Here is a 47447-nt window from a genome sequence, read left to right on the forward strand (position 1 = left end):
GAGATGTCATGTCTTTGATAGGCCTCAGCCATTCGCGTCCACCGCAGTTTATGTAAAAAACTATTTTAACATATCACGTGACGACACTGTCTAGTGTCCGGTTAAGAATTGAATAGATTCAGTTGGTTGCTGAAATCGGTGTTTTCTGCCCGACCGCTGACGCCCTGCAAGGCTTGCTGGATGGACATTTTCTCGAACAGCGTGACCGACAGTATCTGTAGCAAAGTGTAGAGCGAAGCGTCCAGATCGAGACGTTTTTTGATGATGGCGACGAGTACGTAAACAGACACGGCGATCCAGATTTGCGACTTCACCCATTCTCGGATGTGCCATAGAAACGTTGGATACGAAGATGCTGCTTGATCCATTTGAAGAACAACTCCACCTGCCAGCGGCTCTTGTAGAGCGAGCAGATCGTTGCCGCAGGCAACGTAAAGTTGTTGGTCAGAAACACCAGCGTCTTGCCGCTTTCCGGGTCTTTGAAACGGATGCGCCGCAACGGCACGGGGTAGTCCCGTTGGGTGTAAAACCCATCGAGCGCAATCGTCTGGTCACAGACGATGCCTATGCTCCGGTCCGTCTTGGCGGAGTATATCCGGTGCGCATCGAGATTCGACTTGGCGCGAGTCACGAAGAACGCACCAGCCAGATGCAAGCGATGCAGACGCACGAAATCGACATACGCACGATCCATGACGTAGATGGCGCCCGGTTCCGGGATCAGCAAGTCGAGCGCACGCACGTCGTGCATCTTGCCATCCGAAACATGAATGAAGCTGGGAATGCTGCCGCGCAAATCCAGCAGGGTATGCATCTTCACCGCGGCCTTGGTCGTTCTGAAATGCGCCCAGGGAAACACCGACAGGCACAGATCGATGGTGGTCGAATCCAACGCATACACCGTATTGGTCAAGTCCAGCCCCATGTCTTCGCTGGCGTAAAGCGTACGGGCTTGGGCAATCAAACGGTGGGCGAATTCGGCATAGATACGCCAGTCGCGTCCCTCGTTGGCATCGGCCAGCGTCGAACGAGATACCGCGCTGCGGATGCCTATGTGGTACAGCTTGGCGGACTGCGCCGACAAGCAGGCTTCGATGTCGCGCAAACTCTCGCGATAGGTGAGTTGAGCGAAGGCCAGAATACGGAAGTGTTCTGCACAGGGCAGGGTTCTGACGCGATAGTCGCCTCCATGCCGGGCTACGATGCGGTGAAAGGTCTTCCATGGCAGGAAGTCCATAACTTGGGCGAACAAGGGCTTGCCAACGTACATCGCAATCTCCGGCAGCAGGAAAGCTGCCAGACTGCACGAAGGCTGGTTCGCCGTTCAAGTCAGAGACACTATAAAAATCTCCGAATGCAGCATCAGATAAGGATTCCAGAGTCATGGGGTCGTTTTTAACCGGACACTAGTGTTGTATATCATAAAAAAATAAGCTTGCTGAGATTCCGGAATTTGTCCTGTGTCCAGTTCGATGACGTTGTGTATGGCCACTCCTCCCACCACGTGAAGGGTATTGAGGTGTACCGCGAAAAACCCGTGCTGTATGGCTGCGGCGATTTCCTCAACGACTACGAGGGCATCAGCGGCCACGAACAATACCGTGGCGAGCTCGCCTTGATGTATTTCCCCACCCTGGAAGCAACCCGGCTGATAGGCATCTTGACCGACGGCGACGCTGAACCGGGAGGGGCGACAGTTCGGCACGCGGGTGGTCAGGCTGGCGGAGCAGGATTTGTTGCTTGATTGGCGCTAGCGGCGGTTCATGCGTCCTGTTGCGGCGGGATGCCAGACCTGAAATGCGCTTCCAATTCCGCCTGCAGCAGCGCCTCCTGCCCCTGATAGATGGGCGAATGGTGAAACGGCACTACCGATTTCACCCCGGCCTGATGCGCGAGCCAGCCCGCCTGGGCGGCGGTGAGGTGGTATCTGTCCCGGGCACGCGCGGCCAGTTCCTGTGCGAACACCGCCTCGATGAACAGCTTGTCGGCGTCTCGGGCCAATGCCTCGATACGCTTAGCATTACGCTCGTGATAGACCGCGTCAGTCACGTAAGCGAGCTTGAACCCGGGGGTAAGCCGTAGGCACGGCATGAGCTCGCCCAGTGTGATCAACCGGCCTTCCGGGCCCGCGATCTGGCTGTCCGGCGCACGGCCTTCCAGCACCGCCCGCTTGAGTCCCTGCAGCCACGGGCCTACCGGCAGCCCCCGCTCGGCCAGACAGTTTTTCCAGACGTTGACATGCTGCTTCTCCTCCAGGACGAAGGCGAGGCAGGGCGTGTGGTGGTCGAGGAAGGTGCAGCGCACGCGAAAGCCGGGCGCATCGAGCAGGATCCAGTCGTTCAGGCTGAGCTGTGCCTCCGCCTCGCGCCGGAAGGCATGGCGAACGCGGAATACCGCCTGTCGCGCGGCGCCATCCTCCGCCAGCTCGGTCGCGGTGATGGAAAAGTCGTTGTCGTAGCGATGCACCAGATTCCAGGTATAGGCCGAGAGCTTCGCCTGCACCTGATCCAGAAAGCCCGGTGGGCCATACAGACGCACGTTGCGCTCGCGCCCTAGGCAGATGCGCAGGAACCAGTCGAAACCCATGAAGTGATCCATGTGACAGTGGGAGACAAAGATGTCGGACACGCGCAGCAGCTTGCGCGGCGGCAAGGCGTGGATATCGCCGAGGTCGAACAGCAAGGCACTGCGCTCGAACAGAAAATCCACGAACAGCGCGGGATCGCCGAAGGGATCGTTGACGAGATAGGGATGAAACGCAGGCCGCATTCAAATCTCCAGCAGTTTCCTCGCCCAGGCCGGGACAGGCTCAGGATTGGCCAGGTCATTATTGCTTAAGGCCGCTGCAATGAACAATCTGGTCTAAACTTTTAGCATAGCCGGTGCAGAAACCGCCGGGTGGTCAAGACCGCACAAGCAAACCTGCTGCAACGCGGCAAACGGAGGTGCCGGAATGTCCAAGCGCTCGCTTCCCCTGTCCAAGGTCTACGGTCTGCTCGAACCGGGACCGGTAGTGCTGCTCACCACGGCACACAAAGGCAAAATCAACGTGATGACGATGTCGTGGCACACGATGATGGAGTTCGAGCCGCCGCTGGTGGGTTGCGTCATCAGCGGCCGCGACTTCAGCTTCACCGCCCTCAAGGCGACGCGGCAATGCGTGCTCAACATCCCGACGGCGGAGCTGGCGGCAAAGGTGGTGGGCTGCGGCAATACCTCCGGCCGTCTCGTGGACAAGTTCGAGACCTTCGGCCTGACGCCGCTACCGGCGGCGCTGGTCGGCGCGCCGCTGATTGCCGAATGCTACGCCAACCTGGAATGTCGTGTGGTCGATACGCGCCTGGTAAATCGCTACAACTTCTTCGTGCTCGATGTACTCAAGGCCTGGATCGACCCGGCCTGCAAAGACCCGCGCACGCTCCATCACCGCGGGCAAGGCGTTTTCATGGTGGCCGGCGAGACCATCAAGCTGCCATCGAAGATGAAGTAGCTGCCGCCGTCGGCGTTTGTCGCCGATGATGAAAAACAGGGTGCCGGGGAACTGGCCGGTGGGGTGGTAATCATTGAGGCTGTAGTAGTTCTGACTTGATCTGACATAAGGGTCAGCGCAAGCTGGCCTTTTTCTTTTTCATCTGTTGCGCCATTTCTGCGCCACTGGGTCTCCAGCCAGGGGGCTGCATTGTCACACCTCCGCAAACGTGCCCAGCCAAGTCCGGCACCAAAGTACTATCAACTCGCATACCCAGTGCCTCACATACACCGTATTTATGTGTAAAATAGCCAGCTGTTCGCCGCCCTGGCTGACTTCAAAATACTTCATCCTTGCCAATAGACTAACCAAGTTTCGCAAGAACACCCCTCAGGAGAGATACCAGACATGACTTCTACGGGAACGATTCTCGTCGCTATCGACGGCTCCAAGAATTCCATCATTGCAGCGGGGGCCGCAGCCCAAATGGCTAAAATGCTTAATGCCCATCTTGGCCTGCTACATGTCCTCGATTCTCCACCCTTCGCTTTCTGGGCGGGTGTCCAGGAACAGATGAAAGATGATATCCGGCATCAGGCTGAGGCCACGCTGAAAGACATCTCCGAGAAAATCAGCGCAAGCTGCCATATCATTCCCGAGTTCTACCTTATGGATGGCGTACCCGAAGAAGAAATTCTGCGCGTCGTCAATAAAGATGAAAAAATTCTTATGGTTGTCATCGGACGCGCAGGCATTGCCACCGAGAAAAAAGCCCATCCCAGCCTTAGAAAAGCTTCCGGTCGTCTGGGTATGCGACTTTCCGAATTGTTGCCTATTCCGGTGGTAATTATTCCTCCTGATATTGCACTCAACCGGATTTGCCCGGATATGGCTTCCAAGGCTGGCGAATCCGATAAAGCATAGATCAAATTTAAAATAACAGGCATACAGCTTATGGACATTTTCCTTCCTATCGCACACATGGATGTCAACCTCTGGTTGATCCTGTTTTTTGGCGGCATTGTCGGATTTCTTTCAGGCCTGGTCGGTGTTGGTGGCGGTTTTCTGATTACCCCCCTGCTCATCTTCGTGGGCGTACCGCCCATCGTTGCAGTCGCTACCGGTGCAGCACAGATCGCAGGCACGTCAGCGGGTGGCAGCTACGCCCACTGGCGCCTGGGAAATATCGACTTCAAAATGGGGATCTTCCTGCTTTGCGGTAGCTGGATAGGTGGTGGCGGTGGCGTGTACCTCGCCAAACTGTTACAGGAGAGCGGGCAGTTCGGCAACATTGTGACTTTTCTGTATGTCGGTTTGCTCGGCTTCATCGGTTCCAGCATGCTGGTCGAATCCATCAGTGCAATCCAGCATGCCGGCAAACCGGTCAAGAAAAAAGAAGGCGGCCTGGGTGCCAGGCTTGCCATATGGCTGGAAAATCTGCCTGGTCAGATGGATTTTCCGGCTTCGCAGCTACGCGCCTCGGTAATTCTTATTTTCATTTTGGGCGCTGCCGTAGGTGTACTGACATCGCTGATGGGCGTCGGCGGGGGGTTCGTCATGGTACCGGTGATGATTTATATGCTCAAAATGCCCACTAAAGTCGTCGTCGGTACGTCGCTATTCCAGCTGCTCTTTACGACGGCAGCCGTGGCGGTCATGCAAGCGGGCGTCAATCACGCGGTGGATCCGTTCCTGGCCCTGATTCTTATTTTCGGGTCGGCATTTGGTACGCAATGGGGTACAAAAATAGGCATGCGGCTTCCCGGTGAGAAACTGCGGCTGATCCTGGCACTAGTGGTAGTCGCTGTAGCCGTGAAAATGCTGATTGGGCTTTTGATTACTCCCCATGAGGTTTATTCCATGACGAGGTCTGCAGTATGAAGCACTTTACCCTGGCTATCGCTTTTATGGTTTTCTTGCTGCAGGCAGATTTTTCAGCAGCCGAAGACAATCTCATCACCCAGCTTGACTCGGATCATGTCGACATCACAGCTCATTTTACCGGCGAGCAAATACTGGTATTCGGAGCCATTGCCAACAAAGGCGACGTGATCATCAAGGTGACCTCACCGGCACAAAGCGTGGCCATGTCGCAGAAAGTTCAAAGCGGACCGATTTGGCTCGATAGCGGAAATATTACCGTCAAAAACACACCGGGCATCATGTACCTGCTGTCCAGCCACCCCATCGTTCAGATTGTGGCGCCGCAGGAATTGAAGAAATATGGCTTAAGCCTGGAAAGCGGGTTGGAAGGCAGCGTGCTTGAGGGATCGACGCACGGCATGGAAGACTGGCGGACGGCTTTTTTACGGCTCAAGCAATCCAAAAAATATTACAAGGAATTCGATAACGCCGTGACTGTAGTTGGCGATCGGCTTTTCTTTTCCAAGCTCACGCTGCCGGCCAAGCTGCCATTGGGTGAATATGCGCTGGACACGTACCTGGTGCGAGGTGGAAAAGTCACGGCGCACCAATACAGCAAACTGGAAGTGCGCCAGGTACAGTCAGAACTGTGGGTATCCAATTTTGCCCATCAGAATCCCTGGGTGTATGGGGCTTCATTCACGCTTCTGGCCATCGCCATAGGTTTGGCGCTGGGAATCATGCTACGCCGCAACAGCAATACGGACGATTGATTTAGCAGGTGTCGAACAAGCTTTGCCGCACCGCGACTGGCATCGGTTACTGAGCAAAAAAGCTCAGCACTTCGGTGAGTTCGCGACTGCGCCGCATTGGCGGCAGGCTTTGCCAGATGCGCCGTCCGTAAGGTTTGGAAAGCAGCCGCGGATCGCAGATCATCAATACGCCGCGGTCAGCTTCGTCGCGAATCAATCGGCCTGCTCCCTGTTTGAGGGTAATCACCGCATGGGGAAGCTGATATTCCATAAAGGCGTTCCCTCCGGATTGATTGATATGGCTGATACGCGCGGCCAGCACCGGATCATCCGGTGGTGCAAAAGGCAGCTTATCGATCACCACCAGTGACAGCGCCTCCCCCTTGACGTCCACACCCTCCCAGAAACTCTGACTGCCAAGCAATACGGCATTGCCAAGCTGACGAAAACGCTCGAGCAGTTCGGTGCGGGATTGCTCGCCCTGCATGAGAATGGGATATTCCAGCCCCCTTTGTTCGAAGGCCTGTTGCAACAAACCATGTGCCTCTTTCATCGCGCGTAACGAGGTAAACAGCAGAAAGGCCCTGCCTTGACTGGCGGCAATTACCGGCAATGCCGCCTCGACTACGGCACCGGTATAAGCCGGCGTGTTAGGCTCGGGCATATCCGTGGGGACATAGAGCATAGCCTGTTGGTCATAATCGAATGGACTGTCCCAGGACACGCTGGTCGCTTCCATGAGCCCGAGTTGCTTGCGGTAGTGGGCAAAATCACCTTTTACAGACAGCGTTGCTGAAGTAAAAATCCAGGCGCGTGCACTCCCCTCGATCTGCTTTTTGAATATCTCTGCCACCGACAGCGGGGTGGTATTGAACCCCAATGCGTGACTGAATACTTCCACCCAACGCACACTCTCTGCAGGGGTTGGCTCCTGCCACTTGGCATACATGTTTACCAACTCGCGTGCGCGCTGCCAGCAGCTCTCCAGGCCCGGTGCACGTTGCGCTTGCGTTTCCAGGTGCGCCACCAGTTCATCCAGAGCAGCGCCCGCCTCGACAAAAGCCGCTTCAAACCCGCTGCGGTCGCGCACTTTCTCCAGCGGCCAGCGTCCGCTATCCTCACTGAATATCAAACGCAAATCGCGTGCTGCCTTGTCCAGCTTTTTCGCTGCCTCGGGGAGTGCCGCGTAATCCTTGCACGACTGCACCGCTTCCAACCGTGCATCCCGTGCCAACTCGACTAACTGGCCGGTAGTCAGGGTTTCACCAAAGAATAACCCGGCAGTTTCAGGCAGCTGATGTGCTTCATCGAATATTACTGTATTGCATGCCGGTAGCAGTTCGGCCACACCTTCATCACGCAGCCAGACATCCGCAAAAAACAGATGATGATTGACCACGACAATATCTGCCTCAAGCGCTTTTTTGCGCGCTTCCAGCACAAAGCATTTTTTGTGATGCGGACAATCACCGCCCAGGCAATTTTCCCGGCTTGAAGTGACGTAACGCCAGATGTTGGCATCTTCGGCCACGCCATGCAGTTCTGCCTTGTCACCACTGCGACTGGATTCAGCAAAACGGTTCACTTGCTCGAGATGCGCCACATCTTCGCGCGACATGAAGCGACCTTCTTCACGTGCACGTTCCAGGTGGTAGTGACAGACATAATTGGCCCGACCCTTGAGTAGTGCCACAATGGCAGGCACTTTAAGAGCATTCCGCACATTAGGCAGATCGCGCCGATAGAGTTGGTCTTGCAGGTTTTTAGTGCCGGTAGAAATGATGACTTTGCCGCCATGCAGCAATGCAGGGGCAAGGTAGGCGAGGGTTTTTCCGGTCCCGGTGCCGGCTTCGGCGATGAGTACGCCACGAGACTCGATGGTCTGTCCAATGGCCTTGGCAAGCTCCAGTTGTTGCGCGCGTTCCCGGTAACCTGGAATTGTTGCTGCAAATACGCCCTCGGCGCTGAATACGGTTGCCAGGTCGTTCATCATGTATGGCTATTCGGATAAGCATGCATGTTAGCACGCCGTATACCCAACTTCACCTGCCAATGCGCCTTTGGCACATATGAAAACCCGGCTAAATTTGGGAAACCGTCTACAGATTCGGGACAAACCCCGGTTGAAGCAAAATCTGTAGTTGTTACAGACACCCTTAAATATCGGCAACCCAGGTCTGGATACGCAGCATGGCGCGGATGCGTGTGACTGCCTGACCATGTAACTGGCATACCCGCGATTCGGAAACACCCATTACCACGCCGATTTCCTTGAGGTTCATTTCCTGCTCGTAATAGAGCCCCATCATCTGTTTTTCGCGTTTTGGAAGGCGTCCGATGGCGTCAATTACCGCGCCACGAAAACCATTATCGATCATGCTTTGCAGGGGGTCGCTGGAAGTATCCATATGATTCCGGTCGAGGAAATTGGAGTGTCCTCCGGCTTCATGGAAATCTTCGTAATAGAGCAATTGGTGCCCACCGCCTTCGCACAGCATAAGCTGGTACTCGGCCAGGGTCAGCTTGAGATGCTTGGCAATTTCGGTCTCGCGCGGAGCCCGTCCAAGACGTTGCTGCAGCGCGCTGATTGCCACTTCGATTTTGCGCATGTTCTGACGTGCGGTACGCGGCATCCAGTCATTACTGCGCAGCTCATCCAGCATGGCACCGCGAATACGCTGCACGGCATAGGTTTCAAATTGTGCGCCGTTGGTTTCTTCGTAGCGGTTCACCGCATCCAGCAGGCCGATCATTCCGGCCTGTACCAAATCGTCCATTTCGACGCTGGGCGGCAATTTCGCTTTCATGTGATAAGCCAGGCGCTTGACCAATAAGGCATGCTGCGCAATATGGTTATTTTTGCTGGCGATTTCAGTGATGGCTGGCATGATTAAATCCTCCCTCTGGATTAAATCGGACACAGATCAGGGCTGGGGTAAAATGATAGAATGTCGTTAGCACGCTACTGGCAGCACAAACCATACGGTGCACAGCGTGGTGTATCGCATTCAGGATCATTTCCGTCCCCCCTTACACGTCTCGATTCAGTTTGCCAGTGGGTTCACTGGTTGTATGAATATTGACGTTAATCCCCGGAACTGCAAATCAGCGTAGCTCGGTATTTTTCGTAGGTAACAGCGGCGGTCTTCCTGTAAGTGTTTGTCTTACATTGTCAGTATTTTTGGCCGCCTCAATTCACCGCATGCAACGCTACATAACTTTTTATTATTTCCACATCCGCCGCCATTACTTCAAAACGCTGCGGCAGGCGTTCCAGGTCTTCCATGCTTGCCGGGCGTTCTGGATTACGCCCAAGCGCCTCTTGTATGGCGTCTTCGAATTTGGCTGGCAATGCAGTTTCCAGACACAGCATCGGCGTGCCCGGCTCATGATATTCCAGCGCGACCTTGAGACCATCTGCGGTATGCGTATCAATCATCACGCCGTATTTTTCCCAAGTATCGCGAATGGTTTCCATACGGCTTGCGTGATTGCTGGAACCGGATACCAGCCCGTATTCTGCCACCTTTTCGAACAAACCTTCCTGGTTCAGATCAAATGCGCCGCCCTGGTCCACCTCACCCCACCACTTACGCAATTGGGTTCCGTCGCGCCCGCTCAGGTCGGCGACAAAACGCTCGAAGTTGGAGGCCTTCGAGATATCCATGGACGGACTGCTGGTATGGTAGGTGTTCGCTGCACCGCGTGGACGATAGACACCGGTTTTGAAAAATTCATCGAGGACATCGTTTTCGTTGGTGGCCACAATCAGGTGCTTGACCGGCAGCCCCATCATGCGAGCAATATGCCCTGCGCAGACATTGCCAAAGTTGCCCGACGGCACCGAGAAATTCACTTGCTGGTCGTTGCTGTGAGTGGCGGCAAAATAGCCTTTGAAGTAGTACACGATCTGCGCGGCCACGCGCCCCCAGTTGATGGAATTGACCGCACCGATTTTATATTGTGCCTTGTAGGCATGATCGTTGGACACTGCCTTGACGATGTCCTGGCAGTCATCAAACACACCCTCAACGGCAATATTGAAAATATTCTGGTCTTGCAGCGAAAACATCTGTGCAGTCTGGAAACGGCTCATCTTGCCGTGCGGCGACAGCATGAACACACGGATGCCGTGTTTGCCGCGCATGGCGTATTCGGCCGAGGATCCGGTATCGCCGGAAGTAGCCCCGAGAATATTGATGTTCTGGCCAGCTTTATCGAGCACATACTCGAACAGGTTGCCCAGCAATTGCATGGCCATGTCCTTGAACGCCAGTGTAGGACCATTGGACAGGCATAGCAGGTGCAAACCGGGTTCCAGGGTATGCAACGGTGTGATGTCTGCAGCGTTTTCGTCTGGGCGTGTGTTGCAGTACACCTCGGCGGTGTAGGTCTTGTTGATGATGGCGCGCAGATCTTCAGCGGGAATGTCGTCGGCATAACGCGACAAGATTTCGAACGCCAGTTCGCGGTAACTCATACCGCGCATGCGTTCCAAATCATCGAGAGAAAACTGCGGATAGGTCTCCGGCAAATACAAGCCTCCATCCGGCGCGAGACCGCCCAGCAATATTTCGGTAAATGTTTGTGCAGGCGCTTTGCCGCGCGTGCTGATATAACGCATGACCATGGAATTTACCTCAGAAGCCCTTTTGCCAGTCTTGCGAAACTATTTGCCCAGTTGTTCTACGCGAATCCGTGCAATTTTTCCGCAAATCGCCGGGAGTGCCTCGATTTTAGCCATCGCTGCGTTGATGTTCTTCTCCATACTTTGATGCGTCAGCATGATGATGTCCACTTGCTCCTCACCCTCATGCGGCTCTTTTTGCATCATCGCATCGATCGAGATATCCAGATCGGCCAGAATGCGCGTTACATCGGCCAGCACCCCTGGCTTGTCCAGCGCGCGCAGACGCAAGTAATATGCAGTGCGCACTTCATCCATCGGCAGAATGGGCTCGTCGGAAAGTGCGTCCGGCTGAAACGCCAGGTGCGGCACGCGATTATGCGGATCGGCGGTATGCATGCGGGTAACGTCAACCAGATCGGCTACCACCGATGAGGCCGTAGGCTCAGCCCCGGCTCCGGCACCATAGTACATCGTCGCTCCCACCGCATCGCCTTTGACCAGAATGGCATTCATCGCGCCATCCACATTGGCGATCAGGCGTCGTGCCGGGATCAGCGCGGGATGGACGCGCAACTCGATACCCTTGGCGGTACGTTTGGTAATGCCCAACAGCTTGATGCGATAGCCCAGTTGTTCGGCATACTTCACGTCATCGCCGGTGAGTTTGGTAATGCCCTCGATGTAGGCACGGTCGAATTGCATGGGAATGCCGAACGCAATCGCCGACATGATGGTGAGCTTGTGTGCGGCGTCCACACCTTCCACGTCAAAGGTGGGATCCGCCTCGGCGTAGCCCAGGCGTTGCGCTTCTTTCAACATTTCGTCGAAGCCGGCTCCCTTGTCGCGCATCTCGGTCAGGATGAAATTGGTTGTGCCATTGATGATTCCGGCTATCCATTCGATACGATTGGCGGTGAGGCCCTCGCGGATTGCCTTGATGATGGGGATACCGCCACCGACAGCCGCCTCGAACGCGACCATCACGCCTTTTTTCTGCGCTGCGGCAAAGATTTCTGTCCCGTGATTGGCGATTAGCGCCTTATTGGCGGTGACCACATGTTTGCCGTTTTCGATCGCCCTCAGTATCAGCTCTTTGGCTGGGCTGATCCCTCCCATCATTTCGACCACGATGTCGATATCCGGGTTATCCACCACTGCAAACGGATTATCAGTGAGCACCAGACCGGCCGATGCATAGTGCTTTGCCTTGTCGAGATCTCGTACTGCGGCCATCGTCACACGAATCTCGCGTCCGGCGCGGCGGGTGATTTCTGCCGCATTACGACGCAACACGGTAAGCGTTCCGCCACCGACCGTGCCCAGACCGAGCAGGCCTACATTCATTGGTTTCATTACTGTTTTTTCCATTATTGTCAGTTGGCGGTGCCGTGTTGTTTACGATAGCTTTCGAGGTAACGCGCAATGCGTTCGATGGCTTCGCGCAGATGGTCTTCATGAGGCAGGAAGACCACGCGAAAATGATCTGGCTGGTGCCAGTTGAAACCACTGCCCTGCACTACCAGAACGCGTTCTTTTTCCAGTAGATCAAGAATGAAATCCTGATCATTCTGAATCGGATAGACCTTGGGATCGAGACGCGGAAATAGATACAGCGCTGCTTCCGGCTTGACACAGCTCACCCCGGGGATGGCGGTAAGCAGATCCCAAGCCAGGTCGCGCTGACGGGTAAGGCGACCATCGGGGGCCACCAGATCATTGATACTCTGATATCCACCCAACGCAGTTTGAATTGCATACTGGCCCGGCACATTTGAGCACAGGCGCATTGACGCCAGGATGCCCAGGCCCTCGATATAATCCAGTGCATGGCGTTTGTCACCTGATATCACCATCCAGCCCGCACGATAGCCGCAGGCGCGATAATTCTTGGATAAGCCATTCAATGTGACACACAGCACGTCCTCGGCCAGCGAAGCGATGGAGGTGTGGCTGCGGCCATCATAGAGAACCTTGTCGTAAATCTCGTCTGCGTAAATGATGAGTTGATGCTGACGGGCGATTTCCACAATCTCCTTGAGCAACTCTGCTGGATAGAGTGCGCCGGTGGGATTGTTCGGGTTGATCACTACAATGGCGCGGGTGTTGGGTGTGATCTTGGCGCGAATATCCGCCAGATCCGGCATCCAGCCGGCGCCTTCGTCGCAAATATAGTGACGCGGCGTGCCCCCGGCCAGACTGACTGCTGCCGTCCACAATGGATAATCCGGGGCCGGCACCAAAACCTCATCGCCCGTATTGAGCAGGGCCTGCATGGCCAGCACTATCAGCTCGGATGCCCCATTGCCGATGATGATGTCATCAATATGTACCCCGGCGATATTTTTGCCCTGGGTGTAATGCATAATCGCCTTGCGTGCGGCGAACAATCCTTTGGAATCGCTATACCCCGATGCATTGGGCAAATTGACGATTACATCCTGGATGATTTCTTCGGGTGCCTCGAAGCCAAACGGCGCCGGATTGCCGATATTCAGCTTGATAATGCGCTGCCCCTCCTCCTCCATCTGCTTGGAACGGGCAAGCACAGGACCGCGAATGTCATAACAGACATTTTCCAGCTTGGAAGATTTGCGTACCGGTCGCAGCATGGGTGCCTCTGTAATTTTCAAGGTGATGGCCCGTAATAATCTTTTTCGGATGGGTTCCGAGCGGCGGTGCATTGCTGCACCAGCTTCAAAATGTATAATCTTACCCGAGCGCAAGCCCCCGCCGCAATTGGAGAACCAGCTTGAAGTTCCATCTCACCCAGCCCGAAGGTCTAAACCTGTTCACAGGCTACGGCAACGACTTTGTCAATATCAATGGTCAGCGTTATGATGCGCCCAGTCTGGTCGTCACGCCCGATGAAATTATTGAGGATTGGCGCGTAGGTGATTTCGCCCAACTCAATGAAAATCACTTTCAGGCACTCCTCGCTCTCAAACCGGAAATCGCCTTGCTCGGCACCGGCACATCATTGCGCTTTCCCCACCCCCGTTTATCTGCCTGCCTGACCAACGCAGGTATTGGCCTCGAAGTCATGGACACCGGCGCAGCATGCCGCACTTACAATATCCTTGTGGCGGAAGGACGGCGCGTGGTGATGTGCCTATTGATCGGCATGAGCGCATGATTCGTGGCAATCGGCTGTAATACTCAGGGCATGATTTCATCAAAACCCGCTATCGCACGAAACTCTTCCACATCCTTGCATTCTTCTTTGCTGTCCGGCTTGTATATCGCAAGCAAATGCGCAATGCCGTAACTTTGAGCTGAGCGTAATACCGGCAAGCTGTCATCCACCAGCAGTGTTCTGGCCGGATCATAAGGTTCAGTGCTTTGTAGCGCGTGCCAGAAATCCGGATGCTCTTTGGGCAGACCGATCTGGTGAGAGGTAATCATCGCATCGAAATGGATATCGAGGCGGGTGCACTGCATTTTCAAGGTGAGACTTTTATGATGGGCGTTGGTTACCAACGCGACGCGTTTTCCGGCGGCGCGGATGGCCTGCAAAAACTCCGGGACCTGCGGATGGATTGCAATGAGGTGCTGGACTTCCGTTTTCAGCCTGGCGATATCGAGTTGGAGTTCGCGGCTCCAGAAATCCACACAATACCAGTTGAGCGTGCCGAGATGTCGCTGGTATCGCCCGGCCAGATCAGCGTGCGCATCGGCCAGCGGAATGCCATGCAATTCGGCATAACGACGCGGGACATGCTGGCGCCAAAAAAAATTATCGAAGTGCAGATCCAGCAAGGTTCCGTCCATATCAAGCAGGACGGTATCGATCGCCTGCCAGTCAAGCATACCTGTTCACAACAGCGCATCCTTGTTAAAACCGTTGCGTTTCAGCATACGCCGCAATTGGTGCAGGGCTTCCATCTGAATTTGGCGCACACGTTCACGGGTGACATCGAGGCTTGCTGCCAGCTGTTCCAAAGTATGTACGTTTTGTCCACCCAGTCCGAAACGACGTTCAATTACCCAACGCTGCTTGTCATTCAGATCTCTCAGCCACAGACGCACGAAAGTTTCCGTTTCCGCATGCTCGAGCATATCTTCCGGCAATTCACTGTTGTCATCGGCAATGGCTTCTCCGATAGATAAACTGGGATCAATATCGAGCGGGGCATCAAGCGATGCCACACGGTCATTCAATCGCAGCATGCGCCGCACCTCTTCAATCGATAGCCCGACCAGATGCGCGATGTCTTCGTCACTCGGGTCGCTGACACCATGCTTTTCCAGATGACGACGCGCTCGCAAAATGACATTGAGTTCCTTGATAACGTGCACCGGCAGGCGGATGGTGCGCGACTGATTCATGATGGCGCGCTCGATATTCTGCCTTATCCACCATGTGGCATAGGTCGAAAACCGGAATCCACGTTCCGGTTCAAATTTTTCCAGGGCATGAATCAGTCCGAGGTTACCCTCTTCGATCAGATCCAGCAGCGCCAGTCCGCGATTGGCGTAATGCTTGGCGATATTCACCACCAGTCGCAGATTGTGTTCGATCATTTTCTGGCGGGCATCAAAATCACCCGCACGGGTAAGCTCGGCCAAATGGCGTTCCTCAACAGGACTGAGCAATGCGTTATGGCCAATCTCGTTGAGATACATCTGCGTCACATCCGTATGCAGGTCTTCAGTCAGCCCCGGCTCGATATCCGGCACTTCGGGCTGGAGTTTGTCCTCCTGGATGCCGCTGTAGTCTTCCTGCTCGCTGTCGTCGTGCATCGCTATTTTTGTGCCCCGGGAAGATATGTCATCGGATCAATCGGCTTACCCATTTTTCTGATTTCAAAATGCAGCTCGACTTGATCAGCATCGCTGTCACCCATTTCAGCAATTTTCTGTCCGCTTACAACTGTCTGTCCCTCTTTCACCAGAACCAGTTGATTGTGTGCATAAGCACTTAAATAAATCGGGTTATGTTTGATAATAACCAGCTTGCCATAACCGCGCAAACCTTCCCCGCTATATACCACTTTTCCTGATGCGGCGGCGAATATGGCTTGACCTGCTTTGCCCGCGATATCCAGTCCCTTGCTGTTTTTGGCCTCGTCAAACCCGGCGATGACCCGACCTTGTGTCGGCCAGATCCAATCTATACCGCTATCATTGCTTGCGTTGGCTCCCGGGGTCGCTTTGGGTTGCACACCAGCCGCTTCAGCTACCGTACCAGGGGCAGCACTCGGCGTAGCGGAGGGAGCTGGCTGAGCTTGGCCGGTTTGCTCAAGTTGCGCCAACGCTGCGCTGGAGTAAGGTAATTTGACTGCCTTGGGCTGAGTAATCAATACTGCGCTGCTTGCTACCTGGGCCTGCGCTAGCGGTTCGATTTTGAGGGGGATAGTCTGAACAGTTGATTCTGTTGAAGTTGAAGTGGCTGGAGCTGCAGCACTCTCTGGCTGCGGCGGAGTCAGCTTCAATACCTGCCCGATATGGATCAGGGAATTGTCAGGCAATGCATTCCAATTCACCAGATCACGATAGTCCAGTCCATATTCCAGTGCAATGCTATAAAGCGTGTCGCCTTTTTGCACGGTGTGGGTAGCTGGTCGGCCACCAGGCAGCCTTGCAATGCCCACTGAAGACTTGGCAATATTGTTTGCGCCAGTCCGTGTGCCATCTACCACGGGTGCTGACCGTTGCGTGGCGCATCCGCCCAAAATCAGGATCACAGCAAGCGGATAAACGGGGAACCGAAGCTTGCCAATTAGCATCACGTCAACGCACTCCCGGCAACAGTGGAACAAAATGAACCATTTCCAGAACCTTCTCCTGAAAACCTTCCGAGGTGCGCTCGATCAGCACCATTTGCTGCGTTTCACCGATGCCGCGCGGCAATACCATCCGTCCGCCTTCCGCCAATTGTTCCAGTAAAGCCTGCGGCGGTACGGGAATAGCTGCGGCGAGGATAATGCCATCGAAAGGCGCCACATCTTTTAACCCAATGCTACCATCGCCATGTTTAAGTTTAATATTGCCGATACGCAGTTCGCGTATGGTACGCCGCGCGCGTCCCAGCAGCGTAGCAATACGCTCAACCGAGTAGACTTCGCGAGCCAGTTTAGCCAGTACTGCGGCCTGATATCCACACCCGGTACCGACTTCCAGCACACGCTGCAGATCGGCACCGCCACGCAGCACTTCGATCATACGTGCAACGCTATAGGGGCTGGAAATGGTTTGGCCAAAACCTATCGGCAATGCACTGTCTTCATAAGCCCGAATGGACAATGCCTCATCCACAAAGATATGTCGGGGCACCATCCCCATCGCAGTCAAGACGTTATTGTCCTTGATCCCCTGTGCACGCAAACGTTCAACCATGCGTGCACGGGTGCGCTCGGAGGTCATGCCAATACCGCTGTGACGCGTCACACTCATGCCTTCAACCATACCTGCAGGGGTTCCAATTGACTGAACTGGGTGAGATCCATCTGCAATGGCGTGATCGATACACGCTTTTTCGCCACTGCATGGAAATCAGTGCCCTTGCCTGCGTCCTGCGCTGCACCAGCCGCGCCTACCCAATACACAGTCTGGCCGCGCGGATTACTTGATCTGACCACTGGTTCGGCCTTGTGGCGACGCCCGAGGCGGGTGATTTCGGTTCCCTTCAAATCCTGGTAGGGGACATCCGGCACATTCACATTGAGTAGCAGCGGCTCCGCAAAAGGACGTGCCATGACGCGCTGCGCGAGCTCACTGGCAACGCGCGCAGCGGTAGCATAATTGCCCGCCGAATAGCTTGCCAGGGATATCGCCAATGAGGGTACGCCCAGTAAAAAACCCTCGGTGGCAGCCGCTATGGTGCCCGAATAAATTGTGTCGTCGCCCATGTTGGCACCGTGATTGATGCCTGAAATGACCATATCAGGAAGATGATCCAGCATACCTGTGACCGCAAGATGAACACAATCTGTAGGGGTGCCATTGACATAATAAAACCCCGTGCTCGCCTGTCGCAGCATGAGCGGACGATCCAGAGTGAGCGAATTGCTGGCGCCACTACGATCCCGCTCGGGAGCGACTACCGTAATGTCTGCGATGTGTGAGAGGGTATCCGCCAGAATGGCGAGACCGGGTGCGAAGTAACCATCGTCGTTGCTCAACAAAATGCGCATAGTGGACGATTACTCTGAAATTCCCGTGAATTGCTTTCTAAAAAGGTGTGGCACCTGAGTTTGGTTCTGGTCGGGGCGAGAGGATTTGAACCTCCGACCACTTGCACCCCATGCAAGTACGCTACCAGGCTGCGCTACGCCCCGAAGGCCGCGATTATAGCAGAGTCTGTAGCGGCACAACAAAGCAAAAACTAAAAAATCACAAGTGCAACAACTCTACAATCGCCATCATTTCGCGGCGCAGTTCGGCATAATCCGCTGTTAATTTAGTCACGGTGGGTGCTGCCTCGGCGGCATCGGCAGTAGCCAGCACATCCAGGCGATGGCGTGCACCATTGATCGTGAATCCCTGCTCATACAGCAGTTCGCGGATACGCCGAATCAGCAGCACTTCGTGGTGCTGATAGTAGCGCCGGTTACCACGCCGCTTGACTGGTTTGAGTTGACCGAATTCCTGTTCCCAGTAACGCAACACATGTGGTTTCACTCCGCACAGTTCGCTGACTTCACCGATCGTGAAGTAACGCTTGGCAGGAATCAGCGGCAGCTGACTAGTTGGCTGATGTTCCGCCATGTGCATCTTCTACCTGCGATTTAAGTTTCTGGCTGGCGTGAAATGTCACCACTCGACGTGCCGTGATAGGCATTTCCTCACCGGTTTTTGGATTGCGCCCAGGACGTTGCGGCTTGTCGCGCAACTGGAAATTTCCAAATCCGGAAAGCTTAACGGTATCTCCAGTTTCCAGTGCGACGCGTATTTCTTCGAAGAACGACTCCACCATGTCTTTGGCTTCGCGTTTATTTAGTCCAACTTTTTCGAACAGCATGTCTGCCAGTTCTGCCTTGGTCAGGGTCATGACTACCTCAGGAACGTAATTGTGCGTTGAATTTTTGTTTTAACAAATCGGTGAAAATCGCCATGACGGCATCCACCTCAGTGTCTGTGAATGTCTTTTGAGTATCTTGCAACAGCACCCGGAATGCAAGACTTTTTTTATCAGAATCAATGCCTTTGCCGCGATACACGTCAAACAACGCAATCTCGGCAATACCCTCGACGCGCGCTGCGTACATCGCATCAATCAAAGTCTGAACCGGTATCGATTCATCAACAATCACCGCCAGATCACGACGCGCACTCTGGAAACGCGAAATTTCACCATGCTTCGGCAGCATCCGTCCTAACAAGGTCTGCAGGGAGAGTTCGAATAAAACAGGTGCAGTCGCCAAATCATATTGTTGCGACAACCGTGGATGCAAGCTACCCAACCAACCTGCATGGACGTCATCCAGCCAAATTTCGGCGCACTGTCCAGGATGCAATGCAGGATGCACCGACTTTTCAAAGCGTGCACGCTGCGGCGAATACAGGGCCTCAATGTCAGCTTTGACATCAAAAAAATCCACGTTCCGAGCTGCGCTGCCCCACTGCTCTGACATGGCGTCGCCGTATACCAACCCGGCCAGGCGTTGCGGCTGATCAAAACCCTCGACTGCCGGAAGATAACAACGTCCACTTTCGAAAATTCGCACGCGATCCTGGCGTCGGTTCAAATTGTTGCGCAGCACATCCATCAAACCGCCCAGCAAAGTTGAGCGCATCACGCCCATCTGGCTGGCGATCGGGTTTTTCAGGGTGACAGGCTGAGCGCCGGGTGCGAAATCAGCTTCCCATGCCGCATCCACAAAGCTATAGGTAATGACCTCCTGGTAATCACGCGCGGTGAGCAGAGTGCGCAATGCATCCACTCCACGCTGGTGCTCTGGTTGCGGCAGCATACTCAGGCGCGCGACCGGGGCCTGCGCAACGATGTTGTCGTAGTCATAGAGCCGTGCCAGTTCTTCAATCAGGTCTTCCTCGATATTCAGGTCAAAGCGGTAGCTGGGTGGCGTCACGCGATAAACGGCCCCCTCGCGCTGAAAGTTTAAACTCAGGCGGCCCAGCAATTCCTCCACCCGCGCGTCGCTCAGCGTCACGCCCAACACTTTGCTGGCGCGCGCGCTGCGCAGCACGACAGGTGCACGTTGCGGCAAATCACCGCTGACTTCGGTGATTGCGCCTGCCGCGCCACCGCAAATTTCAAGTATCAGTGCCGTGGCCCGCTCCAGCGCATTGCGCGTGGCTGCGTAATCCACCCCGCGCTCAAAACGGTGCGAGGAATCGGTGGACAAGCCCAGCCGGCGCGCACGTCCGGCAATCGCGTCGGGGTTGAAATAGGCTGCTTCAAGGAAAATTTCCGAGGTATTTTCATCCACTGCAGTGGCTGCCCCACCCATGATGCCAGCGAGCGCCTGCACACCATTGTCATCGGCGATCACCAGCATGTCGGCTTCCAGCGTCGCACGCTGATCATTCAGAAGTGTCAGCGTTTCACCCGCTGCGGCCATGCGCACCTGTATATCGCCAGCCAGCTTCCCCAGATCAAAAGCATGCAAAGGCTGCCCCAATTCCAGCAACACATAGTTGGTGATGTCTACGACCGGACTGATACTACGCAGACCACTACGGGAAAGCCTCTCTATCATCCAGGCCGGTGTTCGAGCTGCGCGGTTGAGCTGACTGATGACGCGACCGCAATAACGCGGGCAGCCTTGTTTGGCTGTCACCTGCACTCTGCGGGCAAGGCTGCCGGTGACTGTAGCAGGTACAATCCGAGGCAAGCTCAACGGACTACCGGTCAGCGCAGCCACTTCACGCGCAACGCCGACCACACTCAGGCAATCGCTGCGATTGGGGGTCAGTTTGAGCGTATAAAGTTTGTCATCCAGATGCAGATAATCGCGGATATTCTTACCCACTGGAGCATCGTCCGGCAACAACAGCAGGCCATCGGCTTCTTCTGTCAGTCCCAATTCGCGCGCCGAGCACAACATACCCTGCGATTCGATACCGCGCAGTTTGGCTTTCCTGATTTCAAAGCCCGGCAAGCTGGCACCGATCAGTGCGCAAGGCACACGAACGCCTTCAGCCACGTTGGGCGCGCCACATACGATTTGCAATGGATTACCGGTTCCCGCCTCCACCTGGCACACGCGCAAGCGATCCGCATCAGGATGTGGCGCTACCGACAGTACTTGCCCCACCACCACACCGGAAAAATCCGCTGCGACCGGATCCAGCGCTTCGACCTCTAGTCCAGCCATAGTCAAAAGATGAGACAGTGCTGCGCTATCCAGCGCCGGATTCACAAGAGTGCGTAACCAGAGTTCAGAGAATTTCATGTTGACGGATCAGTTGAACTGTTTCAAAAAACGTAAATCATTCGCAAAAAAGAGGCGCAGATCGTCAACGCCGTAGCGCAGCATCGCCAGCCGCTCTACGCCCATGCCGAACGCGAATCCAAGATATTTTTCGCTATCCACATGCACGTGCCCCAATACGTTGGGGTGCACCATGCCGCAGCCCAGCACTTCCAGCCAGCCGGTATGACTGCATACGCGGCAACCGTCGCCACCGCACATCACACAAGCAATATCCATTTCCGCCGATGGTTCGGTGAACGGAAAAAACGACGGGCGGAAACGCACTTTCAGGTCATCGCGCTCAAAAAATCGCTGCATGAAATCCGCCAGCACGCCTTTCAATGCAGCGAAACTCACCTCCTCATCCACCCACAATCCCTCGACTTGATGAAACATCGGAGTATGGGTCACATCGGAATCGCAGCGATATACCCGTCCCGGTGCGATGATCTTGACCGGTGGCTTATTAGTCTGCAGATAATGTATCTGCACCGGCGATGTGTGGGTTCGCAGCAAATGCTTGTCATCCACGTAGAAGGTATCGTGCATGGCGCGTGCCGGATGGTTTTCCGGAATATTCAGCGCGGTGAAATTATAGAAATCGGTTTCAATCTCCGGGCCTTCTGCCACCTCGAAACCGATCGAGGCGAACAGCGCCTGGATGCGTGACAGCGTGCGCGTGACCGGATGCAAACCGCCGGTGCCGAGACCGCGTCCGGGCAAGGTGACATCCAGGGTTTCCGCCGCCAGCTTGCTATCCAGTTGCGCCTGCGCCAAGGCAATGCGACGCGCTTCCAGTGCTTGCTGAATCCGTTCCTTGGCAAGATTGATCAAATTGCCCGCAGCGGGGCGTTCTGCGGCAGGGAGCTTGCCGAGTTGCTTCAGTTGCTCAGTAAGCAAACCTGATTTTCCAAGATAGCGGGCTTTTGCCTGTTCCAGCTCAACTACCTGGTTGACTGCCGCGAATTTCGCTAATGCTTCGGCGACGATATGGTCGAAATTTTGCATGGTAATTTGTCTCAGGAGAGCGTTTCTAGAAATTCAACCAACACATGATGCATCCATGCATGATTGAATTTTTGGAAGCGCCCACAAAAAAGGAGGCCGACGGCCTCCCTTTTTGAAGGATAGCCAGCTTTAGACCGCCAATTTGGCTTTGGCCTGCTCGGCAAGCAGCGCGAACGCAGGTTTGTCGAACACCGCCAGATCGGCCAATACCTTGCGATCCAGCACGATTTCGGCTTTTTTCAGACCGTTCATGAATACGCTGTAACGCATTCCGCACTCACGTGCAGCCGCGTTGATACGCGCAATCCACAGCGAACGGAACTGACGCTTGCGCTGACGACGGTCACGGTAGGCATACTGCCCCGCCTTCATTACCGCCTGCTTGGCGACACGGTAGACGTTTTTGCGGCGACCGCGATAGCCTTTGGCCAGGTCGAGAACTTTTTTGTGACGCGCGCGCGCCGTTACACCACGTTTTACTCTTGGCATGTGATCTCTCCTTTATGCGTAGGGCAACATGGCGCGAACGGAACGCATGTTGGTCGCATCGACCATCATCGTGCCACGCAACTGGCGCTTGTTCTTGGTGGTTTTCTTGGTGAGAATGTGGCGCTTGAAAGCCTGACCGCGCTTTACGCCACCATTCGCCAGCGCCTTGAAGCGCTTGGCCGCACCCGATTTGGTTTTCATCTTCGGCATTGCATTACTCCTGTTGGGCAAGACGCCGGGCAGCCTCACAACGAGACATTTAGGAACCCGGACATCCGCGAAACATCCGGCGGCATTTACCGCCGGATGGTTTTCGCCAGATTACAGCGAAAATTCCTCAATCGAACAGGCTGCATTACGATTACGGCCTGTTCGAGAATTCTTGTTTACTTTTTCTTGGGACCCAGCATCATTACCATCTGCCGGCCTTCCATCTTGGGAAACTGCTCGACTACAGCCTGCTCAGCCAGGTCTGCTTCCACGCGCCTTAACTGCGCCAGACCGATTTCCTGGTGCGCCATTTCACGACCGCGAAAGCGCAAGGTTACTTTCGCCTTGTCACCTTCTTCAAGGAAACGAATCAGGTTGCGCAGCTTGATCTGATAATCACCTTCGTCAGTATTGGGCCGGAACTTCACTTCCTTGACCTGAATCTGCTTTTGCTTAACCTTGGCCTCGTGCTGGCGCTTGCTTTGCTGATATTTGAACTTGCCGTAGTCCATCAGGCGGCATACGGGCGGCTTGGCTTGCGGGGCGATTTCCACCAAGTCCACTTCGGCTTCCTCAGCCAGTTTCAACGCTTCGGCAGCGCTGACGATACCAAGGGGTTCTCCTTCCAGCCCGACCAAACGAATCTCTGGCCAGGTGATTTCATCGTTGACCCGTGTTTCTTTATCCTGAGCGATAGCTGCAACTCCTGTAAATCAAAAGACAAGAGGAGTGAGAAAACCTCACTCCTCGCTTGGTTTGCGCAGCGCTACAGCTTCCTTGAGTTGTGCCATAAACACTTCCAAAGGCATCTGGCCGAGATCCTGGCCCGTACGCGTACGCACTGCAACCATGCCTGCGGCCATTTCCTTGTCGCCGATGATCAGCTGATAAGGCAGCTTTTGCAAACTATGTTCCCGAATTTTATAGGTTATTTTCTCATTTCTCAAGTCTGTCGTCACACGCAGGCCTTCCTGACGCATCGCATCACAGACTTTTTGCGCATATTCAGCCTGATTGTCGGTGATATTCATCACCACTACTTGCACCGGCGCCAGCCATAGCGGGAAGTTACCGGCATGATGCTCGATCAGGATACCGATGAAGCGTTCCATCGAACCGAGAATCGCACGGTGCAGCATTACCGGCGCTTTGCGCGTATTGTCCTCGTCCACGAATTCCGCATCCAGCCGCACTGGCAGATTGAAGTCGAGCTGGATGGTGCCGCATTGCCATAGGCGTCCAAGGCTGTCTTTAAGCGTAAATTCTATCTTGGGTCCGTAGAAGGCGCCTTCACCCGGTTGCAGGTCGTATTCCAGGCCATTCTGTTGCAATGCGGCCGCCAGGCCAGCTTCGGCCTTGTCCCAGGTTTCGTCTGAACCCACGCGTTTCTCCGGGCGAGTGGACAGCTTGACCAGCATGTCGTTGAAGCCGAAGTCCGCATAGACCTTTTGCAGCATGACGATAAAGTCCGCCACCTCGGATTCGATCTGCGTTTCGGTACAGAAAATATGCGCATCATCCTGGGTAAAGCCGCGCACCCGCATCAAGCCATGCAGCGAACCGGACGGCTCGTTGCGGTGGCATGAACCGAATTCCGCCAGACGCAAGGGCAGGTCACGGTAGCTGCGCAGACCATGATTGAATATCTGCACATGACCGGGGCAGTTCATCGGCTTGACCGCGTACTCGCGGTTTTCCGACGCGGTGGTAAACATGTTGTCGCGATAATTTTCCCAGTGGCCGGATTTTTCCCACATCTGCCGGTCCATGATCGTCGGTGTGCGCACTTCCTGATAACCGTATTCGCGGAATTTTTCGCGCATGTACTGCTCGATCTGCTGCCAGATCACCCAACCGTTGGGGTGCCAGAACACCATGCCCGGCGCTTCATCCTGCATGTGAAACAGGCTGAGCTGCTTTGCCAGCTTGCGGTGATCGCGCTTCTCGGCTTCTTCCAGACGATACAGGTAAGCATCGAGGTCTTCCTTTTTCGCCCACGCAGTGCCGTACACGCGCTGCAGCATTTCGTTGCGGTGATCGCCGCGCCAGTACGCGCCGGCCAGCTTCATCAACTTGAAATGCTTGAGCTTGCCGGTAGACGGCACATGCGGCCCGCGGCACAGGTCGGTGAAATCACCTTCGGTATACAGCGACACATCCTCATTCGCCGGGATGGAGGCGATGATTTCCGCCTTGTAGTACTCACCAAGGCCCTTGAAATACGCCACCGCTTCGTCGCGCGGCAGAACTTTGCGGCTGACCTGGATATCACGCTTGGCCAACTCGGCCATCTTTTTCTCGATGGCCTGCAAATCTTCCGGCGTAAACGGGCGCTTATAGGAAAAATCGTAGTAGAAGCCATCCTCGATGACCGGGCCGATGGTCACTTGCGCATCCGGATAGAGCTCTTTCACCGCGTAGGCCAGCAGGTGTGCGGTAGAGTGACGGATCATGTCCAGGCCATTGGCATCGCGGTCGGTCACAATAGACAGTTGCGCATCCTGCGCGATGACGAAACTGGTATCCACCAGCGCGCCATCAACTCGACCGGCCAGCGCAGCCTTGGCCAGCCCGGCGCCTATCGAGGCGGCGACTTCAGCCACCGTGACCGGCTGGGGGAAACTGCGCACAGAACCATCTGGCAAAGTGACATTCAACATTGATTTCTCCGGCACAAAACAAAAAAGCGCGGATAGCCGCGCTTTTTTGACAGATACAAACCTACTCAGGGATTAACGCGATGATAGTGACTGGTTGTGGTCGTGCAAGTTCGCGGTGTCATAACGCTGCCTTTCCGTGTCCCATCTATTATCTGTATTGAATCCGTTGGTAGGCGCGATTGGACTCGAACCAACGACCCCCACCATGTCAAGGTGGTGCTCTAACCAGCTGAGCTACGCGCCTGAGGAGGCCGCATTGTACCGGAGTTGCTGCAGGCTTTCAATGTGAAAATCCAAACTCGTCTATATTGAATTGATTGATGCATTGAGTCGATCAGGCTGTCTTTGTTCAATTTTTTTAAATAATTCGTTCCAAACATTCCGCTATATCTGCAGGAGCGTATTGCATAGACTTGCTTCAATATTTGAACAATTGAATAGAGGAGCTGAAATATGATTCAGATACGTAAAGCGGATACGCGTGGACACGCCGAACATGGCGGCTGGCTGGATAGCTGGCATACCTTCTCGTTTGCAAACTACTATGATCCCGCACACATGGGTTACAGCGTGCTGCGCGTCATCAACGACGACGTTATCGCACCCGGCGCCGGATTCCCGATGCATGCGCACCAGGACATGGAAATTGTCACTTATGTACTGGAAGGCGCGCTGGAACACCGCGACAGCCTGGGCAATGGCGACATCATCCGGCCCGGCGATGTGCAGCGCATGAGCGCCGGTACCGGCATCCGCCATAGCGAATTCAATCCATCGCAAACCGAACCCGCGCGCCTGCTGCAAATCTGGCTACTGCCGCAAAAAACCGGCGTGACCCCCAGCTATGAACAGACCCGGTTTGATCCTGCGCAACTGCAAGGACAATTTCGGGTCGTGGCGTCACCCGACGGCCGCGACGGTTCCGTGCATATCAATCAGGACACCCTGCTTTATGCCACCAAACTCAATCAGGGTGAAACTGCACGCCTGGAGCTGGCGCCGGGTCGACGCGCTTATTTACAAGTTGCGCAAGGCGACGTTGAACTCAAGGGTTTTCCGCTGCACCGTGGCGACGGTGCAGAAATCAGCCAAGAAACCGAAATTACCCTGACGGGCATTCATGCCGCAGAAGTGCTCGTGTTTGACCTTCAATAACTCACAAAAGGGTGATGCGCAAATGACCAGCTTCGAAAAATTCGGCCCTTTGTTTGGGCGCGTGCTGATTGCACAGATATTCCTGATTGCAGGCTTCGGCAAGATTGCCCACTTTGCACAGACGGCAGGATACATGTCGAGCATGGGACTACCCATGGCGGATGTTCTATTGACACTTACCATAGCGCTGGAAATCGGAGGCGGACTGATGATCCTGCTTGGCTTTTACACACGGTATGCGGCCATCGCCTTTTTCTTCTGGCTGATACCTGTGACCCTGACATTTCATGCGTTCTGGCATGCGGATGCCGCCAGTATGCAAAATCAGATGAACAACTTCATGAAAAACATCGCCATCATGGGTACCATGGTCTATCTGGCTGTGCACGGCAGCGGATCGTTCAGTCTGCGTCAGGAATGCCGCAAGGACCAAGCCGAACATACATAACCATAGAAGGGTAATTCAAGCCACAGAGAACACAGAGATAAAGCAACGCTTCGAAAGTCGCGTCATCTCTGCGGTCTCTGTCCTCTCCGTGGCTAACTGTTTTTTCCAAGATAACTTGAGGAGTACAACATGAGTGAGCAAATGCCCAATATAGATTTCGGCATCGTCATGACCAGTGGCCCGGATACCCCCAAGCGCCTGGCATCGCCATTTTTTCTCGCAGCCGCTGCTGCCGCGGAGGAACGAAGCGTAGTGGTCTACTTCACCGGATTGGGCACTTTGTTGTTGCAAAAAGGTGTGGCGGAAACCGTGTTTCCCAAGGAGGGAGGGAAATCGCTTGCCGGGTTTATGGACCTGGCACAGAAAAATGGGGCGCAGTTTGTACTGTGCGCCACCTCCATGGATTTACACGACCTCAAACCTGAAGACATGGTGCCGGGCATCCCGGCGATGAGCGTGGCGGCCGCCCTGCCCTACCTGGAAGCAGCAAAAAAACTGCTGAGCTTTTAACTTGCGCGGTCGCAGGTGGCATGCTAGACAGGGGCTACGACGTTGATGCGCACATCCCCCAGGCTCACCACCTGCCCGGCGCGGATCTTGCAAGTCTTGCGCAGCTCCACCTCGCCGTCCACCGAGACCACGCCGGATGCGACCAGCCTTTTTCCGGCACCGCCGCTGTCGCATACACCGGCCAGTTTCAATAGCTGGTTAAGCTCGACGAATTCACCATTTAACGCCACTTCTAATTGTTGCATGCGAACGCTTTCTTAAAATTCCAATGATATCTTACCGTATCAAATAGCCTCGTAATTCCGGTATCAATTCACGGCGTTCCAATTTAGGCTACATACTTGCATTTAAGACAAGATTGATTGCCTAATAACCAGAACGTGATCGACTAGAGGGCGGGATGATGAAGATAAAGGTTCTGGGTTGCAGCGGAGGTATCGGCGGTGACCAGTACACTACAGCACTGCTTGTAGACGACGATATACTGATTGACGCAGGCACCGGCGTGAATCGGTTATCGATGGAGGCATTGACACGTATCGATCATGTATTCATCACTCATTCCCATATGGACCACATTACCTCCATCCCGCTCATGGTGGATACGGTAGCCAGAATGCGCGACAAACCTTTAGTTTTGCACGCCACCGAGGCGACGCTCGGCATTCTGCGCGGGCACATCTTTAACTGGGAAATCTGGCCCGATTTTAGCCGCATCCCCACTGCAACAGCGCCATATATGCGTTATGAAACCATTGCAATCGGCAAACCGGTGCAGTTAGGCCAACGCCGTATCACCGCGCTGCCCGCCAATCATGCAGTTCCCGCCGTGGGCTACCAACTGGACAGCGGCACAGCCAGCCTGGTGTTTACCGGCGACACAACGACCAACGACCCTTTTTGGGAAATCGTGAATGGCATTGGCAATTTGCGTTACCTGATCATCGAGACTGCCTTCTCCAACAAGGAGCGTGAAATCGCAGTGCTTTCCAAGCACCTATGCCCAAGCATGCTGCAAGAAGAACTGACCAAGCTTAAGCTCCCTGTGGAAATGTACATCACACATTTGAAACCCGGGGAGGACGCACTCATCATGCGCGAGATCGATGCATGCATTGGCAACTATCAACCGCACAGGCTGATGAACGACCAGGTCTTCGAATTTTAGCCATCTCCAAGCAATGAGGTGCCAGCGATGAGACAAAGCGGTAAACCAATATTAGTTATATTCGCGATACTACTTTGCGCGTTGAGGGCATCCGCGCAAACACTGAGCATCGAAAACACCGATCCGCATTACACCGGGGTCGGTTTCTTCGACATCCATGTTTGCAACTGGCCAGATCGACCGCCATTTTATATGGCGCTGTTTTCATCCACCCGATACGCCAACATCGCAAGCATCCACATCTATCGCGCGGACGGAAGCAGCGCCGGAGAACTGAATTTGAACCTTTTCCGATCCGTTCATGATCCCGCCAAAACCGATAAACGCGTGTTTATCACTCAGCTACCTATCCTCAAAGATGTCACAGATGGCTGGTTCACGGCAATCATAAAAATGAAGGATGGCCGGGAATTTACAGCGAAGGACTATGTAATCCATACCTTGATGCCCATTGCTCACGATCCCCTGCCCGCAGACAAAAGCGAGTTGACGGATAGTCCGGTCAGTCTCTCTTGGGCCGCGATTCCCGGTGCGCGATATTACCAAGTGTTCGTTCGTGACAAGTGGGACGATGATCGGAAAATTTTTACTTCGCCTCTCATCGCAAAGCCAGTGCTAACATTGCCAACCGGTCTGATCAAACGCGGCGGCAATTATAGCTGGGTCATTCATGCCCGCGACAGCGACGGCACCATGTTGTTAGGCGATTTCAACGATGGATCGCTAAGTGGATCGCTGACATTCTCGGTGGCTCAGTGAGCGGATCGATTATTTGAAAACCCTGGATTGATTCATTTCGGATTGTCGGCGAGATGCCTGGATTTAATCCTGGCATCGTTTGCTTCGCGTAAACGTCCACTTAAGGCGGCAAGCATCCCGATGCCCAATTCCGGATACGCCTGTAACATGCCATGCAAACGTACCCGACTCAAACTCAGAGCTTCGACTGTCTCCAGTACATGAACTGTAGCGGAGCGCGGCAGATCATCCAGCAATCCCATCTCACCGAAGCAGTCACCATGTCCCAGCTGTGCGACATATTCCGTACTTTCCGGATCGTCATGCAAGACAATACCCACGCGGCCGGACAGCAAAATATACATGCGGTCGCTCGGATCCCCCTTCTCGAAGACACGCTCACCCGAGGCCCAGCCGGCCGGCTCGAGCATGGGCACGATATGTCGAAGCTGATCGGTACGCAGCAGCGCGAAAAACGGTACCCGCTTCAAAAGGAGGATACGGTCAAACAGGGGTTGCACGGCTTGTTTCCTCTTCCATTAACGCCGCGCATTGGCGCAGCCACTGTCCACCCTGCCGTTTGCACCAGGCAATCATCTCATTCATATCACGCGGCATATCGGGCACAGTGTGCTCCCATCTCGCACCATCTTGTGCGGCCTCGATCAAAGGCAGCAGCCATTCCACCAAGGCTTTATTTTCGATGTGGCGCAACGACTCCAACGCCTGCGCGCGCAGCCGTCGATCACGGCTGGCGAGCGCTGCACTGATGGCCCGCGCCATCTGCGCCTCATCCAGCAACGCCAGAATATCCAGCGCGATGTCGATGTGCCGCAGCACTTCTTCATTCAGAACCAGACGTAAAAACCCCGCTTCATCGGCCTGCCTGGCTGATGCCTGCTGCGCAAGCGATAGGGCATGCAAGGCGACGGACTTTTTATCCCAGGCACGCTGCAAATGCCGATGTGCGATCGCCAGCAATATTGTCTTGCGTTGCGCAAGTTCACTTTGCGCCAGATAGTTTGTCAGAAGTGATTGCATATGGAAAAAGCTAAAGTAGGTGTCCAGTGCGGCCGCGTATTCAGACTCAGTGATGGGCATGAGCGTTACTGCATTTTTTTCCGCGGCGCGCTGCACTACAACATCTTCATCCCGCAACGCGCGTGCCAACAGGATCAGACGCTCGCCGACAGCGCCAATTGCCCCGGTGGCAGCGATGGCAGCAGCTCTCACGCCTGCGTCGGGGTGTTGCAGAAGCGCCCGCACTGCATCGTCTAGTGAAAACAATTTAAGTCCAGGCATTACCGACAGCGCTGCAATGATTGCGCCCGGCTTTTCTGCGGAGAGCATTGTGCGCAATGTGCGCTCGGCGACTTCATGCAAGACCGGGTCCTGGGCGGCGAAACATGCCTGAGCAGCTACAGCGCGAATACGCGGATTGGTATGCACCAGCCATCCATGGATGGCTCGCAAGGCATCCACATCGCCACGCTTCGCTAATTCGGTCAAGGCCGTGGCGCGCAGGTGAGTGTCAACCGAATCCAGGCAGCACCGCATATAATCCTGCCAACCGGGCGGGGCCAATTCAGCAATGCGCGGCAATAGCCGATCTTGTACCTGCGCTGACTTTCCGGGCAGGGTTTCCAGCAGGATTTTGCCGGCGTCTTGCGGTGCGCCGTGCAGCAGTATCTCCGCATAAGCGACGTAATTATCGCCATCTTCGGTTTGCTGCAATAGTTGTTTCAGCTCACCCACTACGCGTTCATCCAGGCGACCTATTTCTTCCAATTCCTCGCCGATCCCGGTGTATACCTGTTGCTGGATCAAACACGCAAGGCTGGCCGCGTAAATACGATTCTTCACGATTTTGAGATATATATATACGAACGACAGAAGCAAGCCGAAAACGGCCAGCGATTCACCCACCGATTCCTTGGGCACCCACATCAGCAGCAGGCCGGAAACCGCGAGTCCCAGCGGCAAAATCAGGCCGATGCTCAACGCCCGCGCTCGGCCCTGCATATAGCCCGGCAGTGCACTGTAGAAAAGATTAGCTGATGGGTTGCGAAAGGCCGGCATCATGCCGGTATAGTTGAAACGGCCAATGACGGCAGGCAGGAAGCTTGCGCTCAGGCCCAGTAGTGCGAAGCTCGCCGCTGTGCTCCAAGGGAAAATCAGGCTGACCAGTTTGAGACCGAAGCGGCGCAGCAATCGATTGGTGGTCAGAATCTGCAACAGCAATACCGCGAAGTTGGTGAAGGCGGAGAACCAGCCGAAGAAAGCCGCCAGATCACGCTCGTTTTGAAAATGCCGGGTAAGAATGGTGCTCACCAGATAATCCTGCATCGAAATCAGCACGATCATGACAAACAAACCCAGCCCGGCGATTTGCAACAAGCTCGAGCGCCGTGCAAACTCAAGCCCCTCGCGAATGTGCACCAGGGGTCTGCCATGTTTCTTAAGCGGTTTTGTTTTGGCACGGATCCGCTGCTCGCCCCGATGGTAAGCGGCAATCAGAAAAAACGCCTCAACCAAGGTCAGCGCCCAGACCAAGGCCATGTATTCGGTGGGAAATCGCGAACTAAGCAGCCCGAGCGTCACTCCGCCGACTACGCCGCCCAGGCGCGAAGCCGCATTGATGAGAGGAGATATGCGCTTCGATTGCGATAGATCCAAAAATCCGGAAGCATACAAATTGGAATGCACCAACAGGATTTCAGAAACCACGCCATAACCGAGAAAATACGCTGCGAAAGCGATTTTACTGCCCCCATTCTGCATGGCGCCCCAGACGACCACCAGAAAAATCCCGGTCAAAGCGACGATATACTTGAACATCCGCGATGGATGCAGGCGATCCGAGAATTCGGCGTAAACAGCACTGAAACCCACTAGCAGAAAGCTGGTCAGAAAAAACATCTGGGGTAAAAATTCGACGCCTAAGCGCTTGAATAACAGCGCATCGCTGGAGCTACGACCCACTGCCATACCTGCTCCCAGCGCAAGGTAGAGCAGGGACAGATAGAGTACGACACGCTCTTCACCGTTTCGGATCAGCAACCAACTGGCCAACTGCCGTTTCAGCACGCTCAAAGCCTTGTCAACGAAGCAGCTGGCGAAGAATGGAATTGGGTTATTTAACCAATCAAACCGCGTAAAGCGTCATTGCGGTGCCGAATATCATTGGCGATCTGCCTGGTCACAGCCAACTGGAAATTAAGCGCAATCGGGGCTGAAGACTTCGCCAATAAATTGTAGGCAACACGCGGCAGTATTCCCACCTTCACCGTTCCGACAGCGACACAACTGGCTGCGGAAGGCAGGTGATCCATCAGCGAAAGAACACCGAACAACTCACCGACTTTCAGTTCTTTCAACACACACGGTGTACCACTCACTAGATCATAGTGGGTCACTTCCACTTTACCTTCGATCAGTAGATACAGTTCTTTGCCCTGCTTGCCCTCCTGCACAATGATGGAAGCGTCAGGAAATTCCTGTACGTAAATGGCACGGGACAGTGCATCCAGATCTTGTTCATCAGCCAGGCTTTTGAATACCGATTGACTCTTGAGGAAATTTTTTAAAAGCATATCAAACCTCTATTCCCGTCAGTTTCTTCAGCATCGCAATAAGCCAACTATCTTTGATACTCGCCTCATTATTGGCCAGCATGAGCGCGAGTTTCTGCTCACCAACTTGTTCAAACGCCTGGTTGGAATTCCTCAATCGCCCCGCCATCAACTCCCCGAAATGCTGAATGAGCATACTTGCCAACATGGGATGTCGTGTTTGCGCATCAACAAAATCAGCATGCTTGAGCTCCAGCACACTGGAATCAACCACTGCATATACCTTGGCTGTGGAAAGGCCATCGCCGGTAAAGTAGGAAACCTCCCCGACCCATTTGCCCTTGCCAAGCTGACCCAGCAATAATGATTTATCGCGATTGCTTACCTCGACATTGAATTCGCCGGAGAAAATCAGCATGAAAGCATCTACAGTTGCGCCATCTTCGATTAGTGTCATTCCTGCCGGAATTTCCCGCAACTGCATCAGGTGTGACAGTTCTGCCGTGTTTTCGCGTCCCAGGAAATGCGCAATATCCGGAAATTCATATTCGAAATCGATGTTATTTCCCATGTCTCTTTATCCTCCCCAAACCAGGAAAACCCGATAACCTGCGAATTCCAAAGTCTAATTATAGTATAGGCTTCAAAGTAAATCGGCACTTCAAACATGTTTGAAACGTCGATACGGTGAAAAGTTTTTTGATGCTGGCAAGAAGACCGTCCTCGAGACCTCGTATTTAAAATGACGTTCCAAAATAAGGGACTGGGCGCGTCCAATCTCGTGAAACTGCATTTCGTTGCACAAAATGGCAGACTCCAGCTATGATTAACTCAAATAAATCAGAATATATCCCGGCAGATTGACTATCTCATAGTACATGGGAGGGATAAATGCATTCTATATTGCCGGCGACAACAGCCTTTTTGCTTGCGTTAAGCTCATTGCAAGTATGGGCTGCAGATCTTAAAAGTCTAATCCCAGGTCTTTATGGTGGCGATGGCATCACACTCGCACCACCAAGCGGCCCATTTCCGAGTCATGTGGCGCATTTTTCTGTAGATTCAGCCGCGGCCATCAACCAGCTTAATAACAATATTGCGGCTCAGATCGCAGTTTTTCCATTTCCTTCGATCTCTTCCGGACTCGCTTTCGAGTTCAATCCCGATCTTGGTACGTTTTTGAAGACACCAGAAAGTCTCGGGCCCATTTTCGCAGAGCGGCCGCGAACTACCGGCGCAGGAAAGTTTACCGCGAACCTCTCTTTTACGTCCTTTGAATACAATAAATTCGAGGGCAATAGCCTCAACAATCTGGATGCCATTGCCTTGCATGACGCGAATATTTTGCCGCCGTCCGACGTGCATACTTCATTCGAACTTGACACACTGGACCTGCGAATCAACCTTGGCATCAAAGCGAAAATCCTTGCGCTTGCTGCGACCTACGGCGTTACCGACAGGTTTGATATCGGTGTGCTCGTGCCTTATGTCTGGGTCAATATGGACGTGCGCAGTCATGCTCAACTGGTGGTTTCGCCTGGCAACCCTTTTCCTACAGCACATCGTTTCGGCAGCGAAAGTCCGGACGATGCGGCGCACGGTAGCGCCAGCGGGCTCGGCGACATACTGTTGCAAGCAAAATATCACTGGCTGAAAACAGACACAAATAATGTTGCCGGCGCGGTGTTGGTCAAGACGGAAACCGGAGATGCGAACAACTTTTTAGGCACCGGCGATACGACCGTGCGCCCCTACATGATATATGCACGTTCTTTCGGTGCTTTCACACCTCATATCAACCTGGGTTATAAGTTCAATCTCAAAACCTCGGATAAGAACGCCATCGAGTATGCTATGGGATTCGATTACGGAAATGAAAGATACACGGTAGCCGCGGACGTGATCGGTAGCAGATATACCAACGGCAGCGCCATTGGTGACAACATTATCAACGGCGCGCTCGGAGTAAAGTGGAATCCCGATTTTGCGAAAAACCTGATTGTGTCCGCCAATGCACTTTTCCCTTTGAACAACTCCGGTCTGCGCTCCGATTTAATTACCACGGTGGCACTGGAATATGGTTTTTAATCGGCCCTGGCCTAACACCTCGTTACCGATTGCGTCCCGGTTCAAGCCAAATAAAGGGATGACTCTGTGAGGGTACTATGCCTACTGCGATTCGTTATTATCGTGGCAGTTTCGATATTCCCCCTTTCTGCCATCGGCGCTGGGGATATTGCTGTAATCAGAAGCCAGGACCTCGACCCCTACAATCAGGCATTCGCCGGTTTTTCGGAGTCGTGTGCCAGCAACGTCAAGCAATATACGCTGGGCGGGAATGGCGCTTCGCAGCAGCGCATGGCGCAAGAAATCAGCGAAGCAAAACCACGACTGGTCCTGGCGATCGGATTGATGGCCGCAAAGCTTGCCAAAGAATATCTCAAGGATATTCCGACGCTCTACATCATGGTTTCCAATCCAAAAAAATACGGCCTTATTGGTAATAATATCGCGGGCATCACGTTGAACATACCCGTCGAGGCACAGTTCAAGACATACAAAACCTTGGTGCCAGGACTTAAATCCATAGGCGTCATCTACGATGCGAATAATTCCGGGGAAATTATTCGGGAGGCAGGGAGCGTCGCGAAAAAACTTGGAGTTCAGCTTGTTGCGGTTTCCGTTACTTCGCAAAAAGAAGTTCCGGAAGCTTTGCGCAGCATGCTGGGAAAAGTAGATGCAGTCTGGATGGTGCCGGATGAGACCGTCGTCACGACAGATTCATTCAAGTATTTCCTGGTGACAACCCTGGAAAAGGGTGTTCCGTTCTTCGCGGCGTCGGATATCTTTGTTGAAGCGGGGGCTTTGGCAGCACTCACACCGGATTACACAGACGTCGGGCGGCAGGGTTGCCAGTTGGCCACTGGATTCACAGACGGTCAGGTTAGCCTGGCCGAGACTGGCGCCAGGCCGCCGAGAAAAATCAATCTTTCACTCAATTTGAAGACAGCCAGAAAGATTGGCCTGGCCATACCCAAATCGGTCATAGAATCGGCAAAGCTGGTTTATCAATAGAATGTTTCCTCACCGAAACTGCGCATATGGATTTTCCAGTTAACAACCCATTCCGGCTTTCGCTCAAGGTCAAGGCGATCTCATTCATTGCCTTGATCATTCTGGCGGTGGGAAGCTTTTTAGGCTGGCGATTCTTAAGCCAGTCGGAAGAAATATTGACCTCTGAACTGCAGGACCGGGCACTAGCATTCAGCAACAACCTGGCCCGCAGCAGCAAATACGGCATTCTGACGGAAGACCCCGAGATCCTGCGCGAAGTGGCTGAGGGTGCCCTGCAGGAGGAAAGCGTTATCTATGTGCGTATCAGCAATGCGCAGGGGAAAGTGCTCGCCGAGCAGTTTAAATATCCCAGCACAACCAAGTCGCTAGCCGACATCTTCCGACACATTACATCCATAGATCCGGCGTGGAATAAGCCCTTTATGACCCATCATCTGATCAAGGGCATTGGCATCTATCATACATTTACTCCGGTGCAGACGATTCGTAACGAAACCAATAGCCGACTTTCCACTGAACTGATACTGCTTGGTGAAGGAAATTCTTCTGTCGGCAATAAGCCAAAAGTCATTCAGCAGGGCAATGTCCAGATACTCCTGTCAACGGAAAAAGTGCTGGATAAAATTCGCAAAACGCTGCTCAGCGGCATATTTCTGACGCTGGTCATTGTCGGGATTGCGGTGATTGTGGCGTTTTTTGGCGTGGGCTACATCATCAAACCGGTTCGCGCCATGGCGCGAGCCGCGCTGAATATTTCGCGCGGCGATTTGTCGCAGCGCGTCCAGGTTCGCTCCAGGGATGAGATCGGCGTGCTGGCAACCGCTTTCAACCACATGACGGATTCTCTGTCCACGATGACGCAGGCACAACAACAACGCCTGGCAGAACTATCGACTCTTCATGATATCGGTATCGATATGAGTTCGACCCTGGATCAAGAAAGATTATTTGATTTGACACTCAAAGCAGTCGTCGGGCGGCTGGGCTATGACCGGGCGATCTTTTTCCGGTATAGCGAGGAAAAGCAGGCGCTGGTTGAGGGGAAACTGGAAGGTATATCAAAAGATCTCGAGCAGGCATTGCAGGGACTGGAAATTCCTCTGGAAGAAAAAAGCGGTTTTTGCGCCACAGTGGCATTGAAGGGCGAGGCCGTGCTGGTTGCGGATGTGAGCACGGAACAACCGCATATCTATGGGCCAATGTTACATATTCTAGACGCCCGCTCCTTTCTGGCCGCGCCTGTGAAATTCGAGGGCCACACACTCGGTATCCTGATAGTGGAAAGCCTCGACAAAGCGCTGACCGATGCGGATCTGAAGCTGATAGCCACGCTTTGCAGCCAGCTTGCGGTAGTCATGGCGAACGCATCCGCGTACCGGCAAATCGAGCAACTTAATGTCAGTCTCGAACAGAAAGTCGCGACACGAACAGCAGAACTTCAAATGCAGCAAGATAAGCTCAAGGAAGTGAACGAAAGGCTGAGGCAGGCGACTCAACATAAATCCGAATTCCTGGCAAGAATGTCGCATGAACTGCGCACGCCGCTGAATGCAATTATTGGCTATAGCGAAATGCTCATGGAAGAACACGAGAGTCCGGACCAGGAGCCACTAATCAAGGACTTGAAGAAAATTCATTCCTCGGGCAGACATTTGCTGTCGTTGATCAACGATATTCTCGATTTGTCCAAGGTCGAGGCAGGAAAAATGGAGCTCTACGTTGAGAATGTCGATGTCGGATCACTCGTTAACGACGTGAAGACTACGGTTCGCCCGCTGGTGGAAAAGAGCGGCAATAAATTTTCCATAATCTGCCCGGCAAAAATGGCTCCGATACGGACCGATATAACCAAGCTACGCCAAATCCTGCTTAACTTGCTGAGCAATGCAGGAAAATTTACCGACAAGGGCGCAGTTTCCCTGACGGTGAGTGAAATGGATAAGGCAGGCGAGCGATGGTTGAGTTTCGCGGTGGCGGATTCCGGAATAGGCATCAGTTCGGCGCAGATGGAGAACCTGTTTCAGGAATTCTCCCAGGCAGATGTATCAACCTCTCGCAAATACGGAGGAACAGGGCTGGGCCTCGCCATCTGCAAACGATTCTGCGAAATGATGGGCGGGTTTATCGAAGCGCAGAGCCAGGTAGGCCATGGCACCCAAATTACAGTCTGGTTGCCGGCTGATATTTCCACCGGCAACGCTTCAGTTGAGCAGAATGAAGCCTCTGTTGACCCGATGGACGAGGGCAGCGAAAGCAAGTCGAAATGCACCGTGCTTGTCATTGATGACGACGCATCCGCGCGGGAAATCATCAGCCGTTTTTTATCCAAGGATGGCTTCCAGGCCGTGTCCGCGCCTAATGGTGAAAGCGGACTCAGTCTCGCCCGTCAAATTCATCCGACGGCGATCACGCTCGACATCATGATGCCCGGCGTCGATGGCTGGACGGTCCTGGCCGAGTTGAAAGCCGATCCTGATCTGGCGGACATACCGATCATTGTCGTCACGATTCTGGACGAAAAAGACATGGGTTATTCGCTGGGCGCTTCGGACTATCTGACCAAGCCTATCGATCGCGAGCGGCTACTCACAATCGTCAGGAAATATTGCTGCGACGCTCCTCAGGGGCGCGTATTGGTGGTCGAAGACGACGACAATTCGCGGACCATGACGAGTCGCACACTCGCAAAAGAAGGCTGGACCATCCTCGAAGCGGAAAATGGGCGCGTTGCGCTGGATCTGCTCGCCACACAGGCGCCGCCCCAGATCATTCTGCTCGATTTGATCATGCCGGTGATGGATGGTCTACAGTTCATAGACGAGCTGCGCAAAAATGCGCAATGGCGAACGATCCCCATCGTCGTTCTGACAGGCAAAAACCTGACCCAGGAGGAACGCGTTCGACTGAATATGAATGTCCAGAAGATACTCGAAAAATCCACTGTGAGCCGCGCTGCCCTGTTACGGGAAATAACGGATTCGATTGGCGGCGCTTGCAAAGCGGTGTTCCCTTAAAACCTGGGGACATGAAGCGATTGATCGAGGGGAAGCCATTCTCTAGATGGAGAGACGTGGGCAATCGAGGCGAGATATTCCATCCATTGCCCTAATTTTAGGACGAAAGATCATGGTCAAAATTTTGCTGGCGGAAGACAATGAACTGAACCGCGATATGCTGATGCGTCGCCTGGAACGCAGGGGGTATCAAGTCGATATCGCGATGGACGGTGAGGAAGCGATCGAAAAAGTGAGGAGTCATGGTCCCGACCTGCTTTTGCTGGATATCAGCCTGCCCATACTGGACGGCTTTGAAGTGGCAAGGCGCATTCGGGAAGACCCTCAATTGTGCGCGCTGCCGATCCTCGGCCTGTCCGCTCACGCCATGCAGGGCGACAGGGAACGGGCGCTTGCGGCCGGTTGTGACGATTACGATACCAAACCAGTCGAGATGGAGCGCCTGCTGGACAAAATTCAATTGCTTTTGCAAGCTGCAACCAGGCCATGAAATCCGATCCCGGAATGCTGCTGGTCGTCGACGACAATGAAATGAACCGGGATATTCTGTCGCGCCGCTTAACCCGGCTGGGCTACGTCGTGATCGTCGCAGAGAATGGGCAAAGTGCGCTCAATATGCTGCTGGAGCACAAGTTCGACCTGGTTCTGCTCGATATCGAAATGCCGGGCATCGATGGCATAGCTGTTCTCAAGCTGATACGCACGACTTATTCGATGTCCGAATTGCCCGTTATCATGGTAACGGCTAGGGGCGAATCCACCGATATCGTTGGCGCCCTCGAGTTGGGTGCCAACGATTACATCATGAAGCCGCTTGATCTCGCTGTAGTGCCGGCGCGAGTGCGAACACAACTCGCGCTCAAGCGCGCCTCGGATGAAGTCAGAATGCTCGCCAGCCAGCTGGAAGCGCGCAACACGCTCATTCGCAACATCTTTGGGCGCTACGTCGCAAGCGAAGTCGTCGATAAGCTTCTGGCATCGCCTGAAGCGCTCGAGTTTGGCGGCGAGCTCCGCATGGTCACCGTTCTGGTGGCCGACTTGCGAGGATTCACCCTGATCTCGGAAGGTCCGTTCACGCCCGTGCAAGTCGTGCATATGCTGAACAATTTCCTCGGCACAATGACTAAAATCATTGCTGATCACCACGGCATCGTCGATGAAATTCTGGGCGATGGAATGCTGGCGTTTTTCGGAGCGCCCAGCGAACAACCGGATCATGCGCAACGCGCCGTCGGCTGCGCGGTTGCGATGCAGCAGGCGATGACGTCCGTTAATGCGTATAACCAGACACATGGCTTGCCGGAACTCTCCATGGGAATCGGCATTCACACCGGAGAAGCCATTGTGGGAAATATCGGCTCCGAAACGCGATCGAAATATAGTGTGGTAGGCAAGCATGTCAATCTGGCCGCGCGTCTCGAATCCTACTGTTGTGGAAACCAGATACTGATATCCGAAGCGACTTTGTCGCATACGGGAGCCATAGTCAGAATAGATGGCCAATTTATCGTGCATCCGAAAGGCGTCGCTGACCCGGTTACCGTTTATGAAGCTGGCGGCATAGCCACCTATAATTCTTTCCTGCCTCGTTATACGGATGAGTTGCAGGCTTTGCATCAGGCGATCACTGTTAACTGCGCCATCATCGACGAAAAATCCATTAGCGAAGAAACATTCGCAGGCAGCCTTACCAGATTGTCTGCCAAGGCCGCAGAAATCGTGACCACCCGAGCAGTATCCCCCCTCACAAATATCGCGATCTATCTGCTACCCGATAACTTTACTGATCAGACCACCTGTTTGTATGGAAAAGTCGTCGCTTACGCTGGCGATGTCGACAATTGTGTTTGCGTGCGCTTTACCTGCATGCTTCCCCAGACCCGGGCGGTACTTGCCGACTTGCTGCATCGCAACAGCCAGAACTGATTATTCGCTTTATGGGGAGGCATCACGCGGCGGGTAAAATCCGATGCCCACGCAACGCTGCGCGGCGCCCGCGGCGCACATTGATGCCCATCAAAATAACCAGGCCGATCACAAAATAGCTGCCGGTCAGCAACATGGCGAGACGGTGATCGCCACCCGACACCCAACTCACCACGCCGTAGGTCAGCGGGCCCAGAATCGAGGAAAGCTTGACCGCGAAACCCCACAATCCGAAGAATTCGGCCAGCCGCGCGCGCGGACTGAGATAGCCAACCAGGGCACGCCCCGCCGACTGGCTGGCCCCCATGCACAGCCCGGCCAGATTGGCGGCCAGCCAGAACGCGTCGCGCCCTTCTGCGCTGGCGGCTATCAGCACCATCGCGATCCAGCCCAGCAAAGTCAGCGCAATGGTACGGATATGGCCGATGCGATCCTGCACATATCCAAACACGAACGCGCCGATGGCCGCCGTGATGTTGACCACCAGGATCAGTTTGAGCGTGTCCTGTATCTGGAAATGCATGGCCTGTTGCGCATAAATGGCGGCCAGCGCAATCACCGCCTGCACCCCGGCCTGATAAAACACGATGCACACAAAAAACCGCGTCAGATCGCGATACTGGCGCAGATGAGCCAGTGTGTGTCCCAGCCGTGAGAAGGTATCGCGCCACAGGCGCGTATGACGTCCCGGTTGCGGCACGGCGCGTTCGCGTAACCACAAAAAAGTCGGTAGGCTGGACAAGGCAAACAACCCGGCGGTAATCAGCATGGTTACCGGCACATAATGCGCTGCATCCTGCCCGCTGCTCTGCGCCCAGGTGATGTAGGCCAGCGCGCAGCCCAGGCTGAGCAGACCGCCCATGTATCCCAGACTCCAGCCCCAGCCCGACACCTTGCCCAGATTGCGCCCCGTTGCCAGTTCTGGCAAAAATGCGGCAATGACATTCTCGCCGCTGCCGTAAAAGAAATTGCTTAACACGATCAGCAACAGCCCCAGCCACACTGCACCGGGTCCGGCCAGCGCCAGTGCGGCGGTAAACAGCACGCAACCCACGGTGGTGACAGCCAGCAGTTTTTTCTTGGCGGCGTGGAGGTCGGCATAGGCGCCCAGCACCGGCCCGGTCAGCATGATCAGCAGATACGACAGTGCCAGTCCGGCAGTCCAGGCAAACGTTGCCCACTCTGCGTTGCCCGCAATGGTGGCGACGAAATACGCGCTGAACACGGCGGTGATGACCACCGTGGTGTAGCCGGAATTGGCGAAATCGTACATCGCCCATGCCCAATATTCGCGCCGCTGTACCGGCGCAAACTCAGCCCTTGCGGACGGCTTCGATGACATTGCTCAGGCCTTTGATGCGCGCCAGCGCGCGGTTGAGCGGTTGCAGGCTGGCGCTATGGACATGAAAGTGCATCACCGCCATATCGGTTTTGGATTCGGTATTGACGCGTACCACCGCCAGCCGCTCTTTGGCCAGCACCTCGGAAATATCTCGCAACAGGCCGTGACGATCGAATGCAGTGACGCAGATTTCGCTCTCGAACGCGCTGTCCTCGCCCCACGTCGCCGCCAGCAGACGTGCCTGGCGCTCGCCCGATATGCGCTGAATGTTGGCGCAGTCGCGGCGATGGATGGTGACGCCGCGTCCTTGCGTGGCATATCCTGCAATCGCATCGGGTGGCGCCGGTTTGCAGCAGCGCGCCAGCGTTACCGGCAGATTGCTCACCCCTTCGATCAGGATGCCCTCGGCGGGTTTATCGGTCGGCGTCTTGCTTGTCCGGCGCTTGGCCGGCGTCTCCACGGGCAGCGCAGTTTGTTCCTGCAGGGCGCTCGCCACCTGATGCGGCGTGATGTCGCCGCGCCCCAGCGCGGCGAGGAACTCATCGACGCGCGATTCGCCGAATTTCTGCGCCAGCTTGTCCTGATTGACCTCCACAGCCCCCTGGCGATGCAGTTCCTTGTCCAGAATGGCGCGTCCCTGGGCGACGTTTTCTTCGAAATGCAGATACTTGAACCAGTGCCGCACCTTGGCGCGGGCGCGCTGGGTGACCAGATAACCCAGCGTCGGATTGAGCCAGTCACGGCTCGGTGCGCCTTCTTTGACGGTAAGGATTTCCACGCGCTGGCCGTTTTTCAGCGGTGTGTTGAGCGGCACCATCACTCCATCCACCTTGGCTCCCCGGCAGCGATGGCCCAGATTGGAATGCACGTGGTAGGCAAAATCCACCGGGCTGGCGCCGGCAGGCAGGTCGATCACCCGCCCCTGTGGCGTGAGCACATAAACACGATCCTGAAACAGCTCGTTCTTGAACAGCTCGGCCAGTTCGGCGCTGTCTGCCACTTCGTCCTTCCATTGCAGAATCTGACGCAACCAGGCGATTTTATCCTCGGCACCGGCGGCGGCGCTACTGCCCTCCTTGTAACGCCAGTGCGCGGCCACGCCCAGCTCGGCGTGCTTATGCATGTCGAAGGTGCGTATCTGCACCTCCAGCGCCTTGCCTTCAGGGCCGATCACGCCGGTATGCAGCGAACGGTAGTCGTTGCTCTTGGGCTGCGCGATGTAGTCGTCGAATTCGCCGCTAATCGGCTGCCACAGGTTGTGCACGATTCCCAGCGCGGTATAGCAGTCGCGCAGCTCCGGCACCAGGATGCGCACCGCGCGGATGTCGTAGAGCTGGTCGAATTGCAGATGCTTGCGCTTCATCTTGTTGATGATGCTGACGATGTGTTTGGGACGGCCCGTCACCTCGGCCTGGATGTGAACAGCGTGCAGTTCAGCCTGCAATCTGGCCACCACGTCCTGGATATAACGCTCGCGGTCGAGACGTTTCTCGTCCAGCAGGCGTGCGATACGCTGGTAATTTTCCGGCTCCAGAAAACGATAGGACAAATCCTCCATTTCCCACTTCAATTGCCACACCCCAAGCCGGTTGGCGAGCGGCGCAAACAGCTCGCGCACCTCGCGCGCCACCTGGGTTCGCGCCGTTTCGTCGTCGCTTTGCACCAGGCAGCGCAACGCATGCGCGCGCTCGGCCAGCTTGATCAGCACCACGCGAATGTCCTCCACCATCGCCAGCAACATCTGGCGCAGTCCTTCCACCTGGCTTTGCCCATCACGCCGCGCCGACTCGCCGCCGCCCACCAGTTGGCCGATTTCGTCCATGCGCGCCACGCCGCGCGCCAGCTTGACCACCTGTGGATTGAGTTGTGCGCTCAGCACATCGTCCTGCCAGGGGTCAGTCAGGCCAATGAGCAGCGCCGCCGCCACACTGTCGGCATCCAGGTGCAGATCGGCCACCTGCGTGGCGCTGCCGATGGCGTGACTGATACGTGCTGCACCGAATGCGGTGAGCGTGTCCGGCTCGGTCAGGATCAGTTCGCCGGCGGCGCGAATCAGCGTCGCTCCGCTGGCGTCAAACTGCCCGGCAAGATGCGCGAGCGCCACATCGGGATCGAGATTGTCGCCACAACTGGCGCTGGGGGTATGCGTGGTAACCATAGGCTGAATTATCGCATGCCAGCCTGCCAATATCGCTGTCGGGTTTGCCGCCAGGCTGCAACACTGGGCGCCTGGCCCGGAACAAAATTCACTTCTACCGCCCCATCGCTGTCAGAGCGCAACAAACGGCTGCCCTGCCCTGCATAGCGCGCCACGATATCGCCGCGCGGGTGACCAAAGCGGTTGCGATATCCCACCGTGAATACGGTGATGACAGGATGCACGGTAGCAACAAAATCCGGCGTAGACGAAGTGCGGCTGCCATGATGCGGGGCGACCAGCAAGGTGGCGGGCAATTGCTCAGGCACGCTGGCCAGCAGTTCGGCCTCATCGCGCGCTTCGATGTCGGCGGATAACAATGCGCTGCCGCCCGCGGCAGCCACTTTCAGCACGCAGCCGCGATTGTTGTCTTTCAGGCTGGCATTGTCATAGCTGGCCTGCGTGGGGTGCAGCACGGCAAAATTCACCCCGTCCCATTGCCAGTGCTGCCCGGCCACACAGCGCAGGCTGCGCACTCCGGCTGACAGCGCCGGGTGCGTGGCGGGCAGCGAACTGGCGAGCCAGCCTGCCGGCACTTCGCGCAGCACCGACAACGCGCCGCCGCTGTGATCATTATCGTCGTGCGACACGATCAGGCCGTCGAGCCGCGTCACGCCTTCGCCGCGCAGATACGGCACGATGATCCGGCTGCCGCTGTCGGATTCAGCCGTATAGCGCGGCCCGGTGTCGAACAGCAGGGCGTGATGTGCAGTGCGCACCAGCACTGCCAGCCCCTGCCCCACATCCAGCACGGTCACCAAAAGCGCACCCGGCGCAGGATGCGGCGCTGGCGTCAGCAGGGCGGGCAGGATCAGCAGCGCCCCCACCCAGCGTGCCGGAAAGCCGCGCGGCAGCAGCAGCCACAACACGCCCAGCAGCGCCAGCATGATGGCGGCGGCACCCGGTTCGGGCTGTTGCCACAACGCCAGCGGCAGGCGCGCCAGCCAGTCCAGTACCCACACGCACCCGGCCATCAGCCAGTGCGCGGCATACAGCAGCCAGTCCATGCCCGGCACACTGCCGGCCAGCGCCAGCGGTGTCACGCCGAAACTCACCAGCGGTATGGCAAATGCATTGGCCAGCGGCGAGACCAGCGACAGCTGGCCAAACAGCAGCAACAGGACCGGCGCCAATGCCAGCGTCACCGCCCATTGCGTCGCCAGCCAGGCGCGCAGCCAGTGCGGCTTGCCGACCCGTGCGGTGGTGGCGAACAGCATCGCCGCGACCGCACCGAACGATAGCCAGAATCCCGCCGCCAGCACCGCCCACGGATCAAGCAGCACGACCACCAGCAATGCCCACAGCAGCACGCGGGTCGGCGCAATCACGCGTCCCGACCACAATGCCACGGCTACTACCAGCAGCATGTAGAGCGTGCGTTGCGCCGGAACCGCAAATCCTGCCAGCAGCACATACAGCAGCGCCGTGAACGCCCCTGCCAGCACTGCCGCGCGCCGTGCCGGCAGCCGCAGAGTCAGACGCACGCTGCGCCGCCACAACCAGTACACCAGCGCAAACGCCAACCCGGAGAGCATGGTCACATGCAAACCGGAGATGGAAATCAAATGCGTAATTCCGGTGCGCTGGTACAGCGCCCATTGCACGGGCGGGATGGCGGACTGATCGCCAATCACCAGCGCCTTCAGCACCCCGGCGTAGGAGTCGCCCGCCAGCACGCGGTCAATGCGCAATGCGATGGCTTCACGCACTGCCTCCACCGCATAGCCGGGGCGCAGCACGAAGACACGCAAACGCCGGTTATCGGCGCTGTCGCGCACGTTACCAATGGCGCGCAGATTACGTTCCAGAAACCAGGCCTCCAGGTCGAACACATGAGGATTGGCGTTGGCGTGCGGACGGCGCAGGCGCACCGTGAAACGCCAGCGCTCACCCGCAAGCACACGCGGGGCATTGGGTAGCGGCTTGCCGTTGAAGGCCGTGGTGTAAGTGTTGAGCTGGATATGGTGCGGCACCTGCGCACCGGGGGTGATGACTTGCTCGACATCAAATTCAAAGCGCTGGCCGTGTTCGGTCTTGACCGGCAGGTTGGCCACCACGCCACTGAGAACGATGTCCACGCCTTCCCACGCCGGCGGCAGCGCGTCCTGCATACGCTGTCCGGCGACCGCCGCGGCAAACAGAAATCCGGCGCCAAACAGCGTGCCCAGCAACAGTCCGCGGCGTATTGCACCAAGCAGCTGGTGGCGCGGCAACCAGTAGGCAGTAGCCAATAACGGCAAGCCCCACGCCCAAGCCAGATCGGGCAGCAGCGCCTGCTGTTGCAGCAGCCACACGCCCGCGACGAAGGCAAGAATGCCACTGCGCATCGGCTAGAGCGGTCGCCCGAAACGCTTGAACACCTCGAACCAGGCAACGCTCGCCACCCCCGCCGCCAGACACAGCAACAGATCTTCCGGATGTAACACACCGAAGTGGAACAGCGCACGCAGGCCCGGCACGGCCAGCACCAGCGTCAGTGCCGCGATGGCGCCACCCACTACCCACCATAGCGCCGGGTTGGAGTTGCGCAGCGTGGTCAGGGCCGTGTGCGACCAGGAGCGGTTGGCAAAAATCAGGCCGAGATTGGCGACCACCAGCGCGACGAAAGCCAGAGTGCGCGCCTCATCCCCACCCTGGCCGCGTGCCAGCGCCACGGCATATACGGCAAGTACAATCAGCAGTACGGCGACCCCTTGCAGCAGGCTGAGCAGCAGTGTGCGCATGCCGAACAGGGGCACTGCCGGGTCGCGCGGGGGGCGGCGCATCAGGTCCGGTTCCTCGCGTTCGGCCTCGAACACGATGGAGCAGGCGGGATCGATAATGAACTGCAGAAAAACAATATGCA

The 47447-nt window shown here is 55.3% G+C and carries 44 protein-coding genes, 2 tRNA genes and 1 pseudogene; 16 read left to right on the forward strand and 31 right to left on the reverse strand.

Annotated features, from left to right (window positions below):
- Positions 1 to 101: 101 nt before the first annotated feature.
- Positions 102 to 1270 (reverse strand): annotated as a pseudogene (locus EI185_RS13560) (IS4 family transposase).
- 249 nt (positions 1271 to 1519) lie between these two features.
- Here EI185_RS13560 and EI185_RS13565 point away from each other — a divergent pair.
- On the forward strand, positions 1520 to 1744 hold the full coding sequence (locus EI185_RS13565; protein WP_262982399.1) for a CapA family protein: 225 nt from the start codon (positions 1520 to 1522) through the stop codon (positions 1742 to 1744).
- A gap of 17 nt (positions 1745 to 1761) precedes the next feature.
- On the opposite strand, the gene EI185_RS13570 is transcribed toward EI185_RS13565, so the two are convergent.
- On the reverse strand, positions 1762 to 2769 hold the full coding sequence (locus tag EI185_RS13570) for a ribonuclease Z (protein ID WP_124705692.1): 1008 nt from the start codon (positions 2767 to 2769) through the stop codon (positions 1762 to 1764).
- 184 nt (positions 2770 to 2953) lie between these two features.
- Between EI185_RS13570 and EI185_RS13575 the strand changes: the two genes are divergently transcribed.
- The 4 genes from EI185_RS13575 (at position 2954) to EI185_RS13590 (ending at position 6105) form a co-directional block, all read left to right on the forward strand.
- Positions 2954 to 3490: a flavin reductase family protein gene (locus tag EI185_RS13575; protein WP_124705693.1), complete on the forward strand. Its 537-nt coding sequence runs from the start codon at positions 2954 to 2956 to the stop codon at positions 3488 to 3490.
- A 387-nt stretch (positions 3491 to 3877) separates the two neighbouring features.
- Complete coding sequence (locus tag EI185_RS13580; protein WP_124705694.1) at positions 3878 to 4393, forward strand: universal stress protein; 516 nt, start codon at positions 3878 to 3880, stop codon at positions 4391 to 4393.
- Between the two features lie 30 nt (positions 4394 to 4423).
- On the forward strand, positions 4424 to 5350 hold the full coding sequence (locus EI185_RS13585; protein WP_124705695.1) for a sulfite exporter TauE/SafE family protein: 927 nt from the start codon (positions 4424 to 4426) through the stop codon (positions 5348 to 5350).
- A complete protein-coding gene (locus EI185_RS13590) occupies positions 5347 to 6105 on the forward strand; it encodes a TIGR02186 family protein (protein WP_124705696.1) in 759 nt (252 codons plus the stop codon). The genes EI185_RS13585 and EI185_RS13590 overlap by 4 nt, the downstream gene beginning before the upstream one ends.
- A 46-nt stretch (positions 6106 to 6151) precedes the next feature.
- Here the strand turns inward: EI185_RS13590 and yoaA are convergent, their stop codons facing one another.
- From yoaA to EI185_RS13615, 5 genes are all read right to left on the reverse strand, one after another.
- The gene (gene yoaA / locus EI185_RS13595; RefSeq protein ID WP_124705748.1) at positions 6152 to 8074 is read right to left on the reverse strand and encodes a DNA repair helicase YoaA; all 1923 of its coding nucleotides are present in this window, start codon (positions 8072 to 8074) and stop codon (positions 6152 to 6154) included.
- Between the two features lie 166 nt (positions 8075 to 8240).
- Entirely contained in the window at positions 8241 to 8972 is a 732-nt protein-coding gene (locus EI185_RS13600) for an RNA polymerase sigma factor FliA (RefSeq protein WP_124705697.1), read from the reverse strand.
- A 302-nt stretch (positions 8973 to 9274) separates the two neighbouring features.
- Positions 9275 to 10708: a threonine synthase gene (gene thrC / locus EI185_RS13605; RefSeq protein WP_124705749.1), complete on the reverse strand. Its 1434-nt coding sequence runs from the start codon at positions 10706 to 10708 to the stop codon at positions 9275 to 9277.
- Positions 10709 to 10753: 45 nt separating this feature from the next.
- The gene (locus tag EI185_RS13610) at positions 10754 to 12067 is read right to left on the reverse strand and encodes a homoserine dehydrogenase (protein ID WP_124705698.1); all 1314 of its coding nucleotides are present in this window, start codon (positions 12065 to 12067) and stop codon (positions 10754 to 10756) included.
- Positions 12068 to 12087: 20 nt separating this feature from the next.
- The gene (locus EI185_RS13615) at positions 12088 to 13323 is read right to left on the reverse strand and encodes a pyridoxal phosphate-dependent aminotransferase (protein ID WP_124705699.1); all 1236 of its coding nucleotides are present in this window, start codon (positions 13321 to 13323) and stop codon (positions 12088 to 12090) included.
- A 140-nt stretch (positions 13324 to 13463) separates the two neighbouring features.
- Between EI185_RS13615 and EI185_RS13620 the strand changes: the two genes are divergently transcribed.
- Positions 13464 to 13847 carry an Mth938-like domain-containing protein gene (locus EI185_RS13620; protein ID WP_124705700.1) on the forward strand — a complete coding sequence of 128 codons (384 nt, stop codon included), beginning with the start codon at positions 13464 to 13466 and terminating at the stop codon, positions 13845 to 13847.
- A 23-nt stretch (positions 13848 to 13870) separates the two neighbouring features.
- Here EI185_RS13620 and yrfG read toward each other — a convergent pair whose 3' ends face one another.
- The 15 genes from yrfG to EI185_RS13695 form a co-directional block, all read right to left on the reverse strand.
- Positions 13871 to 14521 (reverse strand): GMP/IMP nucleotidase, encoded by a 651-nt coding sequence (gene yrfG / locus EI185_RS13625; protein ID WP_124705701.1) that lies wholly within the window; start codon positions 14519 to 14521, stop codon positions 13871 to 13873.
- Positions 14522 to 14527: 6 nt separating this feature from the next.
- Positions 14528 to 15454: an RNA polymerase sigma factor RpoS gene (gene rpoS / locus EI185_RS13630; protein WP_124705702.1), complete on the reverse strand. Its 927-nt coding sequence runs from the start codon at positions 15452 to 15454 to the stop codon at positions 14528 to 14530.
- 2 nt (positions 15455 to 15456) lie between these two features.
- Positions 15457 to 16260, reverse strand: coding sequence for a peptidoglycan DD-metalloendopeptidase family protein (locus EI185_RS13635; protein WP_262982400.1), 804 nt, complete (start codon positions 16258 to 16260; stop codon positions 15457 to 15459).
- 184 nt (positions 16261 to 16444) lie between these two features.
- A complete protein-coding gene (locus EI185_RS13640) occupies positions 16445 to 17107 on the reverse strand; it encodes a protein-L-isoaspartate(D-aspartate) O-methyltransferase (RefSeq protein WP_370685771.1) in 663 nt (220 codons plus the stop codon).
- Positions 17104 to 17847 carry a 5'/3'-nucleotidase SurE gene (surE, locus tag EI185_RS13645; RefSeq protein ID WP_124705704.1) on the reverse strand — a complete coding sequence of 248 codons (744 nt, stop codon included), beginning with the start codon at positions 17845 to 17847 and terminating at the stop codon, positions 17104 to 17106. Before surE ends, EI185_RS13640 begins: the two co-directional genes overlap by 4 nt.
- A 67-nt stretch (positions 17848 to 17914) precedes the next feature.
- Positions 17915 to 17991: transfer RNA gene (locus tag EI185_RS13650), tRNA-Pro, on the reverse strand.
- Positions 17992 to 18046: 55 nt separating this feature from the next.
- On the reverse strand, positions 18047 to 18421 hold the full coding sequence (locus EI185_RS13655; RefSeq protein ID WP_124705705.1) for a MerR family transcriptional regulator: 375 nt from the start codon (positions 18419 to 18421) through the stop codon (positions 18047 to 18049).
- The gene (locus EI185_RS13660; RefSeq protein ID WP_124705706.1) at positions 18399 to 18704 is read right to left on the reverse strand and encodes an integration host factor subunit alpha; all 306 of its coding nucleotides are present in this window, start codon (positions 18702 to 18704) and stop codon (positions 18399 to 18401) included. Before EI185_RS13660 ends, EI185_RS13655 begins: the two co-directional genes overlap by 23 nt.
- Positions 18705 to 18711: 7 nt before the next feature.
- Positions 18712 to 21069, reverse strand: coding sequence for a phenylalanine--tRNA ligase subunit beta (gene pheT / locus EI185_RS13665; protein ID WP_124705707.1), 2358 nt, complete (start codon positions 21067 to 21069; stop codon positions 18712 to 18714).
- A gap of 9 nt (positions 21070 to 21078) precedes the next feature.
- A complete protein-coding gene (gene pheS / locus EI185_RS13670) occupies positions 21079 to 22098 on the reverse strand; it encodes a phenylalanine--tRNA ligase subunit alpha (protein WP_124705708.1) in 1020 nt (339 codons plus the stop codon).
- Between the two features lie 129 nt (positions 22099 to 22227).
- Positions 22228 to 22587 carry a 50S ribosomal protein L20 gene (rplT, locus tag EI185_RS13675; protein ID WP_124705709.1) on the reverse strand — a complete coding sequence of 120 codons (360 nt, stop codon included), beginning with the start codon at positions 22585 to 22587 and terminating at the stop codon, positions 22228 to 22230.
- A 12-nt stretch (positions 22588 to 22599) separates the two neighbouring features.
- Complete coding sequence (gene rpmI, locus EI185_RS13680) at positions 22600 to 22797, reverse strand: 50S ribosomal protein L35 (protein WP_124705710.1); 198 nt, start codon at positions 22795 to 22797, stop codon at positions 22600 to 22602.
- 176 nt (positions 22798 to 22973) lie between these two features.
- Positions 22974 to 23492, reverse strand: a complete 519-nt coding sequence (gene infC / locus EI185_RS13685) for a translation initiation factor IF-3 (RefSeq protein ID WP_124705711.1) — start codon at positions 23490 to 23492, stop codon at positions 22974 to 22976.
- 45 nt (positions 23493 to 23537) lie between these two features.
- A complete protein-coding gene (gene thrS, locus EI185_RS13690) occupies positions 23538 to 25457 on the reverse strand; it encodes a threonine--tRNA ligase (RefSeq protein WP_124705712.1) in 1920 nt (639 codons plus the stop codon).
- Between the two features lie 167 nt (positions 25458 to 25624).
- Positions 25625 to 25701, reverse strand: a tRNA-Val gene (locus EI185_RS13695).
- A 209-nt stretch (positions 25702 to 25910) separates the two neighbouring features.
- Here EI185_RS13695 and EI185_RS13700 point away from each other — a divergent pair.
- The 3 genes from EI185_RS13700 (at position 25911) to EI185_RS13710 (ending at position 27570) form a co-directional block, all read left to right on the forward strand.
- Positions 25911 to 26612, forward strand: a complete 702-nt coding sequence (locus EI185_RS13700) for a pirin family protein (protein WP_124705713.1) — start codon at positions 25911 to 25913, stop codon at positions 26610 to 26612.
- 22 nt (positions 26613 to 26634) lie between these two features.
- A complete protein-coding gene (locus tag EI185_RS13705) occupies positions 26635 to 27060 on the forward strand; it encodes a DoxX family protein (RefSeq protein WP_124705714.1) in 426 nt (141 codons plus the stop codon).
- A 129-nt stretch (positions 27061 to 27189) separates the two neighbouring features.
- Positions 27190 to 27570: a DsrE family protein gene (locus tag EI185_RS13710; protein ID WP_223247847.1), complete on the forward strand. Its 381-nt coding sequence runs from the start codon at positions 27190 to 27192 to the stop codon at positions 27568 to 27570.
- Between the two features lie 23 nt (positions 27571 to 27593).
- Here EI185_RS13710 and EI185_RS13715 read toward each other — a convergent pair whose 3' ends face one another.
- Positions 27594 to 27815 (reverse strand): RNA-binding S4 domain-containing protein, encoded by a 222-nt coding sequence (locus EI185_RS13715; RefSeq protein ID WP_124705715.1) that lies wholly within the window; start codon positions 27813 to 27815, stop codon positions 27594 to 27596.
- Positions 27816 to 27973: 158 nt separating this feature from the next.
- On the opposite strand from EI185_RS13715, the gene EI185_RS13720 reads away from it, so the two are divergent.
- Both EI185_RS13720 and EI185_RS13725 read left to right on the forward strand, forming a co-directional pair.
- A complete protein-coding gene (locus tag EI185_RS13720; protein WP_124705752.1) occupies positions 27974 to 28738 on the forward strand; it encodes a 3',5'-cyclic-nucleotide phosphodiesterase in 765 nt (254 codons plus the stop codon).
- A gap of 27 nt (positions 28739 to 28765) precedes the next feature.
- Positions 28766 to 29497: a hypothetical protein gene (locus EI185_RS13725; RefSeq protein ID WP_124705716.1), complete on the forward strand. Its 732-nt coding sequence runs from the start codon at positions 28766 to 28768 to the stop codon at positions 29495 to 29497.
- A 32-nt stretch (positions 29498 to 29529) separates the two neighbouring features.
- Here EI185_RS13725 and EI185_RS13730 read toward each other — a convergent pair whose 3' ends face one another.
- From EI185_RS13730 to EI185_RS13745, 4 genes are read right to left on the reverse strand one after another with little or no spacing between them, the layout of a single operon-like run.
- Positions 29530 to 29997: a cyclic nucleotide-binding domain-containing protein gene (locus EI185_RS13730; RefSeq protein ID WP_124705717.1), complete on the reverse strand. Its 468-nt coding sequence runs from the start codon at positions 29995 to 29997 to the stop codon at positions 29530 to 29532.
- On the reverse strand, positions 29981 to 32563 hold the full coding sequence (locus tag EI185_RS13735; RefSeq protein WP_124705718.1) for an MFS transporter: 2583 nt from the start codon (positions 32561 to 32563) through the stop codon (positions 29981 to 29983). Before EI185_RS13735 ends, EI185_RS13730 begins: the two co-directional genes overlap by 17 nt.
- A 50-nt stretch (positions 32564 to 32613) precedes the next feature.
- On the reverse strand, positions 32614 to 33069 hold the full coding sequence (locus EI185_RS13740; RefSeq protein WP_124705719.1) for a cyclic nucleotide-binding domain-containing protein: 456 nt from the start codon (positions 33067 to 33069) through the stop codon (positions 32614 to 32616).
- Position 33070: 1 nt separating this feature from the next.
- Positions 33071 to 33619, reverse strand: coding sequence for a Crp/Fnr family transcriptional regulator (locus EI185_RS13745; protein ID WP_124705720.1), 549 nt, complete (start codon positions 33617 to 33619; stop codon positions 33071 to 33073).
- A gap of 320 nt (positions 33620 to 33939) precedes the next feature.
- Between EI185_RS13745 and EI185_RS13750 the strand changes: the two genes are divergently transcribed.
- The 5 genes from EI185_RS13750 to EI185_RS13770 all read left to right on the forward strand — a co-directional run bounded on the left by EI185_RS13750 (position 33940) and on the right by EI185_RS13770 (position 41063).
- Positions 33940 to 35136: a hypothetical protein gene (locus EI185_RS13750; protein WP_124705721.1), complete on the forward strand. Its 1197-nt coding sequence runs from the start codon at positions 33940 to 33942 to the stop codon at positions 35134 to 35136.
- A 102-nt stretch (positions 35137 to 35238) separates the two neighbouring features.
- Positions 35239 to 36123 (forward strand): ABC transporter substrate-binding protein, encoded by an 885-nt coding sequence (locus EI185_RS13755; protein ID WP_124705722.1) that lies wholly within the window; start codon positions 35239 to 35241, stop codon positions 36121 to 36123.
- 26 nt (positions 36124 to 36149) lie between these two features.
- Positions 36150 to 39137 (forward strand): response regulator, encoded by a 2988-nt coding sequence (locus EI185_RS13760; protein WP_124705723.1) that lies wholly within the window; start codon positions 36150 to 36152, stop codon positions 39135 to 39137.
- 112 nt (positions 39138 to 39249) lie between these two features.
- Positions 39250 to 39627: a response regulator gene (locus EI185_RS13765; protein ID WP_124705724.1), complete on the forward strand. Its 378-nt coding sequence runs from the start codon at positions 39250 to 39252 to the stop codon at positions 39625 to 39627.
- Positions 39624 to 41063: an adenylate/guanylate cyclase domain-containing protein gene (locus tag EI185_RS13770; protein ID WP_124705725.1), complete on the forward strand. Its 1440-nt coding sequence runs from the start codon at positions 39624 to 39626 to the stop codon at positions 41061 to 41063. Before EI185_RS13765 ends, EI185_RS13770 begins: the two co-directional genes overlap by 4 nt.
- Positions 41064 to 41085: 22 nt before the next feature.
- On the opposite strand, the gene EI185_RS13775 is transcribed toward EI185_RS13770, so the two are convergent.
- From EI185_RS13775 to EI185_RS18230, 4 genes are all read right to left on the reverse strand, one after another.
- Positions 41086 to 42405 carry an MFS transporter gene (locus EI185_RS13775; protein ID WP_223247848.1) on the reverse strand — a complete coding sequence of 440 codons (1320 nt, stop codon included), beginning with the start codon at positions 42403 to 42405 and terminating at the stop codon, positions 41086 to 41088.
- Positions 42377 to 44563 carry a RelA/SpoT family protein gene (locus tag EI185_RS13780; RefSeq protein WP_124705726.1) on the reverse strand — a complete coding sequence of 729 codons (2187 nt, stop codon included), beginning with the start codon at positions 44561 to 44563 and terminating at the stop codon, positions 42377 to 42379. Before EI185_RS13780 ends, EI185_RS13775 begins: the two co-directional genes overlap by 29 nt.
- 8 nt (positions 44564 to 44571) lie before the next feature.
- A complete protein-coding gene (locus EI185_RS13785; protein ID WP_124705727.1) occupies positions 44572 to 46929 on the reverse strand; it encodes a DNA internalization-related competence protein ComEC/Rec2 in 2358 nt (785 codons plus the stop codon).
- Positions 46930 to 46932: 3 nt separating this feature from the next.
- On the reverse strand, positions 46933 to 47447 hold a 515-nt coding region (locus EI185_RS18230), incomplete at its 5' end, for a cation transporting ATPase C-terminal domain-containing protein (RefSeq protein ID WP_223247849.1).

This window comes from Sulfuriferula multivorans (assembly GCF_003851125.1).
GTDB classification, from domain to species: Bacteria; Pseudomonadota; Gammaproteobacteria; order Burkholderiales; family Sulfuriferulaceae; genus Sulfuriferula; species Sulfuriferula multivorans.

Excerpts from the sequence above, each read along its gene's own strand:
- EI185_RS13570 (WP_124705692.1), bottom strand. The coding sequence starts at position 2,769 with ATGCGGCCTGCGTTTCATCCCTATCTCGTCAACGATCCCTTCGGCGAT.
- EI185_RS13575 (WP_124705693.1), top strand. The coding sequence starts at position 2,954 with ATGTCCAAGCGCTCGCTTCCCCTGTCCAAGGTCTACGGTCTGCTCGAA.
- EI185_RS13580 (WP_124705694.1), top strand. The coding sequence starts at position 3,878 with ATGACTTCTACGGGAACGATTCTCGTCGCTATCGACGGCTCCAAGAAT.
- EI185_RS13585 (WP_124705695.1), top strand. The coding sequence starts at position 4,424 with ATGGACATTTTCCTTCCTATCGCACACATGGATGTCAACCTCTGGTTG.
- EI185_RS13590 (WP_124705696.1), top strand. The coding sequence starts at position 5,347 with ATGAAGCACTTTACCCTGGCTATCGCTTTTATGGTTTTCTTGCTGCAG.
- yoaA (WP_124705748.1), bottom strand. The coding sequence starts at position 8,074 with ATGAACGACCTGGCAACCGTATTCAGCGCCGAGGGCGTATTTGCAGCA.
- EI185_RS13600 (WP_124705697.1), bottom strand. The coding sequence starts at position 8,972 with ATGCCAGCCATCACTGAAATCGCCAGCAAAAATAACCATATTGCGCAG.
- thrC (WP_124705749.1), bottom strand. The coding sequence starts at position 10,708 with ATGCGTTATATCAGCACGCGCGGCAAAGCGCCTGCACAAACATTTACC.
- EI185_RS13610 (WP_124705698.1), bottom strand. The coding sequence starts at position 12,067 with ATGAAACCAATGAATGTAGGCCTGCTCGGTCTGGGCACGGTCGGTGGC.
- EI185_RS13615 (WP_124705699.1), bottom strand. The coding sequence starts at position 13,323 with ATGCTGCGACCGGTACGCAAATCTTCCAAGCTGGAAAATGTCTGTTAT.
- yrfG (WP_124705701.1), bottom strand. The coding sequence starts at position 14,521 with ATGCTTGACTGGCAGGCGATCGATACCGTCCTGCTTGATATGGACGGA.
- rpoS (WP_124705702.1), bottom strand. The coding sequence starts at position 15,454 with ATGCACGACGACAGCGAGCAGGAAGACTACAGCGGCATCCAGGAGGAC.
- EI185_RS13640 (WP_370685771.1), bottom strand. The coding sequence starts at position 17,107 with ATGAGTGTGACGCGTCACAGCGGTATTGGCATGACCTCCGAGCGCACC.
- surE (WP_124705704.1), bottom strand. The coding sequence starts at position 17,847 with ATGCGCATTTTGTTGAGCAACGACGATGGTTACTTCGCACCCGGTCTC.
- EI185_RS13655 (WP_124705705.1), bottom strand. The coding sequence starts at position 18,421 with ATGGCGGAACATCAGCCAACTAGTCAGCTGCCGCTGATTCCTGCCAAG.
- EI185_RS13660 (WP_124705706.1), bottom strand. The coding sequence starts at position 18,704 with ATGACCCTGACCAAGGCAGAACTGGCAGACATGCTGTTCGAAAAAGTT.
- pheT (WP_124705707.1), bottom strand. The coding sequence starts at position 21,069 with ATGAAATTCTCTGAACTCTGGTTACGCACTCTTGTGAATCCGGCGCTG.
- pheS (WP_124705708.1), bottom strand. The coding sequence starts at position 22,098 with ATGCAAAATTTCGACCATATCGTCGCCGAAGCATTAGCGAAATTCGCG.
- rplT (WP_124705709.1), bottom strand. The coding sequence starts at position 22,587 with ATGCCAAGAGTAAAACGTGGTGTAACGGCGCGCGCGCGTCACAAAAAA.
- rpmI (WP_124705710.1), bottom strand. The coding sequence starts at position 22,797 with ATGCCGAAGATGAAAACCAAATCGGGTGCGGCCAAGCGCTTCAAGGCG.
- thrS (WP_124705712.1), bottom strand. The coding sequence starts at position 25,457 with ATGTTGAATGTCACTTTGCCAGATGGTTCTGTGCGCAGTTTCCCCCAG.
- EI185_RS13700 (WP_124705713.1), top strand. The coding sequence starts at position 25,911 with ATGATTCAGATACGTAAAGCGGATACGCGTGGACACGCCGAACATGGC.
- EI185_RS13705 (WP_124705714.1), top strand. The coding sequence starts at position 26,635 with ATGACCAGCTTCGAAAAATTCGGCCCTTTGTTTGGGCGCGTGCTGATT.
- EI185_RS13710 (WP_223247847.1), top strand. The coding sequence starts at position 27,190 with ATGAGTGAGCAAATGCCCAATATAGATTTCGGCATCGTCATGACCAGT.
- EI185_RS13715 (WP_124705715.1), bottom strand. The coding sequence starts at position 27,815 with ATGCAACAATTAGAAGTGGCGTTAAATGGTGAATTCGTCGAGCTTAAC.
- EI185_RS13720 (WP_124705752.1), top strand. The coding sequence starts at position 27,974 with ATGAAGATAAAGGTTCTGGGTTGCAGCGGAGGTATCGGCGGTGACCAG.
- EI185_RS13725 (WP_124705716.1), top strand. The coding sequence starts at position 28,766 with ATGAGACAAAGCGGTAAACCAATATTAGTTATATTCGCGATACTACTT.
- EI185_RS13740 (WP_124705719.1), bottom strand. The coding sequence starts at position 33,069 with ATGCTTTTAAAAAATTTCCTCAAGAGTCAATCGGTATTCAAAAGCCTG.
- EI185_RS13745 (WP_124705720.1), bottom strand. The coding sequence starts at position 33,619 with ATGGGAAATAACATCGATTTCGAATATGAATTTCCGGATATTGCGCAT.
- EI185_RS13750 (WP_124705721.1), top strand. The coding sequence starts at position 33,940 with ATGCATTCTATATTGCCGGCGACAACAGCCTTTTTGCTTGCGTTAAGC.
- EI185_RS13760 (WP_124705723.1), top strand. The coding sequence starts at position 36,150 with ATGGATTTTCCAGTTAACAACCCATTCCGGCTTTCGCTCAAGGTCAAG.
- EI185_RS13765 (WP_124705724.1), top strand. The coding sequence starts at position 39,250 with ATGGTCAAAATTTTGCTGGCGGAAGACAATGAACTGAACCGCGATATG.
- EI185_RS13770 (WP_124705725.1), top strand. The coding sequence starts at position 39,624 with ATGAAATCCGATCCCGGAATGCTGCTGGTCGTCGACGACAATGAAATG.
- EI185_RS13775 (WP_223247848.1), bottom strand. The coding sequence starts at position 42,405 with ATGTCATCGAAGCCGTCCGCAAGGGCTGAGTTTGCGCCGGTACAGCGG.
- EI185_RS13780 (WP_124705726.1), bottom strand. The coding sequence starts at position 44,563 with ATGGTTACCACGCATACCCCCAGCGCCAGTTGTGGCGACAATCTCGAT.
- EI185_RS13785 (WP_124705727.1), bottom strand. The coding sequence starts at position 46,929 with ATGCGCAGTGGCATTCTTGCCTTCGTCGCGGGCGTGTGGCTGCTGCAA.